Source organism: Xanthomonas sp. WHRI 7064, assembly GCF_040202355.2.
Taxonomy (GTDB): Bacteria; Pseudomonadota; Gammaproteobacteria; order Xanthomonadales; family Xanthomonadaceae; genus Xanthomonas; species Xanthomonas arboricola.
Map to the genome: position 1 here is coordinate 4,297,432 of NZ_CP167821.1, position 57,569 is coordinate 4,355,000.

General features: G+C 64.7%; 46 protein-coding genes, 2 tRNA genes, 3 rRNA genes, 1 other RNA gene and 1 pseudogene (2 of these 53 only partly in view). 18 read left to right on the forward strand and 35 right to left on the reverse strand.

Annotated elements, in window-relative coordinates; translation table 11 throughout:
* The 3 genes from ABQY74_RS18260 to ABQY74_RS18270 form a co-directional block, all read left to right on the forward strand.
* Window positions 1-73 carry the final stretch of an efflux RND transporter periplasmic adaptor subunit gene (locus ABQY74_RS18260; protein WP_024938874.1) on the forward strand. It extends 1,169 nt beyond the left edge of the window, so 73 of the gene's 1,242 nt are visible here — the last part of the coding sequence; the start codon falls outside the window, past its left edge; the stop codon is at window positions 71-73.
* 93 nt (window positions 74-166) lie between these two features.
* The gene (locus ABQY74_RS18265) at window positions 167-3,415 is read left to right on the forward strand and encodes an efflux RND transporter permease subunit (RefSeq protein WP_349792620.1); all 3,249 of its coding nucleotides are present in this window, start codon (window positions 167-169) and stop codon (window positions 3,413-3,415) included.
* Window positions 3,416-3,548: 133 nt separating this feature from the next.
* Window positions 3,549-6,686, forward strand: coding sequence for an efflux RND transporter permease subunit (locus ABQY74_RS18270; RefSeq protein WP_047130589.1), 3,138 nt, complete (start codon window positions 3,549-3,551; stop codon window positions 6,684-6,686).
* 574 nt (window positions 6,687-7,260) lie between these two features.
* Here the strand turns inward: ABQY74_RS18270 and ABQY74_RS18275 are convergent.
* From ABQY74_RS18275 to ABQY74_RS18345, 15 genes and pseudogenes are all read right to left on the reverse strand, one after another.
* Window positions 7,261-8,628 carry a VOC family protein gene (locus ABQY74_RS18275; protein ID WP_349792622.1) on the reverse strand — a complete coding sequence of 456 codons (1,368 nt, stop codon included), beginning with the start codon at window positions 8,626-8,628 and terminating at the stop codon, window positions 7,261-7,263.
* A 328-nt stretch (window positions 8,629-8,956) separates the two neighbouring features.
* Window positions 8,957-9,111, reverse strand: a pseudogene (locus ABQY74_RS18280) (beta-ketoacyl-[acyl-carrier-protein] synthase II); the annotation flags it as partial.
* Window positions 9,099-9,176, reverse strand: a non-coding RNA gene (locus ABQY74_RS18285) — sX9 sRNA. The gene ABQY74_RS18285 and the pseudogene ABQY74_RS18280, both read right to left, overlap by 13 nt.
* 59 nt (window positions 9,177-9,235) lie before the next feature.
* Window positions 9,236-9,847 (reverse strand): hypothetical protein, encoded by a 612-nt coding sequence (locus tag ABQY74_RS18290; RefSeq protein WP_184231284.1) that lies wholly within the window; start codon window positions 9,845-9,847, stop codon window positions 9,236-9,238.
* A gap of 160 nt (window positions 9,848-10,007) precedes the next feature.
* Window positions 10,008-10,595 carry a hypothetical protein gene (locus ABQY74_RS18295; RefSeq protein WP_184231283.1) on the reverse strand — a complete coding sequence of 196 codons (588 nt, stop codon included), beginning with the start codon at window positions 10,593-10,595 and terminating at the stop codon, window positions 10,008-10,010.
* Window positions 10,596-10,707: 112 nt separating this feature from the next.
* A complete protein-coding gene (locus ABQY74_RS18300; protein ID WP_349792624.1) occupies window positions 10,708-11,466 on the reverse strand; it encodes an HAD family hydrolase in 759 nt (252 codons plus the stop codon).
* Window positions 11,467-11,503: 37 nt separating this feature from the next.
* A complete protein-coding gene (locus ABQY74_RS18305) occupies window positions 11,504-11,938 on the reverse strand; it encodes an EF-hand domain-containing protein (protein WP_016903159.1) in 435 nt (144 codons plus the stop codon).
* A 256-nt stretch (window positions 11,939-12,194) separates the two neighbouring features.
* On the reverse strand, window positions 12,195-12,557 hold the full coding sequence (locus tag ABQY74_RS18310) for an EF-hand domain-containing protein (RefSeq protein WP_016903160.1): 363 nt from the start codon (window positions 12,555-12,557) through the stop codon (window positions 12,195-12,197).
* 224 nt (window positions 12,558-12,781) lie between these two features.
* The gene (locus ABQY74_RS18315; protein ID WP_039522427.1) at window positions 12,782-13,159 is read right to left on the reverse strand and encodes a hypothetical protein; all 378 of its coding nucleotides are present in this window, start codon (window positions 13,157-13,159) and stop codon (window positions 12,782-12,784) included.
* Between the two features lie 137 nt (window positions 13,160-13,296).
* Window positions 13,297-13,494, reverse strand: coding sequence for a CPXCG motif-containing cysteine-rich protein (locus ABQY74_RS18320; RefSeq protein ID WP_016903162.1), 198 nt, complete (start codon window positions 13,492-13,494; stop codon window positions 13,297-13,299).
* 80 nt (window positions 13,495-13,574) lie between these two features.
* Window positions 13,575-14,225 (reverse strand): M15 family metallopeptidase, encoded by a 651-nt coding sequence (locus ABQY74_RS18325; RefSeq protein WP_372469964.1) that lies wholly within the window; start codon window positions 14,223-14,225, stop codon window positions 13,575-13,577.
* A gap of 337 nt (window positions 14,226-14,562) precedes the next feature.
* Entirely contained in the window at window positions 14,563-16,518 is a 1,956-nt protein-coding gene (locus tag ABQY74_RS18330) for a peptidoglycan-binding protein (RefSeq protein ID WP_349792626.1), read from the reverse strand.
* A gap of 166 nt (window positions 16,519-16,684) precedes the next feature.
* Entirely contained in the window at window positions 16,685-17,467 is a 783-nt protein-coding gene (locus ABQY74_RS18335) for a hypothetical protein (protein ID WP_349792628.1), read from the reverse strand.
* Window positions 17,468-17,867: 400 nt separating this feature from the next.
* Window positions 17,868-18,773 (reverse strand): hypothetical protein, encoded by a 906-nt coding sequence (locus tag ABQY74_RS18340; RefSeq protein ID WP_349792630.1) that lies wholly within the window; start codon window positions 18,771-18,773, stop codon window positions 17,868-17,870.
* Window positions 18,774-18,882: 109 nt separating this feature from the next.
* A complete protein-coding gene (locus tag ABQY74_RS18345; protein ID WP_349792632.1) occupies window positions 18,883-19,686 on the reverse strand; it encodes an N-acetylmuramoyl-L-alanine amidase in 804 nt (267 codons plus the stop codon).
* Window positions 19,687-19,996: 310 nt separating this feature from the next.
* Between ABQY74_RS18345 and ABQY74_RS18350 the strand changes: the two genes are divergently transcribed.
* The 6 genes from ABQY74_RS18350 to ABQY74_RS18375 all read left to right on the forward strand — a co-directional run bounded on the left by ABQY74_RS18350 (window position 19,997) and on the right by ABQY74_RS18375 (window position 26,194).
* Window positions 19,997-21,409, forward strand: coding sequence for an SH3 domain-containing protein (locus ABQY74_RS18350; RefSeq protein WP_349792634.1), 1,413 nt, complete (start codon window positions 19,997-19,999; stop codon window positions 21,407-21,409).
* Complete coding sequence (locus ABQY74_RS18355) at window positions 21,406-22,503, forward strand: dipeptide epimerase (RefSeq protein ID WP_349792636.1); 1,098 nt, start codon at window positions 21,406-21,408, stop codon at window positions 22,501-22,503. Before ABQY74_RS18350 ends, ABQY74_RS18355 begins: the two co-directional genes overlap by 4 nt.
* A gap of 519 nt (window positions 22,504-23,022) precedes the next feature.
* Complete coding sequence (locus ABQY74_RS18360; protein ID WP_349792638.1) at window positions 23,023-23,799, forward strand: L,D-transpeptidase family protein; 777 nt, start codon at window positions 23,023-23,025, stop codon at window positions 23,797-23,799.
* Complete coding sequence (locus ABQY74_RS18365) at window positions 23,796-25,103, forward strand: APC family permease (RefSeq protein ID WP_349792640.1); 1,308 nt, start codon at window positions 23,796-23,798, stop codon at window positions 25,101-25,103. Before ABQY74_RS18360 ends, ABQY74_RS18365 begins: the two co-directional genes overlap by 4 nt.
* A gap of 89 nt (window positions 25,104-25,192) precedes the next feature.
* Window positions 25,193-25,690, forward strand: a complete 498-nt coding sequence (locus ABQY74_RS18370; protein WP_349792642.1) for a hypothetical protein — start codon at window positions 25,193-25,195, stop codon at window positions 25,688-25,690.
* Between the two features lie 171 nt (window positions 25,691-25,861).
* Window positions 25,862-26,194: a hypothetical protein gene (locus tag ABQY74_RS18375; RefSeq protein ID WP_039518493.1), complete on the forward strand. Its 333-nt coding sequence runs from the start codon at window positions 25,862-25,864 to the stop codon at window positions 26,192-26,194.
* A gap of 55 nt (window positions 26,195-26,249) precedes the next feature.
* Here the strand turns inward: ABQY74_RS18375 and yiaA are convergent, their stop codons facing one another.
* Window positions 26,250-26,687 carry an inner membrane protein YiaA gene (gene yiaA, locus ABQY74_RS18380; protein ID WP_046344757.1) on the reverse strand — a complete coding sequence of 146 codons (438 nt, stop codon included), beginning with the start codon at window positions 26,685-26,687 and terminating at the stop codon, window positions 26,250-26,252.
* Window positions 26,688-26,857: 170 nt separating this feature from the next.
* Between yiaA and ABQY74_RS18385 the strand changes: the two genes are divergently transcribed.
* Complete coding sequence (locus ABQY74_RS18385; protein WP_349792644.1) at window positions 26,858-28,036, forward strand: PQQ-dependent sugar dehydrogenase; 1,179 nt, start codon at window positions 26,858-26,860, stop codon at window positions 28,034-28,036.
* Between the two features lie 288 nt (window positions 28,037-28,324).
* On the opposite strand, the gene ABQY74_RS18390 is transcribed toward ABQY74_RS18385, so the two are convergent.
* The 3 genes from ABQY74_RS18390 to tsaD form a co-directional block, all read right to left on the reverse strand.
* Window positions 28,325-30,496: a glycoside hydrolase family 3 N-terminal domain-containing protein gene (locus tag ABQY74_RS18390; protein WP_349792646.1), complete on the reverse strand. Its 2,172-nt coding sequence runs from the start codon at window positions 30,494-30,496 to the stop codon at window positions 28,325-28,327.
* A 239-nt stretch (window positions 30,497-30,735) separates the two neighbouring features.
* Window positions 30,736-31,092: a dihydroneopterin aldolase gene (folB, locus tag ABQY74_RS18395; protein ID WP_024938857.1), complete on the reverse strand. Its 357-nt coding sequence runs from the start codon at window positions 31,090-31,092 to the stop codon at window positions 30,736-30,738.
* 86 nt (window positions 31,093-31,178) lie between these two features.
* The gene (gene tsaD / locus ABQY74_RS18400) at window positions 31,179-32,237 is read right to left on the reverse strand and encodes a tRNA (adenosine(37)-N6)-threonylcarbamoyltransferase complex transferase subunit TsaD (protein ID WP_104589522.1); all 1,059 of its coding nucleotides are present in this window, start codon (window positions 32,235-32,237) and stop codon (window positions 31,179-31,181) included.
* A 280-nt stretch (window positions 32,238-32,517) separates the two neighbouring features.
* Between tsaD and rpsU the strand changes: the two genes are divergently transcribed.
* The 4 genes from rpsU (at window position 32,518) to dnaG (ending at window position 36,496) form a co-directional block, all read left to right on the forward strand.
* A complete protein-coding gene (gene rpsU / locus ABQY74_RS18405; RefSeq protein WP_002808376.1) occupies window positions 32,518-32,733 on the forward strand; it encodes a 30S ribosomal protein S21 in 216 nt (71 codons plus the stop codon).
* A gap of 257 nt (window positions 32,734-32,990) precedes the next feature.
* Window positions 32,991-33,437, forward strand: a complete 447-nt coding sequence (locus ABQY74_RS18410; RefSeq protein ID WP_349783002.1) for a GatB/YqeY domain-containing protein — start codon at window positions 32,991-32,993, stop codon at window positions 33,435-33,437.
* 248 nt (window positions 33,438-33,685) lie between these two features.
* The gene (locus ABQY74_RS18415) at window positions 33,686-34,636 is read left to right on the forward strand and encodes a YihY/virulence factor BrkB family protein (protein ID WP_349792648.1); all 951 of its coding nucleotides are present in this window, start codon (window positions 33,686-33,688) and stop codon (window positions 34,634-34,636) included.
* Between the two features lie 111 nt (window positions 34,637-34,747).
* Window positions 34,748-36,496, forward strand: coding sequence for a DNA primase (gene dnaG / locus ABQY74_RS18420; protein WP_039518482.1), 1,749 nt, complete (start codon window positions 34,748-34,750; stop codon window positions 36,494-36,496).
* Between the two features lie 277 nt (window positions 36,497-36,773).
* On the opposite strand, the gene ABQY74_RS18425 is transcribed toward dnaG, so the two are convergent.
* Window positions 36,774-37,985 carry a hypothetical protein gene (locus ABQY74_RS18425; protein ID WP_349792651.1) on the reverse strand — a complete coding sequence of 404 codons (1,212 nt, stop codon included), beginning with the start codon at window positions 37,983-37,985 and terminating at the stop codon, window positions 36,774-36,776.
* 345 nt (window positions 37,986-38,330) lie between these two features.
* Here ABQY74_RS18425 and ABQY74_RS18430 point away from each other — a divergent pair, with 345 nt between their 5' ends.
* Both ABQY74_RS18430 and ABQY74_RS18435 read left to right on the forward strand, forming a co-directional pair.
* Complete coding sequence (locus tag ABQY74_RS18430) at window positions 38,331-39,335, forward strand: bile acid:sodium symporter family protein (RefSeq protein ID WP_039524893.1); 1,005 nt, start codon at window positions 38,331-38,333, stop codon at window positions 39,333-39,335.
* 265 nt (window positions 39,336-39,600) lie between these two features.
* Window positions 39,601-41,181 carry a thioredoxin family protein gene (locus tag ABQY74_RS18435; protein ID WP_184231272.1) on the forward strand — a complete coding sequence of 527 codons (1,581 nt, stop codon included), beginning with the start codon at window positions 39,601-39,603 and terminating at the stop codon, window positions 41,179-41,181.
* Between the two features lie 201 nt (window positions 41,182-41,382).
* On the opposite strand, the gene cyoE is transcribed toward ABQY74_RS18435, so the two are convergent.
* Genes cyoE through ABQY74_RS18455 form a run of 4 tightly spaced genes read right to left on the reverse strand, consistent with a single transcriptional unit; the run spans window position 41,383 to window position 44,784 of the window.
* Window positions 41,383-42,279: a heme o synthase gene (cyoE, locus tag ABQY74_RS18440; protein ID WP_016902810.1), complete on the reverse strand. Its 897-nt coding sequence runs from the start codon at window positions 42,277-42,279 to the stop codon at window positions 41,383-41,385.
* A 2-nt stretch (window positions 42,280-42,281) separates the two neighbouring features.
* A complete protein-coding gene (locus tag ABQY74_RS18445) occupies window positions 42,282-43,445 on the reverse strand; it encodes a heme A synthase (RefSeq protein ID WP_039816000.1) in 1,164 nt (387 codons plus the stop codon).
* A 10-nt stretch (window positions 43,446-43,455) separates the two neighbouring features.
* On the reverse strand, window positions 43,456-44,031 hold the full coding sequence (locus tag ABQY74_RS18450) for a hypothetical protein (RefSeq protein WP_047129520.1): 576 nt from the start codon (window positions 44,029-44,031) through the stop codon (window positions 43,456-43,458).
* A gap of 27 nt (window positions 44,032-44,058) precedes the next feature.
* Window positions 44,059-44,784 (reverse strand): SURF1 family protein, encoded by a 726-nt coding sequence (locus ABQY74_RS18455; protein WP_104599858.1) that lies wholly within the window; start codon window positions 44,782-44,784, stop codon window positions 44,059-44,061.
* Between the two features lie 60 nt (window positions 44,785-44,844).
* Here ABQY74_RS18455 and ABQY74_RS18460 point away from each other — a divergent pair, with 60 nt between their 5' ends.
* Entirely contained in the window at window positions 44,845-45,063 is a 219-nt protein-coding gene (locus ABQY74_RS18460) for a twin transmembrane helix small protein (RefSeq protein WP_006449736.1), read from the forward strand.
* A 97-nt stretch (window positions 45,064-45,160) separates the two neighbouring features.
* On the opposite strand, the gene ABQY74_RS18465 is transcribed toward ABQY74_RS18460, so the two are convergent.
* The 6 genes from ABQY74_RS18465 to ABQY74_RS18490 are packed head-to-tail and all read right to left on the reverse strand — an operon-like array spanning window position 45,161 to window position 49,919.
* Entirely contained in the window at window positions 45,161-46,036 is an 876-nt protein-coding gene (locus ABQY74_RS18465; RefSeq protein WP_065048557.1) for a cytochrome c oxidase subunit 3, read from the reverse strand.
* Window positions 46,037-46,075: 39 nt separating this feature from the next.
* Window positions 46,076-46,684, reverse strand: coding sequence for a cytochrome c oxidase assembly protein (locus ABQY74_RS18470; RefSeq protein ID WP_349792655.1), 609 nt, complete (start codon window positions 46,682-46,684; stop codon window positions 46,076-46,078).
* Window positions 46,681-46,851, reverse strand: coding sequence for a hypothetical protein (locus tag ABQY74_RS18475; protein ID WP_024938846.1), 171 nt, complete (start codon window positions 46,849-46,851; stop codon window positions 46,681-46,683). The genes ABQY74_RS18470 and ABQY74_RS18475 overlap by 4 nt, the downstream gene beginning before the upstream one ends.
* A complete protein-coding gene (gene ctaD, locus ABQY74_RS18480) occupies window positions 46,832-48,436 on the reverse strand; it encodes a cytochrome c oxidase subunit I (protein WP_016902803.1) in 1,605 nt (534 codons plus the stop codon). The genes ABQY74_RS18475 and ctaD overlap by 20 nt, the downstream gene beginning before the upstream one ends.
* A 39-nt stretch (window positions 48,437-48,475) precedes the next feature.
* On the reverse strand, window positions 48,476-49,426 hold the full coding sequence (gene coxB, locus ABQY74_RS18485) for a cytochrome c oxidase subunit II (protein ID WP_104567872.1): 951 nt from the start codon (window positions 49,424-49,426) through the stop codon (window positions 48,476-48,478).
* A 16-nt stretch (window positions 49,427-49,442) separates the two neighbouring features.
* On the reverse strand, window positions 49,443-49,919 hold the full coding sequence (locus tag ABQY74_RS18490) for a DUF2244 domain-containing protein (RefSeq protein WP_104555098.1): 477 nt from the start codon (window positions 49,917-49,919) through the stop codon (window positions 49,443-49,445).
* Between the two features lie 290 nt (window positions 49,920-50,209).
* On the opposite strand from ABQY74_RS18490, the gene putA reads away from it, so the two are divergent.
* A complete protein-coding gene (gene putA, locus ABQY74_RS18495) occupies window positions 50,210-53,410 on the forward strand; it encodes a bifunctional proline dehydrogenase/L-glutamate gamma-semialdehyde dehydrogenase PutA (protein WP_349792657.1) in 3,201 nt (1,066 codons plus the stop codon).
* A gap of 505 nt (window positions 53,411-53,915) precedes the next feature.
* Here the strand turns inward: putA and rrf are convergent.
* The 5 genes from rrf to ABQY74_RS18520 form a co-directional block, all read right to left on the reverse strand.
* Window positions 53,916-54,030 (reverse strand): 5S ribosomal RNA (gene rrf, locus ABQY74_RS18500).
* Window positions 54,031-54,142: 112 nt separating this feature from the next.
* Window positions 54,143-57,023, reverse strand: a 23S ribosomal RNA gene (locus ABQY74_RS18505).
* A 227-nt stretch (window positions 57,024-57,250) separates the two neighbouring features.
* Window positions 57,251-57,327: transfer RNA gene (locus ABQY74_RS18510), tRNA-Ile, on the reverse strand.
* Between the two features lie 19 nt (window positions 57,328-57,346).
* Window positions 57,347-57,422 (reverse strand) — tRNA-Ala (locus ABQY74_RS18515).
* A 92-nt stretch (window positions 57,423-57,514) separates the two neighbouring features.
* A 16S ribosomal RNA gene (locus ABQY74_RS18520) occupies window positions 57,515-57,569 on the reverse strand; it runs 1,492 nt beyond the window's last position.
* Together the 16S, 23S and 5S rRNA genes with 2 tRNA genes alongside form the textbook arrangement of a ribosomal RNA operon.

Genomic DNA, 57,569 nt, shown 5'->3' on the forward strand with positions numbered 1-57,569 from the left:
AGAACTCAAGGCCGCGCAGGACAAGAGCCGTGGCGGCGCCGGCGGCCGACGCAGCGGCGGCGGCCCGCGCTAACTCGCGAGCACCGGCGACGGGCCTTCCGTCGCCGGTGTGCATCGGCGCTGCGCGCGCCGGCATCGATTGACGTCTTCAGCAAGGACACCCCCCGTGGGCTTTTCGACCATCTTCATCCGCCGTCCCATCGCCACCTCGTTGTTGATGGCGGGCATCCTGCTGCTGGGCATCCTGGGCTACCGGCAATTGCCGGTCTCGGCGCTGCCGGAAATCGACGCGCCCAGCCTGGTGGTCACCACCCAGTATCCCGGCGCCAACGCGACCACTATGGCCTCGCTGGTGACCACGCCGCTGGAGCGCCAGTTCGGGCAGATCTCCGGGCTGCAGATGATGACCTCCGATTCGTCGGCAGGCCTGTCCACGATCATCCTGCAGTTCTCGATGGACCGCGACATCGACATCGCCGCGCAGGATGTGCAGGCGGCGATCCGTCAGGCCACCCTGCCCTCGTCGCTGCCGTATCAACCGGTCTACAACCGGGTCAATCCGGCCGACGCGGCGATCCTGACCCTCAAGCTCACCTCCGACTCGCTGCCGCTGCGCGAGGTCAACCGCTATGCCGATGCGATCCTGGCCCAGCGCCTGTCGCAGGTGCCGGGCGTGGGGCTGGTGTCGATCGCCGGCAATGTGCGGCCTGCGGTGCGCATCCAGGTCAACCCGGCGCAGCTGTCGAACATGGGCCTGACCATGGAGTCGCTGCGCAGCGCGTTGACCCAGACCAATGTCAGCGCGCCCAAGGGTTCGCTCAACGGCAAGACCCAGTCCTACAGCATCGGCACCAACGACCAGCTCACCGACGCGGCGCAGTACCGCGAGACCATCATCAGCTACAGCAACGGCCGCCCGGTGCGGCTGGCCGATGTGGCCAACGTGGTCGACGGGGTGGAGAACGACCAGCTCGCCGCCTGGGCCGACGGCAAGCCGGCGGTGCTGCTGGAAATCCGCCGCCAGCCCGGTGCCAACATCGTGCAGACGGTGGAGCAGATCCGCAGCATCCTGCCGCAGCTGCAGGCGGTGCTGCCGGCCGACGTGCACCTGGAGGTGTTCTCCGACCGCACCGAAACCATCCGCGCCTCGGTGCACGAGGTCAAGTTCACCCTGGTGCTGACCATCGCGCTGGTGGTGGCGGTGATCTTCGTGTTCCTGCGCCGGTTGTGGGCCACCATCATTCCCTCGGTGGCGGTGCCGCTGTCGCTGGCCGGCACCTTCGGGGTGATGGCGTTTGCCGGCATGTCGCTGGACAACCTGTCGCTGATGGCGCTTGTGGTGGCGACCGGGTTCGTGGTCGACGATGCGATCGTGATGATCGAGAACATCGTGCGCTACATCGAACAGGGCAAGAGCGGGCCGGAGGCGGCCGAGATCGGCGCCAAGCAGATCGGCTTCACCGTGCTGTCGCTGACCGTATCGCTGGTGGCGGTGTTCCTGCCGCTGCTGCTGATGCCGGGCGTGACCGGGCGCCTGTTCCATGAGTTTGCGTGGGTGCTGTCGATTGCGGTGGTGATCTCGATGCTGGTGTCGCTGACGCTGACGCCGATGATGTGCGCCTACCTGCTCAAGCCCGACGCCCTGCCCGAAGGCGAGGACGCGCACGAACGCGCCGCCGCCGCCGGCAAGACCAACCTGTGGACGCGCACCGTGGGCGCCTACGAGCGCAGCCTGGACTGGGTGCTGGCACACCAGCCGCTGACCCTGGCGGTGGCGATCGGCGCGGTGGCGCTGACCGTGGTGCTGTACATGGCGATCCCCAAGGGCCTGCTGCCCGAGCAGGACACCGGCCTGATCACCGGCGTGGTGCAGGCCGACCAGAACGTGGCGTTCCCGCAGATGGAGCAGCGCACCCAGGCGGTGGCCGCGGCGCTGCAGAAAGACCCCGCCATGACCGGCGTGGCCGCCTTCATCGGTGCCGGCACCATGAACCCGACCATCAACCAGGGCCAGCTGTCGATCGTGCTGAAGACGCGTGGCGACCGCGAGGGCCTGGACGAGGTGCTGCCGCGCCTGCAAAAGGCGGTGGCCGGCATTCCCGGCGTGGCACTGTTCCTCAAGCCGGTGCAGGACGTCACCCTGGACACCCGCGTGGCCGCCACCGAGTACCAGTATTCGATGTCGGATGTGGACAGCAGCGAGCTGGCCACCTGGGCCGGGCGCATGACCGAGGCGATGCGCAAGCTGCCCGAGCTGGCCGACGTGGACAACAACCTGGCCAACCAGGGCCGGGCGCTGGAGCTGAGCATCGATCGCGACAAGGCCAGCATGCTCGGCGTGCCGATGCAGACCATCGACGACACGCTGTACGACGCCTTTGGCCAACGCCAGATCTCCACCATCTTCACCGAGCTCAATCAGTACCGGGTGGTGCTGGAAGTGGCGCCGGAATTCCGCAGCAGCACCGCATTGATGAACCAGCTGGCGGTGGCCAGCAACGGCAGCGGCGCGCTGACCGGCACCAATGCCACCAGCTTCGGCCAGTTGACCTCGTCCAACTCCTCCACCGCCACCGGCGTGGGCGCGCAGAACACCGGCATCGTGGTCGGCGCCGGCAGCATCATTCCGCTGGCCGCACTGGCCGAGGCCAAGGTCACCAACACGCCGTTGGTGGTCAGCCACCAGCAACAGCTGCCGGCGGTCACGATCTCGTTCAATCTGGCCCCGGGCCATTCGCTGTCGCAGGCGGTGGAGGCGATCGAGCAGGCGCGCCAGGATCTGAAGATCCCGACCCAGGTGCATGCGGCGTTCGTCGGCAAGGCGGCCGAATTCACCGGCAGCCAGACCGATATCGTGTGGCTGCTGCTGGCCTCGATCGTGGTGATCTACATCGTGCTGGGCGTGCTCTACGAGAGCTACATCCACCCGCTGACGATCATCTCCACGCTGCCGCCAGCCGGCGTCGGCGCGCTGCTGGCGCTGATGATGTGCGGGTTGAGCCTGTCGGTGGACGGCATCGTCGGCATCGTGCTGCTGATCGGCATCGTCAAGAAGAACGCGATCATGATGATCGACTTCGCCATCGACGCCCGCCGCGAAGGCGCCAATGCGCACGAAGCGATCCGGCGCGCCTGCCTGCTGCGTTTCCGCCCGATCATGATGACCACCGCCGCCGCGATGCTGGGCGCGCTGCCGCTGGCGCTGGGCACCGGCATCGGCTCGGAACTGCGGCGTCCGCTCGGCATCGCCATCGTCGGCGGCCTGCTGCTGTCGCAGCTGGTGACGCTGTACACCACGCCGGTGATCTACCTGTACATGGAACGTGCCGGCGAGCGGCTGCGTGACTGGCGCGCGCGGCGTGCCGCCCGCCGCGACGGCATGCCCCCGGCCTCCACCTCGGAGCGCCCGGCATGATGACCGGCGCAGCGATGGCTGATCGGTCTGCCTACCCACGGCACCGCCTTCCCGCACGCACGCATGGCAGCTGCGCTGGCTGTTGCCTTTCCCGATTCCCGAATCCCGATTCCCGATTCCCGGCAGTCACCCCATGAACATCTCCGCGCCCTTCATCAAGCGCCCGATCGGCACCGCGCTGCTGGCGATCGGTTTGTTCGTGATCGGATTGATGTGCTACCTGCGGCTGGGCGTGGCGGCGTTGCCGAACATCCAGATTCCGGTGATCTTCGTGCACGCCACGCAGTCCGGCGCCGATGCCAGCACCATGGCCTCCACCGTCACCGCACCGCTGGAACGCCACCTGGGTCAGCTGCCCGGCATCGACCGCATGCGCTCCTCCAGCTCGGAGAGCAGCAGCCTGGTGGTGCTGGTGTTCCAGAGCAATCGCAACATCGATTCGGCCGCGCAGGATGTGCAGACGGCAATCAACTCCTCGCAATCGGACCTGCCGTCCGGGCTTGGCACGCCGATCTATTCGAAAGCCAATCCCAACGACGACCCGGTCATCGCCATCGCGCTGACCTCGGACACGCAATCGGCCGATGAGCTCTACAACGTTGCCGACTCGCTGCTGGCGCAACGGCTGCGCCAGATCACCGGCATCAGCTCGGTCGATATCGCCGGCGCCTCCACGCCGGCGGTCCGCGTGGATGTGGATCTGCGCGCGCTCAACGCGCTGGGCCTGACCCCGGACGATCTGCGCAACGCGGTGCGCGCGGCCAACGTCACCTCGCCGACCGGATTCCTGTCCGACGGCAACACCACCATGGCGATCGTGGCCAACGATTCGGTGTCCAAGGCCGCCGATTTCGCCCAGCTGGCGATCTCCACCCAGTCCAATGGCCGCATCGTGCGGCTGGGCGACGTGGCCACCGTCTACGACGGCCAGCAGGATGCCTATCAAGCGGCCTGGTTCGACGGCAAACCAGCGGTGGTGATGTACGCCTTCACCCGCGCCGGCGCCAACATCGTCGAAACCGTGGACCAGGTGAAGGCGCAGATTCCCGAGCTACGCGCCTACCTGCAGCCCGGCACCAAGCTGACGCCCTACTTCGACCGCACACCCACCATCCGCGCCTCGCTGCACGAGGTGCAGGCCACGCTGATGATCAGCCTGGTGATGGTGATCCTGACCATGGCGCTGTTCCTGCGCCGCCTGGCGCCGACGCTGATCGCGGCGGTCACCGTGCCGCTGTCGCTGGCCGGCTCGGCGCTGGTGATGTACATGCTGGGTTTCACCTTGAACAACCTCAGCCTGCTGGCGCTGGTGATCGCCATTGGCTTTGTGGTCGACGATGCGATCGTGGTGATCGAAAACATCATGCGTCATCTGGACGAAGGCATGCCGCGTCTGGATGCCGCACTGGCCGGTGCGCGCGAGATCGGCTTCACCATCGTGTCGATCACTGCCTCGTTGGTGGCGGTGTTCATTCCGATGCTGTTTGCCAGCGGCATGATCGGCGCGTTCTTCCGCGAGTTCACCGTGACCCTGGTGGCGGCGATCGTGGTGTCGATGCTGGTGTCGCTGACCTTGACGCCGGCGCTGTGCAGCCGCTTTCTGTCCGCGCACACCGAGCCGGAAAAACCTGGCCGTTTCGGCGCCTGGCTGGACCGCATGCACGAGCGCATGCTCGCGGTGTACACGGTGGCGCTGGATTTCTCGCTGCGGCACGCCTTGCTGCTGTCGCTGACGCCGCTGCTGTTGATCGCCGCCACCGTCTTTCTCGGCGGCGCAGTCAAGAAGGGCTCGTTCCCGGCGCAGGACACCGGCCTGATCTGGGGCCGCGCCAATTCCAGCGCGACGGTGTCGTTTGCTGACATGGTCAGCCGCCAGCGCCGCATCACCGACATGCTGATGGCCGACCCGGCGGTGAAGACCGTCGGCGCGCGGCTGGGCTCCGGCCGGCAGGGTTCCAGCGCCTCGTTCAATATCGAATTGAAGAAGCGCGACGAAGGCCGCCGCGACACTACCGCGCAGGTGGTCGCACGCCTGAGCGCCAAGGCCGACCGCTACCCGGATCTGGATCTGCGCCTGCGCGCGATCCAGGACCTGCCCAGCGACGGCGGTGGCGGCACCAGCCAGGGTGCGCAGTACCGCGTTTCGCTGCAGGGCAACGACCTGGCACAGCTGCAGGAATGGCTGCCAAAACTGCAGGCCGCGTTGAAGAAGAATCCGCGCCTGCGCGATGTCGGCACCGACGTGGATACATCGGGTCTGCGCCAGAACATCGTGATCGACCGCGCCAAGGCCGCGCGCCTGGGCATTTCGGTCGGTGCCATCGATGGCGCGCTGTATGGCGCCTTCGGCCAGCGTTCCATTTCCACCATCTATTCGGATCTCAACCAGTACAGCGTGGTGGTCAATGCACTGCCCTCGCAGACGGCAACGCCCAAGGCGCTGGACCAGGTCTTCGTGCCCAACCGCGCTGGCCTGATGGTGCCGATCACCTCCGTCGCCACCCAGGTGCCCGGGCTGGCGCCGCCGCAGATCGTCCACGAAAACCAGTACACCACGATGGATCTGAGCTACAACCTCGCACCGGGCGTGAGCACCGGCGAGGCGGACCTGATCATCAAGTCCACCGTGGAAGGCTTGCGCATGCCCGACGGCATCCGCCTCAGCGGCGACGACAGCTTCAACGTGCAACTCAGCCCCAACTCGATGGGCGTATTGCTGCTGGCCGCGGTGCTCACCGTCTACATCGTGCTCGGCATGCTCTACGAGAGCCTGATCCATCCGGTGACCATCCTGTCCACGCTGCCGGCCGCCGGCGTCGGCGCGCTGCTGGCGTTGTTCCTCACCAACACCGAGTTGTCGGTGATCTCGATGATCGCATTGGTGTTGCTGATCGGCATCGTCAAGAAGAACGCGATCATGATGATCGACTTTGCGCTGGTGGCGCAGCGCGTGCACGGCATGGATGCGCGCGCGGCCGCACGCGAGGCCTCGATCGTGCGCTTCCGCCCGATCATGATGACCACGATGGTGGCGATCCTGGCCGCAGTGCCACTGGCGGTCGGCCTGGGCGAAGGCTCCGAACTGCGCCGCCCGCTGGGCATTGCGATGATCGGCGGGCTGATCTTCTCGCAGAGCCTGACCCTGCTCAGCACCCCGGCGCTGTACGTAATCTTCTCCTGCCTGAGCGAACGCTGGAAGGCGCGTCGCGCACGTGCGCGCGCACGCCGGGCAGAGCGCGCGGCGGCACGGCGCCCGGCGTCGGCACACTAAGGCGAAGCAGCACAAGCGCCGGTCTGCACGGACCGGTGCGTGCCGGCCGGCATGGCGGTGGCCCGCATCTTTCGCCATCGCTCGTCGATTGCCGGTATGCCGCCGGGGCATCGCTGCTGGCAGTGCATTTAAACGCGGCACGGTGATGCGAGCTGCAAATGCACGCTCGACTTACTTGCTTTCGGCCAGAGCCCAAGTGCTTGACCGCATCCAGACGACGCTGCGATCTGGGAGCTCGGTTGCCTTGACGTGTTGGACGGTATGGATGGATCAGTTATCGCGCGGCAGGTCCGCGGCCTGGTTGCAGGGCCCTTGCCCGCCTACCATCGCAGGACACGCCGCAAGTACGTCCGGGTAGGCGCTTACGCGGCATCCATGCCGCGTAAGGTCCCGCGACGGTAGGCGGGCAAGGACCTGTCGAGATGGTCGGTGTGCAAGATGCAAACAGTGCGTTACATGCGTTGTTCGGGCGACGGCGCGCCCAAAGCAATATGCACTGCGCGATCACGACACGCCATGCGCGACAAAGTCGGCAGACAGCAGGCGTGCAAACACGCACGCCGCGCCGTGACCGCTACACCAGCAACGCCTGCAGCGACGCCCGCTCCAGCTGCGCGTACAACGCGCACTCATCCTGCACCTGCGCGCCCAGCGCCTGTTCGAAACTGCGCTTGCTCGAATGGGCGGCATAGGCGCGTTGTTCGGCACCACCGAGATTGGACTGGAAGATACCGGCCGCGCTCACCGGCAGGAAATCTTCATAGATGATCGGATCGGCACTGAGCAGACCGAGCGCAATCGCGGTTTCTGCCGGCATTGCCGCCACCTGCGCGGGGTCGACACGTCCGGCCTCGGTCAGCGCATAGCGGAAATAGCCCAGACCTTCCTGACGCAGCACGGCTTCGTCGTCGGGAAATGCCACGAACGCGGTCTGCAGCCGCGTGGCGTAATCGGTGCCGGTGCTGCCCGCGCCATCGCTGTCGCGTGCCTGCGCCAGCAGCGCGTCGTACAGCGCGCGGCCCTTGGGCGTCAGCGCGAGCCCGCGTTGTTCGATCTCGCCAAAGCGCGCGGTATGCGTGCCGTGCTCGGCCTGCCCGCTGTCGCCGACAAAGCGCACCGGCTCCTCGAGTGCCTTGAAACTGGTCTGGCGCAGCAGGATCGGCACCCGACGACGCGGCGGTCCTTCGATCACCGCCTTGGCATCGATACCGGCGCGCTGCATCTGCGCCTGCGCCGCATCGATATCCAGCGTGCGTGGCGTCAGGTGGTTGATATGCGGGCCGTGGAAACTCACCACGTCGGCGATCAGCTTGTGCGCCTCGCTCAGCGCGCGGTAGGTCGGCAGCGATACCGTGGCATCGCCATGCCAGCGGAAGGTTTCCAGCGCTTCGTCCACGAACTGCTGCGCCTGCGCCGCCTCCAGCCCGCCATGGCGCTCGTGCTGTTCGATCAGCTCCAGCGCGGCGGCGGTGAAGATCTGCCGCTGCTCCAGGATCTGCGCCGCCTGCGCCCGCAGCGCGGCGTCTTCGATCAGCTCCAGCCGCAGCAACGAGGTGAACACGCGGAACGGATTGGCCGATAGCGCCGCCTCGTCGATCGGGCGGAACGCGGTGGAATGCACCGGCACACCGGCCACCGACAAATCGTAATAGCCCACCGGATGCATGCCCATCACCGCAAACAGCCGCCGCAACGTGGCCAGTTCCTGCGCCGTGCCGACGCGGATGGCGCCATGCCGTTCCAGATCCAGCCGCGCGCGCTCGTCGTTGCGTTGCAGGCGCGCGGCCAGGGCGGGATCGGCGCTCAGAGTGTCGGCGTTGACCTGCGCCACCAGCGTCATCAGGTCGCCGTACAACGGCACCTCGGCGCGATACATGTCCGACATCGCCTGCGCGAACAGGCTGCGGATGTGATCGGGGGAGACAAACACGGTATCGCGCATGGGCTGGTCTTGGCAGAGCCGGCCAACGCCGGCGTTGCGGCATTCTCGCCGACCGCGCCCTGCGGCGGCCAGCTGCACGGCAGCATGCCGGCGCCTGTGTTGCCGCGCAGACAGCCGCGCAGCCGATCGGTCACCTCACGGCTTGCCGCTGCGCGGGTTCCCACCAAGCGTGAAAAACGCGCCGAGTGGCGGCTGGCGATCCGGGGCGAGCAGTCGTCCGTTGGACGCGGATGGCAGGCACACTCGGAACCGTAGCGCACGGCGTGGTCCATGTCGGTCCTACTGCCAGCTGCGCCCGTGAGGCCGGGAGCGCAGTCATCTGGCTGGTCGCTCCGGGGATGGCCAACAAGCGCGAGAGGCCGCCAGCCTCGCCCAGGCTCAGGCCGACCCGGCGCGCACCGAACGGCTGGCACGGCTCCGGTGCCACTACTGCAGCCAGTTGACGCCGAATAGCACGCTGCCGCACCGGTAGCCGACACCACCTTGAGCCGGCAGCCGCCGGATGTGCGTGGGCGGCGCGCAGGAAACGCAGCGTACGAGTGGTACACGCCGGTTCCGAGCACGGCCGCACCCGCCTGGCGGCTATGCCGTCGGTTTGCCAGCCGCTTTAAAGCCCGGCCTGCGCCGCTGCCTCGGCCGCCTCGCTGGCCTGGCGCGCGGCTTCCAGCCGTTGCGCGTGATCGCCGAGCTGGCGGCGCAGCAGCGCGTCCAGGGTGATCGGACGTTCCCAGCGGTCGTAACTGGCGACGATGGCGTGCCGCAGCGCGCGCATATGCACGGTCTCCGGCGTGACCGACAGCCGCGTGATCACGCCCTCCCAGCCGTCATGATGGTCGCGGCTGTAGGCGCGTACTGTGTCGCGGCAGGACAACTGCAGCGTCTGCGCCCAGAAACAGGCGAAATAGATGTCGCCGGCGTGCCAGCCATGCACCTGCAACAGCGCCTGCACATAGCCGCGCGGGGTGCCGGTGTAACGCGCAACTTCGCCGATGAAACTGTCCGGGTAGCGCTGCGCGTAGCTGCCCATGTCGGCCAGATGCTGGTCCACCCAGGCATCCCCGGTGCCCGGCGTCACTGCCGGCGCAACAGCCGGTGCCGCAGCGGCAGGCGCAGGCGACGTCTGCGCAACTGCCAGCATTGGCAGCAGTAGCGCACTCAGCAGCGGCAGGGATCGCAACGGCGAGATGAACAGTGAAGGCATGCGCCGATGATGCCGCATGCCCGCGTCGCTGTCAGGCCGAGCGCTTGCGCCACCGACACAGGCGGCGCGCTCTCACCGCGCCAGCCGCGTGGTGTGCCCCGAGTCGAAACGGATGCGTAGCGCCGGCTCGCCACGAGCATTCGCATGTCTGGCGCGCGCACCGCCGCGCCGGCCGCGCTCAGCGCAGATCGTAAAAGCCGCCGTAGTGCACTTCGCGGCAGCCGCTGAGATCGCAGGCACCCACATAGCCCGGGCCGATGTAACGCTGCCGCGCATCGCGATTGTGCGGGCTGCTGTAAGGGTCCGGGCCATACAGACCATTGCCGTAATAGATCTGGCCGTACGGGCGGTTGCGCGACGCGCCCAGCCGCAGCCCGGCGCCATAACCGGGGTATCCGCGGGCGTCGCCGCCATAGGGGCCGTAGCGCTCGCCCGAATACCCGTCGGCAGCAAATACGCTGCTGCGCTCACGCCGGTCCGGCCGGGTCTGCAAGGTCGCGATGCTCTGGCCCTGGTCATCCACATAGCCCTGCTCGCGGTCGAAGCGCACCATGCGGAAATACACCAGCTCTCCCGCGTCCCGACGCGTACGCAGGCGGACATAGTTGCCGCCATCGTCGTAGTAAGGCTGACCGTCGCGAAAGATCACTTCGCTCGGGTTGATGACTTCTTCTTCGAGCTCGGCAGCCGTCAGTGACGGCGCGCCGCCTGACAGACCCAGCAATACGGCCAGGCTGACACGGCAGGTAAACGACAGCATGCGCATCGGTGATCCCTCCTAGTCGGCCAGGCACCCACGCCTGACCGGAAACGTCCTGTTGCTGGGCGCCGCCGGTTGCGCCGGCAGATCCAGGTCGCGGCGCTGGCCGCGACGGAAGTCAGCTTAGCGCGTGCTGCCGGGCCACTGCATCCAGCGCATGCACTGCGGCCGGCCAGCCGGCAGCGTCGGGCACTTCGCGCATGCGCGGCTCGTCGGCGGCCACGCCATGCTCCTGCTCGTGCGCCCAGGTCACCGCGTACGGGGTGTAGATCCCCCAGCCGCCGATGGCCAGCACCGGCTCCACGTCCGAGCGCAAGGAATTGCCGATCATCACAAAGCGCTGCGCCGGCAGGTCAAACTCAGCCAGCACGCGCGCATAGGTCTGGGGATCCTTTTCGGACACCACCTCCACGCGCGGAAACAGATCGGCCAGACCGGATTGTTCGATCTTCTGCTCCTGATGGAACAGGTCGCCCTTGGTGATCAGCACCACCGCATAGTCGACGGCAATTGCGCTGACCGCCTCGCGCACGCCGGTAATCACCTCCACCGGATGCTGCAGCGTGGCGCGGCCGATCTCGACGATGCGCTGGATGTCGCGTGCGGCGATGCGCGCCTGCGTCAGTTCGATCGCCGTCTCGATCATCGACAGCGTCATGCCCTTGGCGCCGTAGCCGAATACCTTGAGATTGCGCCGCTCCACCGCCAGCAGGTGCTGCTGCATGCGGCTGTCGCCCAGATCCAGGTAATCGGCCAGGATCGCTTCGAAATCCGCTTCGGCAGTGCGGTAATAGTCCTCGCTTTTCCAGAGGGTATCGTCGCCGTCGAAGCCGACCAGTTGGATCGCCTGGCCGTCGCGCTGTGCAGAAGAGGTCATCGCGCCAGTTTAGCAGCGCACTGGAGCGCTGCTGCGGTCAATCCCCCGCCGCGTCGCCCGGACCGGGCTGGTAGCTGGCGAATTCGTCGCGCGACAGGCGCCCATCGCCATTGCTGTCGAAGCCGGCAAAATTCTCGCGCAGGACCGGGTCTGCGCCGGCTTCGGCCACGGTCAATGAGCCGTCGGCGTCGCTGTCCAGGCTGCGGAAGGTCCGTGGCGCCAACGTGCCGGCCTGCGGCGCCAGTGCGGCCTCCGCACCGCCTTTGGCAGCCGATGGCGCTGCAGCGTCGGCCGGCAGCAAGGGCGTGGTGGCAGGCGGGGGTGGATCGATCGGCAACGGCGCCATTGCCGGTGTTGCCGTCCCTGTGGTGGAGGTCGCACGCGACGGGTTGGCTGGCGGCAACTCCGGCGGCGCCGCGAGCGCCCACAGTGGACTCGACAGGCCGACCAGCATGGCGATACGCAGCAGCATGAGAGTGTGCCGAAGGGACGAGCGGGCAAATCTAGCGCGGCGCACGTAAAGAAAACGGGAGCGACCCTGGCAGATCGCTCCCGCGTGTCCATCCTGTTACGTGGTCATGCTGCTACTTGCCGATCACGGGCATCCACGAAGCGATGCCACGGATCAAACGACAACAACCGCCCAAATGACTGCAATTGCGAAAGCTGCCTCCTGATGTCGAAAAAACACGTCAGCAAACGAACTCACTACCTTGCGACCTACTACCTCAGTTGCCTTGCGACCCACTTCCCGCTGCGCCGCCCTGCTGCTTGGCGACAAACGCCTTGTATTCGTCCGGGGTCAGCTTGCCGTTCTTGTCGGAATCGGCGTCATTGAAGATCTGCGCGAGCCCGGCATTGACCTGGGCCTCCTGTGTGCTGATGGCGCCGTCGCTATCGGTGTCGACGCTCGCCCAGGTCTGGCCGCCGCCGGACTGCGCAGGCTGTGCCGCAGTGGTGGCAGAGCTTCCCGACTGGGCCGACGTCGCGGCGGCATCCTGCTGCGTACTCTGCGCCATGGCCGGCAGCGCCAGGGCGGCGGCAAGAGCGGCGGTGGCGGCGAGCAGCGAGGTGCGGTTGCGATTCTTCATTGGGTGGTCTCCTTGGCTTGGGAATGCGCGGTGTCGCCGCACATGGCCCCACCTTACCCAGCCCGAATGAACGCAAAACCCGCCGCAATTTCGCGCAAAACATCCTCTTAACCACGCGTCGGACGTTTGCGCTTAGCCATCTGTTAGACATCGGTGAGCCAAACAGAAGCAGCTCATTCAATGCATCGAAATATGCGAACCGTGCCGCATTTCATAACGTAAATTTACGCATTCGGTGCCTCGTCATCCCAGCTTCCGGAGCTGAACAGTTTCCAACCCAGCACCACACCGGCGATCGCGCCGGCCACTTCCAGGATCACCCGCGATCCCAATTCGTTGGGATCGTGGATCTTGGCCAATGCCAGGCGCGCATACAGCGGCGACTCCAGCCGCACGATGCTGGTGTAGACGAGATTCCAGATGTCGTAGCCGCCGCCGATGGCGACCGCGAGCAGACAGGCAATACCCAGCGTGTGCCCGTGGGTGAAGTGCAGACGCCGGCCGATATGCTCGACCCCAGCGAAGACCAGCACACCCAGCACCAACGCGATCAGGCCAGCCTCCAGCGAACCGAGCAGACCGAAGTGCAGGGGCAGATTCATCGTGACGATCCAGGCAGCAGGCGCACCAGTCTAGCGGTTGCGGGTGACGGATCCCGGCCGGGGCCGCAAGCGCAGGCGCTTACGCGAATGAGGATCGGCCTAGCGCTACGAGCGCCCGATGCTGCGGCACGCCGCGCTCACGCATCATCCTGGCCGCGCGCACTCACCTGCGCCTCGCCTTCTTCATCCCATTGCACGCTGACCGAGATCGGCTTGCAGCACACCTGACAATCTTCGATGTAATGCTGGTCGCCGCCGGTCAGATCCAGCGTCAGGGTGATCCACTCCCCGCAATACGGGCAGGCGATATCGATAAAGCGTTCCGGGTCGGACATGGCAATTCCTTGCAGCAGCGTGGGGTGATGCACAACATGGACAGCACGGTGGCCGGAGTCACCGCCTGCGGCGCGGTTGCTTAGTTGACCGGCACATCGAACGCGGTATCCGGCATCGGCTCGGGGCGGAAGGTGAAATGCCACCACTCCATCGGGTAGTTGGCAAATCCCTCCGCCGCCATGGCTCGCAACAGCTGCTGGCGGTGGGCACGCTGGGCGGCGCTGATATCGCGCGCATCGGTATGCGCACGCGCATCGAAGAAATCGAAGTCGGTGCCCATCGCCACCGGCTGGCATGGGCCCTGCCGGCAATCGAGCAGGCCAAGGTCCAGCGTTGCGCCACGGCTATGCCCCGAAGTCTCGGCAATGTAGTCACCCAACAGCGCACGCTTGTCCACACGGGGGTAGTACTGCGCCTTGGTCGACTGATCCTGCAGATCCGCAGCCCAGGCCACGAAGGCCTGTACCGCGCGCACCGGCCGGTAGCAGTCGAACACCTGCAGTCGATATCCCTCGGCCTTGAGCGACCGCGCCACCCGCGCCAGCGCCTCCGCCGCCGGACGCAACAGATAGCACGTGGGCGCCTCATACCCCGGCACCACGTGCCCGGTGAAGTTGTTGCTGCCCGCATAACGCATGTCCACCGCAATCTCCGGCGCAAGGCCCTGCACATTGACCAGACCGGCTTGTGCGGCGGTTGTTGCCGGCGAGAGGATGGGAGCCGCTTGCACGTTGAGGCCTGCGCACAGAAGAACCAGCGCAGACACCTGCCACCCGATGCGCTGCAGGGTGCATGCGACGGGGTGCGATACGAGATTTACCGGGGATCGTGCTTGCGTCATGCGCCAAGCATAAGCCACCACAGGCAAGCTGCCTGCACAGAAGTGCTCGAACAGGCAAAGCACGTGGATCGCTTGACGAACAACGGCTCGGGACCGACAGACCGGATCGCTGCGCTCGCCATCCGCACATCGACGCACTATCCCCCCCTCCTGCGCAATCGCCAGTCCGGTCGAATGCCGGACTAGCCATTGCTGTCGCGCAGATTCGCAACCTGATGAGAGGTGCCTAGCGTGCAGGACCCGACTGCGTCTGCGCGGCCTGCGAGCGCTGCTGATCCTCCTGATTCTGCCGCTGCGTCTCGGCTGTGAGCTGTTGCTGACTCTGCTCCAGCGGCACCGATGCGGCCTGCTGCTTGTCCACGTAGGCACGATTCACATCGAGTGGGTTGTTGGGATTGCGCTCCACCGCAATCAACCCCTTGCCATTGGTGCTCGGCACCAACTCGTCGATACGCGACATCCCACTGACCTTGGCTTCGAATGCGATTTGGCTAGCGGCGCGCTGCATTTCGTCGCGACTATTGAAGCCGCCGTTCGGCCCATGCTTCTGAAGATGGTCCATTGCCTGCTTGAGCAACGGATCCACTGGACGTTGCGCTTCGACAGCGGCGGAAGCGGGGAACTTGGCCTCGCCACTATTCTTGGCCTGGCCCTGTTGCTTGCCGAGTGCTTCGAGCGTGGCCTTATCGGCAATACCCGTCGGATCCATGCCCTTCTCGCGCTGCAGGTTTGCCACCACTTCCTTGGTCTTGTCGCCGTAATAGCCGGTACCGGACAGCAATTTGCCGCTGTTGTCCTTTATCCCGAGTTCGATCAGGGCCTGCTGCATTGCCTTTACATCCGCACCTTGCTCGCCCGGTCGCAACGATGTGCGCGTTGGATGGTCCTGATGCTGCGACTGTGTCTGTTGCCTGTCCTGCAGCAGGTCGCGCGCCTTGGCGAATGGATCGGACGCAAACAACCTGGCGTTCTGGTTGTCGGCCAGATACTTGTCCAAAGGCATCGTATTGACGCCCTTTGTGCCGCTGGACTGGCTGACCTGCAGCTCGCCGCTCTTGGGGTCGCGCACCACCATCAGGATGTGATCGATGCCCTTCCAGTGGTCATGCCCCGAATTCCGGCTGGCGTCCACGCCAATGACCATGCCTTCCTTCAGCGCACCGGGCTTGAATACGTCCTGGCCTTGTAGCAACACGCCGGAATTGTCGAATGCTTTCTTGACGATGCCACCGGAGCCAGTCATTCCTTGCACCAGCATGTCCTGGCGGCCGAACACGTCGCGGCCGGCCTTCTGATTGATCTCCCGCATGGTGGCGTTCTGCAACTCAGAGACCCAGCCGGAGCAGTCGATGTAGCCCTGTTCCAGGTGCTTGCCGTCCACTCCGGGATGGTAGAGCCTGTGGCCCTTGATATTGATCGCGTACTTCACATCGTCGTACTTGACGCCCATCTCATACGCGGCGGTGAGCTTGATTGCGTCTTGACCGTCCTGCCCGGCCGCTGCAGCCGGATGCGACTGCACGCGGGCCGGCGCAGCCGGCTGTTGGGACTGGCCCTCGGCAACTGGCTTGATGCCCTTTTCAGGGATGGCGATATGGTCGAACTTGGTGTCCCAGTACTTCAGAAAGGTCTTGGCCATGTCCTGATCGGACATCTTCTTGAACTCGGCCAGCGAGCTGCCGGTGTAAGCCTCGAACTGTTTGGCACCGGCCGCATCCTTTTCGCGCGGCACATTGTTGATGATGTTCGCGCGCGTGTCTCCGCGCGCGAAGCTGCCGTCGGCAACCGCCTTCTGGATCGACCGATAGCCGGCAGCCCCCTGCTGGTGCGCCATGTACATATCCAGCCCATCGGGCTGCGGCTTGCCGGACAGGTACGGACGATTGTCTTTATCGTGCTGGCGGGTCAGTGACCTCGCATTGTCCTGATATAACCGCGCCGCGGCATCGGTATTGGCCACCGCATCCAGTTCACGGCCGCTGATGCCGTAGGCCGCGGCGGTACCAGGAGTGAACTGGAACAAGCCCTTGGCGCTGTTCGGGCCACGGCTGGCCTGCTCATCGAACCTGCCGCCGGTTTCGACATAGGCGAAACGCATGAAATCGTCGACTGGAATGTGGCGTTCCCTGGCCTCACGCTCGATGATGTCGAGGTTCTCGGCCTTCGTGTAGTCGCGTGCCATCTCGTGTTACTCCTTGAGGTTGATATACGGCGCTGGGCGCCGACAAGGTCAACCGAGCTCGTCCATGAGCTAATTGGTGTGCGGTCAACAAGACTGTTCGGTGTTGCAAGTCGCGGGTTCTTGCTGCTGCCGACGCGTCGCTCCGTGGAGCGGCGCACCGACCGATTCACTGGACTTCTTTCGGCAGGTACTGCCCGCTCGCCTGGTCGTATACATAGACCACCGCATCGGATGCATCGAGCATGCGCACCTGGCCAGGGCCGGAAATAACCGTGCCCTGCAACGCCACGTGCATGGCCGGCATCCGCTCGCCGGGGACCGGCTGGAAGCTCAGCGTGCCGCGGCTGGAGACGTGCGGAACGCTACCCTCTTCGTCGCTACTGAGCTCGTTGTCTTCGCCGGCTGCAAGCGTTCCCCGGTAGACCCAGCCCTGGTAATCGCCCAGGTCGTTCTTGTCCGGATCGAAGGTAAATAGCGCAAAGCCGAAGCTGGTGACGCCATTGCCGAAACTGGAGGTCGGCACTGCCAACAGCAGGTGACCGTTGTCCAGGATGTGCCGCTGCGGCTTGCGCGTTTCGTCGACCGCGTCGGCGCGCTCGTCGCCGCCGAAGCGGCCGACGTACTGTTGCGCGTGGAATAGCCTCCACGGCCGCTCGCTGTCCGGCGCGGTCAGCAGAAACGTGGCCTGGCTGATCGACACGCCTTCGCCCGGATCCGGAAAGGTCTCGGCTTCGTCATTGCCGTACTTGTTGGGCGTGGCGTAGGCGAAACCGGTGTAGTAGTGCTTGCCGTCCAGATCGAAGTGCTGGCCGTGCCAGAAACTGGCAACAGCACCGTTATCGATCTCGTACGAAAGCGCGCCGTCCCCATCCATGCCGTAAATCAGGTACAGCACGCTGCCCGGGTAGGGCGGTGCCACAGTGACGGCAACTTGAGTGTCGTTGGACATGTGCAGAACATCCTGTATGTATTGAAGAAGCCGGAAACACAACCGCAATCCCGACACGCCATGCCGCGTTGTCCGGCAAGCCACCCCGCTACGCATCACGGACATGGCCCGACCCGCAGAGACGCAGCTGTCGCAGACGCGGCTTCGGACAGAAAACGGTGAGTGCGATCCGGCCCCAAGGCAGGGGCGGTGATGGCGATTCGCGCATGGCAAACCGCAAGCCGGCGATCCACTCCGGCATTTCGGGCGAGTGCAGCATCCATTGCCGCTCGCGAATAACTCGCCTGATCATCAGGCCCCGTGGGCGAATCTTATCCAGTTCCCGCACCTGAAACCAGCTGGCTGTGCCGGCCAGTCCGCGTCGCGTGCCGGCCCACAACAGACCGGCACGCGGGCAGGCTCAGCGATCCAGCGGCGGCGTGTACTGGTGCTTGGCGGCGTCGTAGGTATAGGTGACCACGTCGGCGCCGCCGAGGCTGCGGACCTTGCCGGGGCCGGCAATGGCGGTGCCACTCATGGCCACACGCAGGGTCGGCATCGATCCACTGCCGGGTTCGAAGCTCAGCGTGCCGGTGCTGGACGCGCACTTCATGGCGCCCTCATCGTCGCAGGCCGCGCTGTTGTCTTCGCCGGTGGCCACGGTGCCCAGGTAAACCCAGCCCTTGTAGTCGCCCATGTCGTTCTTGTTCGGATCGAAGGAAAACAGCGCAAAACCCAAGCTACTGATGCCGTTGGCAAAGCGCGTGGTCGGCAGCGCCAGTAGCAGGTGGCCATCCTTGGTCTCGGTGCGCTGCAGCTTGCGCGTCTGGTCCAGCGTGTCGGCCTTCTCGTTGCCGCCGAAATCGCCGGCCCACTGCTGCGCATGGAACAGCACCCATGCCGGTTTGCCACCGGCATCGTCGAGCACATAGGTCGCTTGGCTGATGCTGACGCCGACGGCAGGGTCCGGAGAGTCCTCTTCCTCGGATTTGCCGTACTTGCCGGGGCCCGCGTTGGCGAAGCCGGTGTAGTACTGCTTGCCGCCAAGGTCGAAGCGGTAGCCGTACCAGAAGCTGGCCAAGGCGCCGTTGTCGATGGTGTACGACTCCGATCCGTCACCCTTCATCCCATAGATATCGGCAAGCACATGCCCGGGCGCCGGCACCTCGGCGTCGACCGTTGCAGGACTCGCCGCCGCTGGCGCAGCAGCAGGAGCGCTCTGCGAGGGCGGTGTCTGCACGTCTCCGGGCGTTGCGTCGGGTGTCTTGGTGCAGCCGCCGACCATCATGATCGTGGCGGCCCACAGGGCAGTCTTTCCTAGCCTCATCACACGACGTCCTTCAAGAGTTTGGGCGAGCGGATGCTACCAAGAATGTGGTCGGGATCCAGTCCACGCAGCGTTCGTCAGGGCGACGGAAAACGAGCAGGCTGGATCGCTACGGCGCATCCGGTTCGATGGGCACCGACGGAAGCTGCAATTGCCGCAGTGCTGGTCGGGTCAACGCATGCAGGATGCGCAAATCCTCGGCATCCAGCGTGCGGGCGTCGCTGCCGCGGTAGTGATGATGAAATGCCTGCAGCGTGGCAGCGGGATCGTCGAGGCTGTAGCCGAGCAGGGCCAGCGCCTGCCAGGGATCGAAGCCTGCCGGCGCGGCGGGGGCATCGGCGGCAGGCCAGCGGCCGAAGCCGGCGTCGGCCAGGCGCTTCCACGGAAACAGCGGGCCGGGATCGTTCTTGCGGGTCGGGGCCACGTCTTCATGCCCGACGATCTGCGTGCGCGGGATGCGCAAGCGGGTGCACAGGTCGTCCAGCAACACCAGCAGGCTGTCGATCTGGGCGGGCGCGAACGGCTCGCTGCCGTCGTTGTCCAGTTCGATGCCGATCGAGGCGGAATTGATGTCGGTGATGGTGCCCCATCGCCCGGCGCCGCCATGCCAGGCGCGCTGGTCGTCGCTGACCAGTTGATAGCGCGCGCCATCCTCGCCGATCAGATAGTGCGCACTGACCCGGCCGCCGCTATTGCGCCCGCGCAGCGTGCCCAGGCTCTGCGTCACCGATTGCTGGTCGGTGAAGTGCAGCACGATCAGGATCGGCCGCCGCGTGTCGTAGTTGGGCGAAGGCACCCACTGGGCCAGCGGGTTGCGCTGCGGCGCATGCGCGCACGCCCCCAGTGACAGCACCACCAGGCACAGCGCGGCGCGGAGCCAGGACGATGGCGACAGCATGGGAGCAGATGACATCGGATTCTCCTGGCAAAACGGCAAGGGCTTGCGCTGCACCAGCACCCTGATGGGTCGCGCAGGCGATGCACCCATTATCTGCCGTGCGGGCGATGGCGTGCAGCACGCGGCTGCGGCCGGTGGCAGACAGACTGCACGTGTGCGGAGACCGACAGACCTTACAACGCCGCTGCCCCATGCGACACGCACCGGGGATACTTGCGCATGCGTACACTACAAGCCGGCGCGGTCGGCGCAGGTCCGCGCGCCTGCAGTCGTGATTGCCTGTAAAAAGCCTCGCCAGTCGCTGCATCCATCAAGAGCCCTCTTCATGCCACTGTCGCGCCGCCTGCTGACGCTGTTGTTGCTGGTCATCGGACTGTCCTGGGATGCCGCTGCGGCAACGCCTGCCAGCCCGATACCGCACACGGCACCGTTGGCGGCCAGCGATGCGCAGCTGACCGCCGACTACTGGATCCAGCGCACTGACAACGCGCAGACGCTGCGTATGACTTCCGCACAGATCGCCGGCTTCAATGCGCGTTTGCTGCGTGACGATGGCTCCACGCACGACCTGTCGCAGCTGGCCGAGGTGCTGCCGGCGGCCGAGGTGCGCGCGCGCATCGAAACACTGTCGGCCATGCCGACGCGTGCGCTGTACGACAGCGAAGGTCGCAGCATCGATGCCTCTCACCTTGCGACGCTGCGCCACGCCCTGGCACTGGATGCACTACCTGCGCAGGTCACGCCACGGTTTGCACTGGTGGTGCAGCGCGCGGCACTGCGCACCTTCCCCACCGCGCAACGCGTGTTCAGCACCACCGACGACCACGATATCGACCGCTTCCAGGAATCGGCGCTCTACCCCGGCACACCGGTGGCGGTGCTGCACTCCAGCGCCGATGGTGCATGGCACTTCGTGCTGGCGGCCAACTATGCGGCCTGGATCGCCGCCGACCGGCTTGCCATGGGCACGCGTGAGGAGGTGCTGGACTATGCACAACGCCGCCCACGGCTGGTGGTCACCGGCGCACGCGTGCAAAGCGCCTACACCCCGGAGGTGCCCGCCATCTCCGCACTGGCGCTGGACATGGGCACCAGCGTGCCGCTGCTTGGCGACTGGCCGCCGCAGCAGCCGGTCAACGGGCAGTTGCCGCAGGCTGCCCATGTCGTGCAGTTGCCGCTGCGCAACAGCGATGGTCGCTTGCAGCTGGTGCCGGCACTGATCCCACGCGGCGCCGACGTGCGCGTAGGCCCGCTGCCAGCCACGCCTGCAGCGTTGTTGCAGCAGGCGTTCAAATTTCTTGGCGAACGCTATGGCTGGGGCAACGATTACGGTGCGCGCGACTGCAGCGGTTTCGTGCTGGATGTGTATCGCAGCCTGGGCATCGCATTGCCGCGCAATACCGGCGATCAGGCACGCAGCCCGGCGCTGCTGAGCGTTCCGTTCCAGGCGCAGGCCGCACTGCCGCAGCGCCTGCAACAACTCGCCCGTCTGCAGGTCGGCGACCTGATCTATATCCCCGGTCATGTGATGCTGGTGATTGGACACGAGCACGGTGCGCCATGGGTGATCCATGACGTGGCCGGTGCCAATTACCGCAACGCAGCCGGCAACGTGCAGCGCGCGCGCTTGAATGGTGTGTCGGTGACGCCGCTGCTGCCACTGCTCGCCAGCAACGGCACACCGTTCGTCGACCACATCACCCGCATCCAACGCATCGCACCGATTGGCTCTCCATGAAGATCACCGGCTTTCGCCTCGGCATGCTGCGCGTGCCATTGAAGACCCCGTTCAAGACAGCAGTACGTACCGTGCAGGCGATCGAGGATGTGGTGGTGCTGCTGCAGACCGACAGCGGCCACATCGGCTATGGCGCAGCGCCGGCCACCGCCCCGATCACCGGCGATACGCACGGCTCCATCATCGCTGCGATCCAGCATTGCATCGGGCCGACGTTGATCGGCCAGGACGTGGCCGATCTCAACCGGCTATGCGCGCTGGTGCAACACGCGCTGGAGCGCAACACCAGTGCCAAGGCGGCAGTGGAGATCGCGCTCTACGACCTGTGGGCGCAGGCCTTGGGCATCCCGCTCTACCAGGCCCTCGGCGGCGGCACGCCGCGCATCACCACCGACATCACCATCAGCGTCGATAGCATCGACGTGATGGTGGCGCAGGCGCAATCCGCGCTTGCACGTGGCTATCGGTCACTGAAGATCAAGGTCGGCAAGGACAGCGGCTCAGACCTTGAGCGGATCACGGCGATACATGCCGCTGTCGCTGGTCGCGCATCGCTGCGCCTGGATGCCAACCAGGGCTGGACGCCCAAACAGGCGGTGCGCACCATGCGCACACTGGAACACGCCGGCATCGTGATGGAACTGGTGGAGCAGCCGGTCAAGGCCGCGGACATCGACGGACTGGCGTTTGTCACCGCACGGATCGGCACACCGGTAATGGCCGACGAAAGCGTGTTCTCGCCAGTCCAGGTGATCGACCTCATCCAGCGCCGCGCAGCCGATATCGTCAACATCAAACTGATGAAGACCGGCGGGCTATCCAACGCAATCCGCATTGCCGATATCGCTGGCTTGTACGGCGTGCCCTGCATGATCGGCTGCATGATCGAATCCAGCATCAGCGTGGCTGCAGCAGTGCATCTGGCGGTGGCCAAGGCCGACAGCATTACCCTGGCGGATCTGGATGCGCCCGCGCTCGGGCAGTTCGATCCCACCGAGGGCGGCGTGCACTTCGACGATGCCCAGATCCATATCGACGACTCACCCGGCCTGGGCATCCGCCGCATCCACGGGCTGGAGCTTTTGCCGGCTTAACTTGCCGGCTAAGACGCCAGTTGGACCTCCAGGCCGCGTTGGTCCAGGCATGGCGCCGTCAGCGCTTCTTTGCACACGCAGTCACCCGGACAGCGAACCTCGTGCATTGCTTGCACCATGCCCACCGATCATCTCGACAGGTCCCTGCCCGCTCACCGTCGCGGGACCTTAGGCGGCATGGATGCCGCGTAAGAGCCTGCAGCGACGTACTTGCGGCGTGTCCCGCGATGGTGAGCGGGCAAGGGCCCTGCAACAAGCCGCAGGCCAGCCGCTCTGCAACCGGCTCAGCCACAGAGGCCAAGTCTCCCAGAACCACAAAACACACTCGCCAACCGTTATAAGCCCCGCCAAGCAGTCGCACAAACCAGGCGCGCGCATGCGGCACACGGCCACATTGCTGAGTACAGTAGCGACATGATGGTGTGCCCAACGCCGGCACCAAAGCAGCGTACTGTCTCCGTCAACCATGTATCGCCCCCAGACTCGTCCCCCGCTCGACCCATTCCCCCCGGAGCCTGCATGCGCCTTGCCACCTTGTTTCGATCCGCTGTGCTGTTGGCGCTGGCGAGCTGCGGCAGCGTTGCCGTCGCTGCCGGGCCGATCGATGCCTTGAATCAAGCGCGCGCGTTGATCGTGGTGACCACGCCGGACTGGGACAGCATCCAGGCGCGCCTGCAGACGTTCACCCGTGTAGGCGGCCACTGGCAACCGGCCGCACCGGGCTTCGCAGTCGCGCTCGGGCGGCATGGCAGTGCCTGGGGCGATGGCTTGCATCCGGCGCAGGCACAAGGCCCGCAGAAGCGCGAAGGCGATGGCCGCAGCCCGGCCGGTGTATTCGCGATCGGCCCGGCCTTCGGTTACGCCCAGCAGATCGACAGCGCCATGCCGTACCAGGCGATGAGTGCCACCCACTACTGCATGGATGTGCCGAGTTCGCCGCTGTACAACCGCATCGTCGATGCCGCGCAGGTCGGTGAGGCTGCAGTGGCCGGATCGACCGAACCGATGCGCCTGGACCTGCAACATCCCGGCGATGCGCGTTACAGCGAGGGCTTCGTGATCGCCCACAATCCAGATGCGGTTCCCGGGCGCGGCAGCTGCATCTTCGCGCACCTGTGGCGCACGCCGGGCCAGTACACCGCCGGCTGCACCGCGATGGCGCCGGCCGACATGCAACGCCTGCTGGCCTGGTTGAAGCCCGACGACAAACCGCTGTTCGTGCTGTTGCCACGTGCCGAATACGCACGCCTGCAAGCACGCTGGCAGTTGCCCGAATTGAAGGAGGCGGCACGATGACCACCCCGGCTCCTGCACCCGATTCCACTGGCCTGGTCCGCGTGGTCAGCCGCTGGCAGATCGTCGGCTTGTCGATCAACGATGTCATCGGCAGCGGCATCTATCTGCTGCCCGCGGCCACCGCGGCACTACTGGGGCCGATGAGCCTGTGGGCGGTGATGCTGGCCGGCCTGGCGGTGGCGTTGCTGGTGTTGTGCTACGCGCAGGCGGCCAGCTATTTCGACACGCCGGGCGGCAGTTACCTGTACACGCGTGAGGCGTTCGGCCCGTTTGTCGGCTTTCAGATCGGCTGGATGATCTGGCTCACGCGCATCAGTTCGGCAGCGGCATTAAGCAACGGCCTGGCCGATGCGGTGGCGCGGTTCTGGCCGACCGTGGCAACCGATCACTGGGCGCGCTTGCTGGTGGTCGTCGGTTCCCTGGGTCTGCTCACCGCCATCAACGTGATCGGCGTGAAATCGGCGGCGCGTACCGGCATCGCACTGGTGATCGGCAAGCTGGTGCCGTTGCTGCTGTTCGTGGCAATGGGTCTGTTCTACGTGGACTGGTCGTGGGCCTTTGCCGGCACCACGCCGGATCTGCGCGACCTGGGCAATCTGGGCGAAGCGGCCTTGCTGCTGCTGTTTGCCTATGCAGGCTTTGAAAACATTCCTGCGGCCGCTGGCGAATACCGCAACCCACGCCGCGACGTGCCCTTTGCGCTGATCACCATGATCGTCACCGTCACCTTGATCTACGCCGCGGTCCAGGTCGTCGCGCAGGGCACGCTGCCCAATCTTGCCGCCTCGCCCACGCCATTGGCCGATGCCGCAAGCCGTTTCGGCGGCGAGGCGCTGGCGCTGATCCTCACCGTGGGTGCCACCATTTCCATCCTCGGCACCACCAGCAATACGGTCATGCTCGGGCCGCGGTTTCTGTTCGCGCTGGCACAGGATGGCTACGGCCCCGCATTCCTGGCACGTGTGCATCCGCGCTTCCACACCCCGGCTGCGGCAGTGCTGACCCAGGGCGTGCTGTCACTGGCGCTGGCGGTGTCCGGCTCGTTTACGCAGCTGGCATTGCTGTCGATGGTCACGCGGCTGTTTGCCTACATCGGCACTGCTGCGGCAGTGATCGTGCTGGCGCGTCGCTACCGGCAACGCACCGACACCTTGCGCCTACCTGGCGGGCCGGCCATTCCCATCGCAGCGCTGCTGCTGTCGCTGGGCCTGCTGGCCAGCGCCAGCTGGCAGAACCTGGCGGCCGCCGGGGTGGCATTGCTGGTGGGCTGGCTGATTTACCTGTTTCCGCGCAAACCCGCATAGCGGTTTTCGCAGGACGCTCGCACAGCGATCACGCGCGACTAACCGTGCCCGCCTAACGCTGCAGCTCCAACCTGCATGGGGAGCTTGCGATGAAACTGCGCCGTGTCTACAGCACGCCCGATATCGAGAGTGCGCAACGCGTCATGCAGGCCGCACGCAGCGTCGGCATCGACAACGATGCACTGTCGTTGATTGCCCGTTCGGATATTGAACTGGAAGGCATTCCCGACGAGCGCAAGGACGCCAAGACGGATTTTCTCCCTGCTGCAGCGCGCGGCGCCGCTACGGGTGGCGCTGCGGGCCTGGTCGCCGGGCTGGTCGCCATCGCCGTGCCTCCGATCGGCCTCACCATCGCCGGCGCCGGCGTCATGGCGCTGGCAGGCGCCCTGGTCGGTACCTGGTCGTCTGCACTGATCGGCGCCACCGTTCCCGACCCGGTCCGCCGCCAATTCGAGGACGAAATCCAAGCAGGGCGCGTCCTAGTCATCATCGACGCCGACGAGCCCTCGCTGCAGCATGCCGAAGCCAGCCTGCGTACTGCCGGCGCCACGCCGCTGCCGTACGAGGCTGCATCGGCAGCGACGTGATGCGCGCCGACACCGGCTGAATTGCTGTGCGCAGCGCACCGCGTCGCTCAAGGGCGCACTAGAGACAAATACACAAGTGCAGCATGCCTTGATGCCCTCCTCACCTGCCCTGGCAACGGATTTAACACCTGTCCGCCTAGGTTAGGGCGCACACTCAACACGGAGACGAGCATGAACGTGCCGTATCAGATTCCGGGCCGCGCACCGGACGAAGACCGCAGCCAGAACGTATCCAATTATTGGCGCGAGCGCTTCACCGAAGAATCGTATTACACCGAAGGTGACCGCTACGAAGATTACGAGGGCGCTTACCTTGCAGGACACGAAGCGCGCATCCGCGAAAATGCACGCGCCTACGATCAGGTGGAAGCAGAATTGCACCGCGAATGGGAAGCCAACCGCGGCACCGATGGCCTGAGCTGGAGTAAGGCCCGCCACGCCGTCAAGCGTGCGTGGGAAAATGCGACAGACTTCGTGAGTGGCGACAACAAGTCCAAGCCCTGAAGACAACAACGCCACCGTCGAGGTGGCGTTGTTGTATCGGTGTGTGGGTGCTGCGTCAGTCCAGTGGCGGCGGTACCGCGCGCGAGTAATGCGATGCGTTGGCGACATCCATCGCATCGCGGGTGTTCTTTTGCACCGCAACCGCGCCAAACAGGCTCAATGCGTAGGCCATTGCGTAGAAACCTTTCTCGCTCAGCAGCAGGGTCGCGTTGATCAAGCCGATTGCCAGGAGCAGCAGCGCGATGACCAGCGAAAACCAACAGATCGCGTAGTACAGGCCCGTCACCGGAATTCCATCTGCGCGGTCACGCACACTCTTCTGCAACGACACCGATGCGAACAGGCCAAACAACAACAGCGTGAAGTAATAGCCTTTTTCGTTGAGCATCATCTGCGCGTTCCATAACCCGACCAGGTAGGCAATGCCGCCCAGCAGCAATGCAGCCCAGGATGCTGCGATAAAAGCAGGTGACGTTTTTTGCGTGGCAGCCATGGAAACTCCTTTTCATGGTGAAGCGGTAATGTGGGACGCACACGTCTCACAAAGAAAGTGATCTACGACAAGGCGGCCTTGAAGGCGTCGTGTAAGGTACTTTAAAACCCGACGCAGGACACGTTGCGGGAGGGCTGCAACGTCACTGCGCCCATTCCCTGGAGGACCTCATGTCTGTCCGACGTCTGCTTGCCCTGGCCTGCTCGGCCAGCTTGTTCACCGCCGCCACCGCATGTGCCGCGCCTGCCGTCGCGCCGGCGGCCGCCATTCCCAAGGCGCAGTGGCCGTTCCAGGCCACCACCGTTGCCGATTTCGACGAACCCTGGGCAATGACCTTCCTGCCCGACGGCAGTCTATTGGTCAGCGAAAAACGCGGTGCATTGATGCGGCTGGATCTCAAGACCAACCGCAAGAGCGCCATCACCGGCATTCCGGCAGTCGCGTACGGCGGCCAGGGCGGCTTCGGCGATGTCCTGGCGCATCCGCGCTTTGCCAAGAATGGCCTGGTCTATGTCAGCTACGCCGAACCGGGACAGGGTGATACCCGCGGCGCAGCAGTGGCACGCGCCAAGCTCACGCTGGATGCCAGCGGCGGCGGCACGCTGTCGGACCTGAAGGTGATCTGGCGCCAGGATCCCAAGGTCACCGGCAACGGTCACTTCGGCCACCGGCTCGCCTTCGGCCCGGACGGCAAGCTGTGGATCAGCTCCAGCGAACGCCAGAAGTTCACCCCCGCCCAGGACATGCAAGCCAATCTCGGCAAGCTGATCCGGCTCAACGATGACGGCAGCGTGCCGTCCGACAACCCGTTCGCTACGCAGGGCGGCGTTGCCGCGCAGGTGTGGTCGCTGGGTCACCGCAATATTCTCGGCCTGGCCTTCGACGGCAAGGGGCGTCTGTGGGAACACGAGATGGGCCCACTCGGCGGCGATGAGTTGAACCTGATCCAGCGCGGCGCCAACTACGGTTACCCGATCGTCTCCAACGGCGACAACTACGACGGCACCCCGATCCCGGATCACAACACCCGCCCGGAATTTGCCGCACCCAAGATCAGCTGGACACCGGTGATCTCGCCAGCCGGCTTTGTGATCTACAGCGGCAAGCAGTTCCCGGCGTGGCGCGGCAACGGCTTTATCGGCGGCTTGTCGTCGATGTCGCTGGTGCAGGTCTCGCTCGGCGATCAGCCGCGCGAGGTGGCCCGCTACGACATGGGCGCGCGCATTCGCGAAGTGGAACAGGGTCCGGACGGCGCGCTGTGGTTGCTGGAAGACGAAGCCAGTGGCAGCACCGGGCGCCTGCTCAAGCTGACGCCCAAAAGCAAGGCGGCAGTCGAGAACGACGCGTAACTCCGCAAGATCGCGCCCAGGGGAGTCGTGCCACCGCCACGCGTCGATTGCGTGCTGGCGGTGGCCACGATTTTCGCGGCGAAGCCGTCTTCGACCCGGTGCGGTATATGGCGCGATACGCGCAGATGCGAGCAACCCCGTGGTCCCACATCGACCAGGCACGCGCCTGCATCTTCTCTGACCCGATGACGGCGCGCCCTTGGGCCACGTCCGCCATCGTCAAACCCGGTGCAGTATCCGCACTCCGCTGCGTGTCGCGTGAGTGCGTCATACCAAGCCCGTGGGTATTCAGGCCTCCAGCAACTCGAACGTCACCGCCTCGCCACTCTTGGCCGAGGCGCACACCCACACATCGAACACGCCCGGCTCGGCGCCAAACACATTCCTGTGGTTGGTAAAGGCCAGTGCGTCACGCGTCAGGGTGAACACCACGTCCGTACTTTCGCCAGGCTGCAACAACACCTTGCGGAACCCCTTGAGTTCGCGCACCGGGCGCACCCGGCTGGCCACGCGATCGTGCACATACAGCTGCACCACTTCTTCGCCGGCCACGCGGCCGGTGTTGGTGACGCGCGTGGTGATGGTCAGGGTCTGGTCCCAGCCGATCTGCGCACTGCTCAGCTGCGGCTGCGCATACGCAAAGGTGGTGTAGCTCAAGCCATGGCCGAACGGATACAACGGCTCGTTGGGCATCTCGCGCCAGCGCGCCTTGTACTCGGACAGCGTCGGCAGTTCCGGGCGGCCGGTGCGCAGATGGTTGTAGAAATACGGCTGTTGCCCGGTCACCTGCGGAAAGCTGATCGGCAGACGCGCGGAGGGGTTGTAGTCGCCGAACAACACGTCGGCCACGCCGGTACCGGTCTGCGTGCCCAGGTACCAGGTCACTGCAATCGCATCGGCATCGCGTACCGCACCGCTCAGGGCCAGCGCGCGGCCATTGCGCAGCAGCACCACCATCGGCGTGCCGGTGGCGGCGATGGCTTCGGCCAATGCCTGCTGCGCCGGCGGCAACACGATCTCGGTGCGCGACTGCGCCTCGCCACTGAAGCGCTGCGGTTCACCCAGCGCCAGCACCACCACGTCGGCGGCCTGCGCCGCATCGATGGCGGCGGAAATACCGCCCGGCAGCGCCTCTTCCAGGCCACAGCCCGGCACCACCGTCAGATGCTCGCTGTCGACCACCGCGCGCACACCCTGCTCCAGGGTCACGTAGCGCTGCTTGTCGCCGAACAGTGTCCAGCACCCCTCGATGTTCTCGCGGTCCTGCACGAACGGCCCGATCAGCGCGATGTGCTGCCCGCTTTTCCTCAGCGGCAACACCTCGCACTGGTTCTTCAGCAACACGATCGAACGCCGCGCCGCATCGCGCGACAACGCATCGTGCGCGGTCAGATGCGCGGTGTCGGCTTCGCGTGCCGGATCCAGCGAACGGTACGGGTTGTCGAACAGCCCGATCGCCTCCTTGAGCTGCAGCATGCGGCGCACGCTGGCATCCAGCGTGGCCATCGGCACCTCGCCGCTTTCCACCAGCGATGGCAGATGCGCGGCATAGAAGCCGCTCTGCATGCTCAGATCCAGGCCGGCCAGGAACGCCTTCTTGGTCGCATCGCGCTCATCGGCGGCATAGCCGTGCGCAATCAGCTCCATGTCGGCGGTGTAGTCGGAAATCACCACGCCGGGGAACTGCCATTCGCCGCGCAGGATCTCGGTCAGCAACTCGTGGTTGGCACTGGCCGGCACGCCGTTGATGTCGTTGAACGAGGACATCACGGTCAGTGCGCCGGCATCGAAGGCGGCCTTGAACGGCGGCAGGTGCACATCGCGCAGTGTCTGCGGCGCGATGTCCACGGTGTTGTATTCCATACCCGCAGCCACGGCGCCGTAGGCGGCGAAGTGCTTGGGGGTGGCCAGCAGGCAATCGTCGGCCTTCAGATCGCTGCCCTGGAAGCCGCGCACGCGGGCGGCGGCAAACGCCGCGCCCAGCACCACGTCTTCGCCAGCGCCTTCCGCGCCACGGCCCCAGCGCTGGTCACGCGCAATGTCCACAGCCGGTGCGTAGGTCCAGTGCAGGCCGGCGGCGGTCGCCTCGATCGCGGTGGCGCGCGCGGTGCGCTCGGCCAGCTCGGGCTCGAAGCTGGCCGCCTCGCCCAGCGGGATCGGGAACACCGTGCGCATGCCGTGGATCACGTCCGCCGCCAGGATCACCGGGATGCCCAGGCGGCTTTCTTCCACCGCCACCTTCTGGATCTGCACGCCCAGCGCGGCGCCGACGCCATTGAACAACGAGCCGACCCGGCCTGCGCGCACCTGCTGCAGCACCTCGTCGGCGTTGAGCACATTGGCTTCGGGATTCACGTCCGGCGCGAACGGCCGCACCATGTCGGCGAACACACCCAACTGTCCGACCTTCTCTTCGACGGTCATCTGGGCAATCAGGGTTTCGATACGATCAGCAGCCATGAGATCCTTGAGAAAACGTTTACATGGCCGTCAATTCTAGCCTGACGCGACCACAAGGGGGCAAGTGTCGGGATTTGGAATTGGGGATTGGGGATTTGTCGGGTCCGGTTGAACCTCGCCTTGGGGCTGGGGATCGTTGGCGTGGTCGTAGATCTCGGTCCGGTGCCACCTAGGTTTTCCGGGGCGCGGCCAAGGATCGGAGCTCGCTGAGCGAGCCCGCGGCCGGTGGCCGGTGGCCGTCAGCGGGCCCGCTCGCGCTCGATGATCACACCCACCGCCTGCGCGCCGCGCACCGCACCGGGCTTGCTCAGCTTCAACCGCAGCCAGTGCACGCCGAACTCGTCCAGCACGATCGCCGCGCAGCGCTCGGCTAGGGTCTCCACCAGCCCGAAGTCGGAGGCCTGCACGAATTCGATCAGCCGCTTGCTCACCGCCTTGTAGTTCAGGGTATCGGCGATGTCGTCGCTGGCGGCCGGAATGCGATTGTCGAAGCCCATCTCCAGATCGAACCGCAGCGTCTGGCGGATGCGCCGCTCCCAGTCGTAGATGCCGATCAGCGCATCGATTTCCAGGCCTTCGATAAAAACTTTGTCCATAGGTGGGGAATCGGGAATAGGGATTAGGGAATGGTGAGAAGCACAAGCAACGACAGGGCAGCGCGAACGGAATCAAAGTAGCGCTTTTACGATTCCCGATTCCCGATTCCCGATTCCGCCGCCAGCGGCGGCAAGCCCGCCATATCCCAACGCGGCGTCACATGCACTGCCGCGTCGGCGCGCTCGCCGGCCTCCAGCCGCAGCGCGCCGGCGAAGGCGATCATTGCGCCGTTATCGGTGCACAGGGCCGGCCGAGGGAAGCACACCCGGCCGCCGCGCCGCTGCGCCGCGTCCTGCAGGCGTGCGCGCAGGCGCTTGTTGGCGCCCACGCCGCCGGCCACCACCAGGGTGTTGCAGTCGGCCGCGTCCAGCGCGCGCAGGCATTTGATCGCCAGCGTCTCCACCACCGCATCCTCGAACCCGCGCGCGATGTCCGCCCGCGTGGTGTCGGACTGGTCGCTGCCGCGCCAGGCCAGCAGCACCTGGGTCTTGAGTCCGCTGAAACTGAAATCCAGCCCGGGGCGGTCGGTCATCGGCCGCGCGAACTTGTAACGCCCCGGGGTGCCGGTTTCGGCCAGCGCCGCCAGTTGCGGCCCGCCCGGATACGGCAGGCCCATCATCTTGGCAGTCTTGTCGAAGGCCTCGCCGGCTGCATCGTCCAGCGTCTCGCCGAGCACCTCGTACTGGCCCAGCGCCTTCACCGACACCAGTTGGGTGTGGCCGCCGGAGACCAGCAGCGCCACGAACGGCGGCTGCGGCGGGTCGTCTTCCATCAGCGGCGCCAGCAGATGGCCTTCCATGTGATGCACGCCGATCGCCGGCACGTCCAGCGCCCAGGCCAGCGACCGCGCCACACCGGCACCAACAAGGAGTGCGCCGACCAGGCCCGGGCCGGCGGTATAGGCCACCCCATCGAGTTCGTCGATACGCAATCCGGCCTCGTCCAGGGTCTGGCGGATCAGCGGCAGCAGCTTGCGCACATGGTCGCGACTGGCCAGCTCGGGCACCACGCCGCCGTATTCGGCATGCAGCGCGATCTGGCTGTAGACCGCGTGGGCCCGCAGCGCCGGCACGCCCGACAGCGCGGTGTCGTAGACCGCCACGCCGGTCTCATCGCACGATGATTCGATCCCAAGAACTTTCACGGCAACTCGGCAGGCAGGGACATGCGGCCTATTTTCGCAGCTTTTGCCCTGCGCAGATCGGCCAGGGGCGATCTGCTGCGCGGCCGTGTCATCGCCACCGGATCACCCGCAAGCGCAGGCTTTATCAGGCTTGTTCGCGCAGATGCTGCAGGGGGCTTGCAGGTCGTTGGCAAGTCGTTATAATGCGCGGCTCGCCGGGGCAACCCGGAAATTCCGTCACGCGAGTCCGCTCGCACCCGCCCGGGGCTCCCGGACGGAAATCCCATTATCTGGAGAACCCATGCCCAGCGTTAAAGTCCGCGAGAACGAGCCCTTCGAATTTGCGCTCCGCCGTTTCAAGCGCACCTGCGAAAAGGCCGGCGTGCTGGCCGAAACCCGCAAGCGCGAGTTCTATGAAAAGCCGACCCAGGAGCGCAAGCGTAAGGCTGCCGCTGCTGTGAAGCGTCAGTTGCGTCGTTCCTCGCGCGACGTCACCAAGCGCCAGCGCTTGTACTGATCGAACGCGGTTCCTTGCCGACGGGCATGCGCTGAAGGCGCGGCCCATCGGAGTGGAACCCAAGAGCCGGCACGCGCAAGCGTCGCCGGCTTTTTGTATTGGTCCGCTGCCAGGCGACCGCTGCGTTCTGCGCAGCTGCAGAGCCGACCGGCATCGCTGCCGCCATCCGCGCCTGCCCGGCCCGACTTCCTGCCGATGCACCGTGCCCGTCATGGCGCATCGGCACATCAGCAACACGCACTCCCAGGAGTTACACCATGCCCCTCAAGCAACAGCTCACCGATGACATGAAAGCCGCCATGAAGTCCGGCGACAAGCACAGCCTGGGCGTGATCCGGCTGATCAATGCCGCGATCAAGCAGAAGGAAGTGGACGAGCGCGTCGAGATGGACGATGCCGCCGTGATTGCCGTGCTCGACAAGATGGTCAAGCAGCGCAAGGACTCGGTCACCCAGTACGAAGCTGCCGCACGCGACGACCTGGCGCAGATCGAGCGCGAGGAGATCGTGGTGATCGAGCGCTACCTGCCGGCCAAGATGGGCGAGGCCGAGATCGTCGCCGCCATCCAGGCAGCCATCGCGCAGACCGGTGCCAGCAGCCCGGCCGATATCGGCAAGCTGATGGGCGCACTCAAGCCCAAGCTGGCCGGTCAGGCCGACATGGGTCTGGTCTCGACGCTGGTCAAGCAGCATCTGGCAGGCTGAGTCTTCGCCTGCACAGTGCCCTGTGCCCGATGGCCAGGGCACTGCAGCGAGCCGCCCGAGTGCGGCTGGCTGCAGCGCCGTTTCAATAGCAGCACACGCGCAACATCCAGCGCCCGCTTTCACCCGATCTTTGAACACGCCCTGTTAGAACACCTTCGCCAGCACAGGTCCGGGTGAAGCATTCCGCATGCCGGCTTCACCTCACGACGCCTGCGCGCACAACGGTATGCCCAAGGATTCCCCCGCCGGTGACGAAGCTCTCAACCGAACACCTGCAGAAACATCTGAGCCGCCTGCAGCGCAGCCTGCCGATGGCACTGCTCAATCGCTTTCTCGAGATCGACGTGATGACGCAGGCCGCGTCGCTGTCGTTCTACGCCTTGCTGTCGCTGGCACCGCTGCTGGTGCTGCTGCTGTGGCTGACCGCATCGATGTATCCGCCCGCGCAGGAAGCGCTGGTGCAGCAGATCGCGCAGCTGGCCGGCGGTAGCGCGGCGGAAGTGGCCGACACGGTGATCCGCAACGCCACCGATCAACCCGGGGTAGGCTCGTTGGCCGGACTGTGGAGCACGTTGCTGCTGTTCATCGGCGCCACGGCGGTGTTTGCGCAGTTGCAGAACGCCCTGAACCTGATCTTCCGCACCGACAAGCAGCGCCTGGAAGGCCTGATGGCGTGGCTGAAGAAGCGCGTGTTCTCGTTTGGCGTGATCCTGGCCCTGGGCTTCTTGTTGATCGTGTCGATGATTGCCACCACCGCGTTGCAGGTGGTGTTCGCACGGCTGCCATCGGTGCTGCCGGCGATCGGCTACATCACCACCCTGGCGCTGTATTCGCTCGCCTTCGCTTTTCTGTATCGCTATCTGCCCGATCGCACCGTCAACTGGCGGCAGGCCTTCGTCGGCGGAGTCATCACCGCGCTGTTGTTCGCGCTGGGTCGCTACGGTATCGGCCTGTACATCGCCAAGGCCGCGCCTGGCAGCGCATACGGTTCGATGGGCACCTTGGTCATCCTGCTGGTGTGGATGTACTACGCCTCGGTGGTGTTCTTCGTCGGCGCCCTGCTGACCGCGGTGATCGACGAGCGCGTGCGCTCGCATCGCAAGCTGCGCGAGGCCGGCGTGGATACGGACAACCTGCCGCCGGTCGCCGCCGAACCAGACGCCACGCTGCAGCCGCCGGAAGCACCGACGCGCAGTTGATTGCGCATGCTGCGCCTGGCGCCGCGCGTACCCAGGCGGCATCCACCGCTTTGCTGAGGACCCTCGCTCACTGAAATCGGCGCGCGCCGGCGGCTGGGATATCCTAGCGGGATGGCCCGCATCCCCGACGCATTCATCGACGAACTGCTTGCACGCACCGACATCGTCGAGGTGGTGGGCGGTCGCGTGCCGCTCAAGCGTCAGGGCAAGGAATACTCGGCGCGCTGCCCGTTCCATGACGAGCGCTCGGCCTCGTTCACGGTCTCGCCGACCAAGCAGTTCTACCACTGCTTCGGCTGCGGCGCGCACGGCACCGCGATCAGCTTCCTGATGAATTACGACCGCCTCGAATTTCTCGATGCGGTCGACGAGCTGGCCAAGCGTGCCGGCATGGAAATCCCGCGCGAAACCCAGCAACGCACCCCGCAGCAGCAGGACGACAGCCGCGAGCTGTATTCGGCACTGGAAGCGGCGACCAAGTTCTTCCAGCGTCAGCTCGAGGGCAGCGAACGCGCCCGCGACTATCTGGACGGCCGCGGCGTGGATGCCGACAACCGCGCGCGTTTCCAGATCGGTTACGCGCCCGATGGCTACAGCGCACTGAAGGACACACTGGGCACCGATGCGCGCCGCATGAGCGTGCTCGAACGCGCCGGGCTGTTTTCCAAGAACGATCGCGGCCATGTCTACGACAAGTTCCGCGACCGGGTGATGTTCCCGATCTTCGACCGCCGCGGCCGCGTGATTGCGTTCGGCGGACGCATCATGGGCGCGCCGGCCGATGGCCGCGACCCGGGGCCGAAGTACCTCAACTCACCGGAAACCGCGCTGTTCCACAAGGGCCGCGAGTTGTACGGCCTGTGGCAGGTACGCCAGGCCAATCAGAAGATCGAGCGGCTGATCGTGGTGGAAGGCTATATGGACGTGGTCTCGCTGTTCCAGTTTGGCGTCACCCAGGCGGTGGCCACGCTGGGCACGGCGACCACGCCAGAACATGCCGAGTTGCTGTTCCGCAACGCGCCGGATGTGTACTTCTGCTTCGACGGCGATAACGCTGGTCGCAAGGCGGGCTGGCGTGCACTGGAATCGGTGTTGCCACGCATGAAGGACGGCCGCCAGGCGTTCTTCCTGTTCCTGCCCGATGGCGAGGACCCGGACACCATCGTGCGCAAGGAAGGCGCGCAGGCCTTCGATCAGCGCCTGAAGCAGGCCACGCCGCTGTCGCAGTTCTTCTTCGACGAGATGTCGCGCGAGATCAACCTGCACACGCTCGATGGCAAGGCACGACTGGCCGAACGCGCCAAGCCGATGCTGGCACAGATCCCCGAAGGCGCGTTCGGCGATCTGATGAAGCAGGAGCTGTCGCGCCTCACCGGCGTGGGCGTCAGTCAGGCGGCGCAGGCGTCCACATCGCAGGCACGGCCACCTGCCCGCATGGGTGCACCCGCGCAGAAACGCAGCCTGGTGCGCGCGTCGATCGCGATCCTGCTGCAGCGGCCGTCGCTGGCGATGAGCCTGGAGGGCGACCACGATTTTTCCGGCCTGCGCCTGCCCGGTATCGACCTGTTGATGGAACTGCTGGCACTGGTGCGGCAACGCCCGGAGATCAGTACCGGCGCACTGCTGGAACACTTCGCCGAACGCGACGAACAGGCCGCGCTGCAGAAACTGGCCGCACAGGCATTGCCCGGCGACGAACACAGCTGGGCGATGGAACTGCATGACGTCGTCGCGCAACTGGACAAGCAATTGCTGCGGCAGCGCCTGGACGAACTGCAGGACAAGCAGCGCGCGCAGGGCTTGGACGACACCGACAAGTACGAATTGCGCGAGCTGTTCAAGGCGCTTGCTGCGTTGTAGTGCGGGTAACACGAGGGGATCGGTTGACGCTGTCGTGTGCGGGCCAGGCGCGCACGCTGCACGACGCCATGGCCCAGTTGCACCGGCAACTGCTGCAGCAGCGCATTGAAGCGCTGCAGACAAGGCAACGCACACACGGACTCGACGAGATCGACCAGCACGCACTGCGCACTGCCGCGCCTGCATTCGGGCGCGCACTGAGTACGCGGCGAACGCTGTCAGACCACCTGTTGCCGACGCAGCCGGCCAGCCCTGGCCGCCGCATGCAGGTGCGCGCTCATAGCTGCTTGAACAAGGTCTTGGCCATCGAGCCGAGCGCCGCGCTGACCGCTTCGATCTTGTCGGCATCGGCCAGTGCGGCCTGGCCGGCATGCGCGGTCAGCCGCTCGATCAGGGCATCGCGCGCGGGCGCGCCGTCGGCACTCTGGGTCTGCGGCGTACCGGACACCGGCGTGAGCCACGGGGCAATCAAGGCCTGATAGGCGGTGGTGTGCTGGGAAGCCATCTGCTCGAGAAATTGCAGGACCGTGACAGGGGTGCCGGTGAGCGTGCCGGTCAGCGGCTGGTTGGCGATCTGCCGGTAGTTCACCGTGGACGCCAGCGCATTGGCGATGGCCACATCGACCAGCACATCGATCTCCTTGATCGGCGCATTCCCGTACAGCGTCTTGATCTGACTCAGCATCGGCACGGTCCAGGCATGCGGCACGCAATCGAGCGTGTTCCACAAGTCGGCATTCCAGATCTGATACGGCGCCGCGCCCGGTGCTGGAGAGGGCAATGTCTGTGCATACAGCGCGGCGAACCCGCCGTTGCCCGGCGTGGCGCCGGCGGTGGGATAGCAGTGCACGGCGCTGAAATTGTCCAGTTTGCCGTTGGTCTTCAACCAGGTCGCCAAGGTCGGCGACAGCGCACCGCCCAGGCTGTGTCCGGCAAAGATCACCGTCGCCTTGCTGCCATCCAGCGCTTGCAGAAAATCCAGCAGCGTCGTGTTCGGCGCCAGTGCGGTGGAGGGACTGACCATGTTGAGCAGATGCCACACACCGGTGGCGGCCCCCATCGAGATGACCGCCGAACCCGGCTTGACGGGTTTCTTCGCCGCAACCGGCGCGGTGCCGAGCAACGGCGTGTAGGTCGCAAAATCCACCACCGAGGACACATCGAAGTCTTCGGTGAACCAGTCGTAGAGCGACTCCGGGTTGGTGGCGCTCAGCGCGACCACATACGCCTCGCCGATGCCCGGCATGGCATCGGTATGGGCCACGTACATGGCATTGCCCGACAGCGACGAATCGGCCGCCTGCCAGACCTGCGGCCCCCACACCAGTTGCCAGTCGCCGATCCTGTCCTGGGTGTCGGCCGATGCCAGCGTCTGCAGCAACGTGGCCTGGTAGTCCGCCTGCAACGCCGGCTGGCTGCCCATGCGATCGCCCACCCAGTTGGCCAGGGCGGAAAGCGCAAAGGTCTGTTGATATTGGTCGTAGCGCATGGACCGGCTCCTTTCCTTAGGCCTTGCGTGGAAACACGAGCGAACACGCACGCGGCGTGCGGGCACCGTTCCGGCACGGATGCGCGCGGCGTGTGCAACCGGAATCTAACAAAGGATGTGCGTGCCAGAAGCGCCGCGCAGCGGAATCTCGACGCATCGCACGAATCGCTCATCACCCCACGCGGCGCCGTCTGCAGCGCTGCAGGCAGGCGCAAGCGCACGCTGCTGCCGGAGCCGGTGCGAGCACGCATGCGTCCCCGGCCTGCGCTGCGCGGCCGACTCGCACGGTGCACGCTGGCCTCTACAATGGCACTCTGCAGACAGCCCTCCCCCTGAATACGCACGATGATCAAACACTGGCTGGCGCGGTTGCGCATTGATCCATTCACCCTCGCGCTGCTGTGCACGGTCACGCTCGCCTCGTTCCTGCCGGTCTCCGGCACCGCCGCGGCGGTCATGGACGATGTCACCGACGTGGCGATCGCCGCGCTGTTCTTCCTGCACGGCGCGCGCCTGTCGCGCGAGGCGGTCAAGGCCGGCGCGCTGCATTGGCGCCTGCATCTGGTGATCCTGGCCTGCACCTTCGTACTGTTCCCGCTGCTGGGGCTGTTGTTCAAACCGCTCGCGCATCTTGCGCTGACACCGGAGCTGTATATCGGCGTGCTGTTTCTGTGCGCGCTGCCGTCCACGGTGCAATCGTCGATCGCCTTCACCTCGATGGCGCGCGGCAACGTGCCGGCAGCCGTGTGTGCCGCCTCGCTTTCCAGCCTGCTGGGGGTGTTTTTCACGCCGTTGCTGATGGGCGCCCTGGTCGGCAGCCAGGGCGCGATGGCGCACCCGGCCGAAGCGATCGGCAAGATCCTGCTGCAGTTGCTGGTGCCGTTCCTGGCTGGCCATTTCATGCGCCCGTGGATCGGCGGCTGGGTCGAACGGCATCGCGCCGTGCTGCGTTACACCGACCAGGGCACCATCCTGCTGGTGGTCTACACCGCCTTCAGCGCATCGGTGAACGAAGGCCTGTGGCAGAAGACGCCGTTGCCGGCCTTGCTCGCGGTGCTCGGTGCCGCCGCGTTGTTGCTGACGGTGGCGATGCTCTCGATCACCTTCATCGCGCGGCGCCTGCGCTTCAACCGCGCCGACGAGATCGCGATCGTGTTCTGCGGTTCGAAGAAGAGCCTGGCTACCGGCGTGCCGATGGCCAAGGTGATGTTCGCCGGCGGTGGCCTGGGCGCGATCGTGTTGCCGATCATGCTGTATCACCAGTTGCAGCTGATCGTCTGTGCATTCGTGGCCGCGCGTTATGCGCGCAACGCGCCGGGCGAGCCGCAGATCACTCCCGGTGGTCATTGAAGGTAACGGCCACTGCACGGCGGTAGTCTGATCGATGGCACCCAGCACAGCCCGCGCTGCATGCCCTGCAAAGGCTTGCTTGCCGCCGACGCGTTGCCTGCGCGCCATCGCCGGCCTGCTACGTCCGGCGCGACACCGGTTCGCGTTGCGTGCCGGTGCCGGTTGTAAGCAGATATACAACGGTTATGACGCACTCCGACGCTGGCACAGTGCCGCTCGCTAGAGTGTTCGATCCACCTTGCTGCCGCCCCCATCGGTGATTGCCATGACGCTATCGTTCCGACGCCCTGCCCCGTCCCTGATCGCGCTGCTGGCGGTGCTGGCCACGCTCACTGCCTGCAACAAGCCCGCCACGCCGCCAGCCCCCGCACAGACCAAGGCGGCCGCCACGCCGGCGCCTGCGTCCAGCATCGCCTGGCGCGAGGGCGATGTCGAAGATGCCTTCGCCGAAGCCAGGGAAAGCGGCAAGCCGATCCTGCTGTACTGGGGTGCGGCCTGGTGCCCGCCCTGCAATCGACTGAAGGCCACCTTGTTCAAGGACCCGGCCTTCATCGCCCGCACGCAGCAATTCGTGGCGGTGCATCTGGACGGCGATTCGGAGGGCGCGCAGGCCTGGGGCGAGCGCTTCGGCATCAAGGGCTACCCCACCATCATCGTGCTGCGCCCGGATCGCAGCGAGATCACCCGCCTGGCCGGCGATGCCGACAACGCACGTCTGGCCGATGTGCTGCGGGTCGCGGCCAAGAGCACCAGTACCGCCAGGCAACTGCTCGACACCGCATTGCAGACCCCGCAGCAGCTCAGCGCGGACGACTGGGCCGTGCTCGGCAACTATGCCTGGGGCACCGACGATCGGCTGGTCAAGCCGGAGCAGGCCGTGGATGTGCTCACGCGCCTGTCCAGGTCGGCGCCACAGCCGGCCCTGCAACGCAGCTTCGCCCTGGCAGCGATTACCGCAGCCAAGGAACCGCCTACACCCAGCGCGGCGTCACGCACGTTGCTGGAAGCAGTGCTGGCCGATCCGGCAGAGGTGCGCGCCAATCTCGGCACGCTGAGCTACATGCCTGCACGGCTGGTCGCCGCTGCCAGTAGCGATGCCGGTGAGCGCACTGCCTTGTCCAATGCGCTGAATCTGGCATTGGACAAGGTCTACGCCGACACCGCACTGCCGATCGCCGACCGGCTCGGCACCGCGTACGCGCGCATCCAGCTGGCACGCCTGGCACAAGGCCAGCCCACCGAAACCGAGGCCAAGGACCCGCAACCGCCGTTGCCCAAGGCCGTGGTCGACACCGTGCAACAACGCGTGCAATGGGCGACCGACACCGCCAGGACCGATGAGGAGCGCCAATCCACCATCAGTACCGCCGCAGCATTGCTCGGCGAGGTGGGCGACCGCAGTGGCGCCGAACAGTTGCTGCTGGCCGAATTGACGCGCAGCAAGACGCCTTACTACTACATGCCCGAACTGGCCGATCTGGCCGAACAACGCGGCGATAAGAAGACCGCGCTGTCCTGGCTCAGGAAGGCGTACGAAAGCGCGCAAGGCCCCGCCACTCGCGTGCAATGGGGCGTGATGTATGTGGATGGCCTGATCCGGCTCAGCCCGGACGACACCGCCGGCATCGAGGCCGCTGCCACCCAGGTGATCGGCGAGCTGGCCGGGCAGCCCGATGGCTACCGCCAACGCACCCGGCAGCGCTTCGCCACGCTGGGTGCCACGTTGAAGACCTGGAGCAAGCAGCATCGCCAGCAAGGCAATGCGGTGCTGACGCGCCTGCAGCAGAAGATGCAGAGCAGCTGCGACAGCAAGAACACCAGCGACTGCGCCAGCTGGTTGAGCTGAGCTGGCATGAGTGCGCAGCCCGCTACACAGCGAATTTGAATGAGCTGAGTAGCGATTGCGCGCCGGATGCTCAACGGCGCGCACAACGGGTGTGTAAGAGCGAGATGGGCCGGTTCCAGCCACCGGCCGCATCCGCCTGACGGCTGCCTCGATCGCAGCTCTATCGATCGCCTTGATGGCAGCAGCGGGCGTTCGCTGCCGCTAGCGCACCCACGGCAACAGCAGGTGGTCCACCATCAGAAACGCGAACAGCGCCATCAGGTAGACGATGGAGTAACCGAACATCTTCATCGAGAACAGCTCGTCCGGCGGGTCGAGCATGCGCCAGGCGTACCAGAGGAACACCACGTTGAGCACCACCGCGCCGCCCAGGTAGAACAGCCCACTCATGCCCACCGCCACCGGCAGCAGGGTCACGATCGCCAGCAGCACCGTGTACACCAGGATCTGCTTGCGCGTATGCGGCACGCCATGGGTGACCGGCAGCATCGGGATCGCCGCCTTGGCGTAATCGGCACGGCGGAAGATCGCCAGTGCCCAGAAATGCGGCGGCGTCCAGATGAAGATGATCAGCACCAGCAGCGAGGCGTTGATCCAGTCGGCGCTGGTCGGCAAGCCGGTCACTGCGGCCCAGCCCAGCATCGGCGGCGTGGCGCCGGCCAGACCGCCAATCACGATGTTCTGCGAGGTCGCACGCTTCAGGTACACGGTGTAGATCACCGCGTAACCGATCAGCGACGCAAACGTCAGCACCGCGGTGATCACATTCACCCAGACCACCAGGATGGTCATGGAGATCACGATCAACACGCCGGCAAACAGCAGCACCTGCCACGGCCGTACCTTGCCCACCACCAGCGGGCGCCACGAGGTCCGCGCCATCTGCGCGTCGATCTTGGCGTCCAGCAACTGGTTGATCGCTGCCGCCGCCGACGCCGCCAGCCAGATGCCCAGAAAGCCCAACGCACCGGTGCGCACCTGCACCCACGTCGGCACATCGGGGATGGCCAGGAACATGCCCACCAGGGCGGTGAACACGATCAGTGCCACCACCTTGGGTTTGGTCAGATCCCAGTAATCGCGTGCGCTGACAGCCATGCTCACTCCGGCGCGCGCAGCCGCGCCAGCAACGAGACCAGCACGAACAACAATGCGACCGCGCCGCCGTTATGCAGCACCGACACTTCCAGCGGCAACGCCAGCTTGACGTTGAGCATGCCCAGCGTCACCTGCACCGCCACAAGCACCGCCAGCGCACCGGCCCACACCCGCATGCCCGGCGAACGCGACAGCCGCCAGGCCAGCCACCATAGATACAGCGCCGTCGCAATTGCCCACAACCGGTGCGCCATCTGGATGGCGATACGCGCTGCGCCATCGAGCACACCGCCTTCGTAATCCACCCCGATTCCGCGCCACAGCGTGAAGCCTTCGCGGAAGTCGTGCGGCGGCCACCACTGACTGACGCAGCGCGGGAAATTGTCGGCCGACCAGCTGCCGCCACCGCAGGCCAGCGCCGCGTAATTGGCACTGACCCAGCCGCCGAGGGCGATCTGCAGGCCAAGCACCGCCACACCCGCACGCAGCAGCCACTTGAGCCGCGAGGCATCGGCCAGCGTGATCGGCAGATGGGTCGCGCGCCAGGCCATCCACACCAGCAGCGAGAACATCAGCATGCCGCCGAGCAGATGGCCCATCACCACGATGGGTTTGAGCAGCAGCGTCACCGTCCACATGCCCAGCAGCGCCTGGAAGATCACCACTGCCAGCGTCAGCACCGCCGCACGCGCCAGGTCGATGTTGCTCCAGCGCAGCGCCGCCAGCAGCAGGATGGCCTCGCCTGCAATCGCCACGCCGAACGCCAGCGTGTGCCAGCCGGACATGTACAACGGAATCGACAAGGCCACCAGCACCGCGGCAGAAACCACCTGGGCGATGCCCATGCGGCGGCGGCGCACCGCCAGCAACGACAGCACCAGCACCTCCACCCCGAGCGCGCCGGCCAGGAAGCGGTGCACCTGCTCGCGCCAGGCCTTGTGCGATTCCAGCGGCCGGATCTTGCTGGCCACATGCGTATTGGCTTCGTCGCTGGTCTGCGGCCAGGTGACGCGGCCGTAGCAGGTCGGCCAGTCCGGGCAGCTCATGCCGGCATCGGACAGGCGCACGAACGACCCGAACAGGATCGTGCTCGCAGTGAACAACGCAGCCAGCCAGGCCATGCGATGGAAGTGGCGGAACAATGCCGGTGGCGCAAACAGATTCATCGAAACGGGCTCACATCAGTTTCAGCAGCTTGACCAGATCGGCACGCAGGCCGGCCGGGTCGAACCCCGGGGCGTACCGTAGGATCACGAAGCCATTCGGGTCGATTACATACACCGGCACGCCGGCGGCATCGTTGGCACGCGGCAGGCCCTGCCGCAGCCGCGCGTCGTCGCGCAGCACACGCAGGGCCGGCATCGGCGGCAGACCGGCCGGCGGGGCGCCGATCCACAACACCTCCACCTTGTCGGCGCGATGGCCGAGCAGCTGCCATACCTTGTCCAGTTCGGCCGCCAACATCACGCACTGCTGCGTGCAGCTGGCAGGCGGTGCGAGCGCAATCCGCCACACACGTTCGGCAGGCGTCCATGCATACGGCTGCCCGTCCGCGCGCACCGGCACCAACCCGCGCAGGTCGGCGGGCGGCTTGAGCAGTTCGCCGTGATTGCGCATCGATGCCGGCTGCCATCCGGAGAAGCGCAGCACGCCGGCCAGCAACATCGAGCCGAAGAACAGCACCGCCAGGGCAATCAGCATCCTGCGGCCGCGTTTGACCGAATGCGGCGTGGCCGATGTGGAGGAGGTCATGCCGGCGATTTTCTCATGCCGCAGGCGTCAGTGCCCGCGTCGACGGCGGCGGCGCGCACGCCAGCTCAGCAGCGTCGCGGTGACCAGCACGGCCGCGGCCAGACCGAACCATTGCACTGCATAACCCAAGTGCCGCGCGGGTGGCAGCGTGTTCGGCAGCATCTCCAGGTCGCGTGCATACCCGACCGGTAGGGCTGGATCCAGGCGCAGGACCTGCGACGAAATGTCGCGCCTGCCCAACGCGCTGCGCAGGGCGCTGGTATCCAGACGCGTGGCCAGCCAGGTCTGCGGCGCATTACCGGCGGCCAACGCCGGCCCCATTGCGAGTCCGGCCGAGGGCGGCGCACTCAGCAAGCCCTGCAGTGTCCGGGTGCCTTGCAGCGGCGCGATTGTCGGCAGCTGCCGGTCGGCCGGCAACGGCAACCAGCCCAGATCGACCAGCAACGCGACCGGGCTGCCTTGCGGCGCGGCAAGTTGATAGATCCGCACACCCGCGCGCCCGGCATGTAGCTGGTTGTCCAGCAGCACCTGCTGCGGCAGGAACCGCACCTCTCCGCTCACCCAGGCCAGCGCATGCGGCGTGGCCAGGGCCTGCACCAGGGTCAACGGCGTCTGCCGCACATGCGCCGCGCGTTCCAGCAACGCCTGTTTGTCGTGCATGCGCTGCAGCTGCCACTGACCAAGCGCCACAAACCCCGTACTGACCAGCACGGCCAGACACCATCCCAACACCGCCGTGTGCTTGCGCATCATGACAAGCGACGCAAAAAGGCGTGCAATGCCGTTACCACGCCGACGACCACCGGGGCTGTTGTGAACGATTCGCTCAAGACGTTGCTGATTGTCGCCTTCCTGATCGTGATCCTGTGGAACCTGGGTGCGGGCCTGTACTACCTGCTCACCGACCGTGGCGAAACCAAGCGCACCGTCAACGCACTGACCTGGCGCATCGGTCTATCGGTCGCACTGATCGCCGTCGTGATCCTCGGCATCTACACCGGCTGGATCAAGCCGCATGGACTCGGCCGCTGACGCGGCCGATGGGATTGGGGATTCGGCATTGGGGATTGGTAACAGCAAACGCGGATCGCTCTGGCGAATCCCCAATCCCGACTCCCCATCCCCGCCCTCAAAGTACATACACGAACAGGAACAACGCCAGCCACACCACGTCGACGAAGTGCCAGTACCAGGCGGCTGCTTCGAAGGCGAAGTGGTTGTCGCGGGTGAAGTGCCCGCGCGCCACCCGCAGCCACATCACCGCCAGCATGATCGTGCCCAGCAGGACGTGCATGCCGTGGAAGCCGGTGAGCATGAAGAAGGTCGAGCCGTAGATGCCCGATCCCAGCGTCAGATTGAGCTCGGTGTAGGCGTGGATATATTCCTCGGCCTGCAGGAACAGGAACACGCAGCCCAGCAGCACGGTCAGGCCCAGCCACAGCAATAACGCCCCACGACGACCGCCCTTGAGCGCGTGGTGCGCAATGGTCAAGGTCACGCCGGAGCTGAGCAGGATCAGCGTATTGATCAGCGGCAGGCCCCAGGCCGGAATGGTCTGGAACTGTCCACCGATCGTGGCGGGACCATTGGTCGGCCATGCAGCGGAATAGCCGTTCCACAGCAGTTCGTTGGTCATCACGCCATCGCCTTCGCCGCCCAGCCAGGGTAGCGTCAGCACCCGCGTGTAGAACAACGCGCCGAAGAAGGCGCAGAAGAACATCACCTCGGAAAAGATGAACCACACCATCCCCATGCGGAAGGAGCCGTCCACCTGGCGGTTGTAGTGCCCGGCGTTGGATTCGCGGATGACATCGCCAAACCACATGAACAAGGTCGCCAGCAACATCGCCATGCCGACGAAGAACGTCCAGCGCCCCCATGCCGCATCGTTGAGCCAGCTGGCCACGCCGATCATCATCACGAACATCGCAATCGACCCGACAAAGGGCCATTTGCTCTGGCTCGGGACGAAATACGCATCGGCGTTAGGACTATGGTCGGCCATGGCGTTGCTTCCGTGTCGGTGCTGCGTGTGGATGAAGGATCAAGGCGCCGCGCGCGGCGCGCTGGATGCGCCACCGCCCTGCAACTCCGAGGTCAGGGTGTCGTTGCGATAGAACGTGTAGGACAGGGTGATCGTGGTGACTTCCGGCGGCAGTGCCGGGTCGACGATGAAACGCAGCGGCATGTCGCGCGTTTCGCCGGCCTGCAAGGTCTGCGCGGTAAAACAGAAGCATTCGGTCTTGTTGAAGTATCCGGATGCACGCGCCGGTGCGACCGATGGCACCGCACTGCCGACCACTGCCCGCGCACTGTCGTTGCGTGCGAAGTACAGCGCCTCATTGAGTTCGCCCGGCACCACATCCATCGTCATCTGCTCGGGATGAAAGGTCCACGGCAGTTTGGAATTGACCCCGGCATCGAACTCCACCCGCACCGTGCGTTTGCCGGCCCCTGCACTCGCGGCGGCATTGCCACGCGTACTGCCCGGTGCGCGTTCCATGCGGATGCCGAAGACTTTTTCGCACGCGATGCGATACAGCGGCACCAGCGAAAAGGTCAGCACGAACACGCCCAACACCACACCCAGCAGCTTGAACAGGCCGGCCGTCGGTGCAGGTGCAGGTGCAGGTGCGGGCGCCCGCGCGTTCACCGCCCGATGACTCCCGACGCAATGAACCCCGCATAGATCAGCAGCGCGATGATGCCGACGGTGATCGCCGTGCGGCGCACCGCACGACGCTGTTGCGCCTGCCGTTCGGCAGCGGAGAGCAGACGTGCCACAGCCGGCGGCGCGGACTCAGTGACCGATGTCTTCATGCGCAAGATCTCCAGGCTTGATCACCGGCGGCACGGTGAAGGTATGCGCCGGTGCCGGCGACGGCACCGTCCACTCGAGTCCCTTGGCGCCTTCCCAGGCACGTGCGTCGGCCTTGGCGCCGCTGCGCAGCGAGGCGAGCAGGATGCCGGCCATCAGGAACGGCGTGGCGAACATGCCGAACGCGCCGATCGAGCTGATCAGGTTCCAGTCGGCAAACACCACGTTGTAATCGGGAATTCGCCGCGGCATGCCGGCCAGGCCAAGGAAATGCTGCGGGAAGAACAGCAGATTGACGAACACCATCGTCCACCAGAAATGGAACTTGGCCCAGGTCTCGTTGTACATCCGCCCGGTCCACTTCGGCCACCAGTAGTACACCGCCGCAATCAGCGCGAAGACCGCACCGGTAACCAGCACATAATGGAAATGCGCGACTACAAAATAGGTGTCGTGATACTGGAAATCCGCCGGCACGATCGCCAGCATCAAACCCGAAAATCCACCGATGCTGAAAAGAATCACGAACGCCACCGCCCACAGCATCGGCGACTCGAACGTCAGCGAGCCCTTCCACATCGTGCTGACCCAGTTGAACACCTTCACCCCGGTCGGGATGGAGATCAGCATCGTGGCAAACATGAAGTAGATTTCGCCACCGAGCGGCATGCCCACGGTGAACATGTGGTGGGCCCACACGATGAAGCTCAGGAACGCGATCGCCGCGATCGCATAGACCATCGCCTGATAGCCGAACAGCGGCTTGCGGCTGAAGGTCGGGATGATCTCGCTGACAACGCCGAACGCCGGCAGGATCATGATGTAGACCTCCGGATGCCCGAAGAACCAGAAGATGTGTTGGTACATCACCGGGTCGCCGCCGCCGGCCGCATTGAAGAAGCTGGTGCCGAAGAACTTGTCGGTCAGCAGCATGGTCACCGCACCGGCCAGCACCGGCATCACCGCGATCAGCAGGAAGGCGGTGATCAGCCAGGCCCAGCAGAAGATCGGCATCTTCAGCAGGTCGATGCCCGGGGCGCGCATGTTGAGCACGGTGGCGATGATGTTGATTGCACCCATGATCGAACTGACGCCGGCCACATGGATCGCGAACACGCTGAAGGCCACGTTGTAGCCGCCCTGCAGCGACAGCGGCGGGTACAGCGTCCAGCCGCCGGCCGGCGCACCGCCGGGCAGGAACAGCGTCAACAGCAGCAAGGTAAATGCCACCGGCAACAACCAGAACGACCAATTGTTCATGCGCGGCAACGCCATGTCCGGCGCGCCTATCTGCAGCGGAATCATCCAGTTGGCCAGGCCGACGAAGGCCGGCATCACCCCGCCGAAGATCATCACCAGGGCATGCACGGTGGTCATCTGGTTGAAGAATTCCGGCTTGACGAACTGCAGCCCGGGCTGCATCAGTTCAGCGCGGATCACCACGCTCATCGCCGCGCCGATGATGAACATCACGAAGGAAAACAGCAGATACAGCGTGCCGATGTCCTTGTGATTGGTCGAGAAAAACCAGCGCTCGACGAAACCGGGCTGGTGGTGTCCGTGGTGATCGACTGCGGTATGCGCCATGACGGAACGACCTCTACGAAGCGGTGCGGTTGCGGGCGATTAAAGAGCGGCGGTCGGTGCGGCGGCCGGAGCAGGCGCCGCGGCTGGAGCGGCCTCGCCGGCAGGCGGTGCTGCAGGTGTGGACGCCGGCGCCGGGGTGCCGGCCGGTGCAGCAGGCGCTGCACTGGCACTGCGACGGGCCGCCAGCCAGCGCTGGAATTCGGCCTTGGGTAGCGCTTCCACCACGATCGGCATGAAGCCATGATCCTTGCCGCACAACTCGGCGCACTGCCCGCGATACACGCCCGGCTGCTCGATATTGGTCCATGCCTCGTTGACGATGCCGGGGATCGCGTCCTGCTTCCAGCCGAGGGCCGGCACCCACCACGCATGGATCACGTCGTCGGCGGTGATCACGAAACGGATCTTGGTGTTGACCGGCAGCACCAGGCGGTTGTCCACATCCAATAGATAATGCGGTTGCGATGCGGCGGTCGGACGCTCGCCACTCTGGCGGATGCGGTCGGATTCGCGCGCCAGCCGGCTGGTGAACTCCACGCCCTGGCCCAGATACTCGTATTTCCACATCCACTGGTAGCCGGTGACCTTGACGGTCATTTCCGACTCGCGGGTGTCGTACATCGCAATCAGCTTGGCCGTCGCCGGCCAGGCCATCGCAATCAGCACCAGCACCGGGATCACCGTCCACAGCACTTCGGCCGTGGTGTTGTGGCTGAATTGTGCGGCCACCGCGCCCTTGGACTTGCGGAACTTGAAGATCGCATAGCCCATCGCACCGAACACCAGCGCGCCGATCACCACGCAGACCCAAAGCGCCACCATGTGCGCCTCGTAGGCCATGCGCGCGGTCTGGGTGACCCCGCGGCCCATGTTGAGCTGCCATTCCTTCGGGTCGGCCGATTGCGCCCAGGCGACTGAAGCGCTCGACAGCGCCAGCATCGCCAAAGCCAATTTCGGATACGTCGCCTTCCAGCTGCTGCGTTGCGTCATTGCCTAGACCCTTACGTCATCGGTGACGGCCATTGGCGGCCGCGAGCAAGCGTTTCAGCGTAGTTGCCAGTTCCACACGTTCGGCCGGCCCGAGAAAACTTCCGATCTCGATCTGCTTGCCGCTGCTGACCAGCACCACCCTGTCGTCGCGATCCATGCATAACCGCACCCAATGCGGATGTGCCTGAAACGCTGGTGGCGCATGTCCGGATGGAAACACCTCGACAACGGTCTCCCCTACCCGGATCGCTTCTTCGCGCTCGCCACTTCGCCACAACTGCCGTAGCGCCAGCGCCACCACACCACTGTGCAACAGGGCGAACACCGGCGCGAATGCATTGCCGGTCCACCACCCCAGGCCCGCAAATACCCACATCGTTCCCGCCAACACTGCGAACAGCTGCACGAATTGCCTGGCCGACAATGCCCGCGGAGGCCGCAACCGCAACTGCGTCCCGACCCCTTCGGACATCAACGGCAGTACTTCGATCATTGGCAACACGCAGCGCACTGCGGGAATGGCCCGATGGTAGACCCGCACGAATGCATGCGGCAAGCGTTTCCGGCAATCATGCGATTGCTGCAGTGCAGCTAAAAACACGCGTAAATCAATCACTTCCCGGTGCATGTGCCGATGTCCGTGGCTGCGGCCGGCAGGGAGCGAGTCCGTTTTGGGCCTGCACCGGCCACGTGCACAAAACGGCGGAAAAGTTGCCGCTTCCACACAAGTGCGCAGGGGCTGCGGCTCTCTAGAATGAGCACGGATTCCCAGGCACCCTTCGCATGAACGCTCAGCTCGACCCGCTTGCCTCTCCCTCAGTTGCGCGCCCGCTGCTGGCGCCCGAGCTGCCTGCCGCACCCGGCGCATTGCGTGCGGCGATCACCGCCGCCTGGCTCAAGGACGAAACCGAGCACGTCCGCGAATTGCTCGAGCAGGCGCGTCTGCCCGCCGCCGAGCAGGCCAAGGTGCAGGCGGTGGCCGCCGACCTGGTCACCCGCGTCCGCGCACGTGCGCAGGACCAGGGCGCGATCGAAGCCTTCATGCGCCAGTACGACCTGGGCAGCGAAGAAGGCGTCTTGCTGATGTGCGTGGCCGAAGCGCTGTTGCGCATTCCCGACCAGGACACCGCAGACAAGCTGATCCGCGACAAGCTCGGCGATGCGGACTGGAAAAAACACGTCGGCGGCAGCGACTCGGTGCTGGTCAACGCATCGACCTGGGGCCTGATGCTCACCGGCAAGCTGGTGCAGCTCAACGACCTCACCCGCGCCGACGTGCCGGGTGCGTTCAAGCGCCTGATCGGCCGCGTCGGCGAGCCAGTGATTCGCCTGGCGGTGCGCCAGGCGATGAAGATCATGGGCCACCAGTTCGTCATGGGCCGCACCATCGGTGAGGCCTTGTCGCGCTCGCGCAAGGGCGACAACGCCGATTACCGCTATTCGTTCGACATGCTCGGCGAAGGCGCATTGACCATGAAGGATGCGCAGCGCTATCTGCAGGCGTACCGCGATGCCATCCATGCCATCGGCCGCAGCGGCAGTTTCGTCGGTACCGATGTCTTTGCAGCGCCCAGCATCTCGATCAAATTGTCCGCGTTGTATCCGCGCTACGAGCATGCCAAGCGCGCACGCGTGATGGCCGAGCTGGTGCCGGGCGTGCTCGAGCTGGCGCAACTGGCCAAGTCCTACGGCATCGGCTACACCGTCGATGCCGAAGAAGCCGACCGTCTGGAACTGTCGCTGGACATCATCGAGGCCACCTTCTCCGACCCGTCGCTGGATGGATGGGAGGGCTATGGCCTGGCGGTGCAGGCGTATCAGAAGCGCACGCCGTATACGATCGATTTTCTCGCCGATCTGGCACGCCGCGTCGGCCGTCGCATTCCGGTGCGTCTGGTCAAGGGCGCGTACTGGGACGCGGAGATCAAGCGCGCCCAGATCGAAGGTCACCCCGGCTACCCGGTCTTTACCCGCAAGCAGAATACCGACGTGTCGTATCTGGCCTGCGCGCGCCGCATGTTCGCGCACAGCGATGCGCTGTATCCGATGTTCGCCACGCACAACGCGCAGACCATCGCGGCGGTACGCGCAATCGCGACCAACAAGAATTACGAACACCAGAAACTGCATGGCATGGGCGATGACCTGTATGCCGAAGTGATTCCGGCCGATCGCCTGGGGCTGCCCTGTCGCGTGTACGCACCGGTCGGCTCGCACGAGGATCTGCTGCCGTACCTGGTGCGTCGCCTGCTTGAGAACGGCGCCAATTCCAGCTTCGTCAATCGCATCACCGACGAGGACGTCGCCATCGAAGACCTGATCCGCGATCCGGTCGAAGCGGTGTCCTCGTTCGGCTCCATTCCGCATCCCAAGATTCCGCTGCCTACCGATCTGTTGCGCAGCCAGAACCAACACAGGAAAAACTCCATGGGCGCCAATCTCGCCAACGACAACGATCTGCGGCAGCTGGCCGAGCAACTCAATGCCGCCATCAAGCCGTGGAAGGCCACCCCACTGGTGCCCGGCGCGGTGATCAGCACGCAGAGCGAGCCGGTGCGCAACCCGGCGGACCGACGCGAAACGGTCGGGCACTGGCAGCCGGCCGATCCGGCCACCGTGCAGACCTCTCTGGCAACCGCCGCTGCCGCGCAGCCGGCCTGGAACCGCACGCCGGCGGCCAGCCGCGCCACCATCCTGGAGCATGCCGCCGACCTGCTCGAAGCACGCATGCCCGAGTTCATGGCGATCTGCGTCAAGGAGGCCGGCAAGACCCTGCCCGACGCCGTGGCCGAAGTGCGTGAGGCGGTAGACTTCCTGCGTTACTACGCAGCCCAGGCGCGCGCCCAGTTCGGCGCACCCGAGCGTCTGCCCGGGCCGACAGGCGAATCCAACGAGCTGCAGCTGCATGGCCGCGGTGTCTTCGTCTGCATCAGCCCCTGGAACTTCCCGCTCGCCATCTTCCTCGGCCAGGTCGCCGCCGCATTGGCTGCCGGCAACAGCGTCATCGCCAAGCCTGCAGAGCAGACCAACCTGATCGGCTACGCCGCAGTGAAGCTGCTGCACGAAGCGGGTATCCCCGAAGCGGTCGTGCAGTTCCTGCCGGGCGACGGCGCCACCGTCGGCGCCACGCTGACCAATGATCCGCGCGTGGCGGGCGTCGCCTTCACCGGCTCCACGGAGACCGCACGCGTCATCAACCGGACCCTGGCCTCCCGCGACGCCGCGATCGGTGTGCTGATTGCCGAAACCGGTGGCCAGAACGCCTTCATCGCCGACTCGTCCTCGTTGCCGGAAGCGGTCGTCAAGGATGCAATCTCCAGCGCCTTCATGTCCGCCGGCCAACGCTGCTCGGCGGCCCGCGTGCTGTTCGTGCAGGACGACATCGCCGACAAGGTGATGACCATGCTGGCCGGCGCGATGGGAGAGCTGAAGATCGGCGATCCTGCGCTGCTGTCCACCGATGTTGGTCCCGTCATCGACGCAGATGCGCTCAAGATCCTCGATGATCATGCGGCGCGCATGGATCGCGAAGCCCGCCTGATCGGCACCACCACCCTGGATCCCGCCGCTGCCAACGGCAGCTTTTTCGCCCCACGCGCGTACGAGCTGACCTCACTCGCGCAGCTGCAGCGCGAAATTTTCGGACCGGTCCTGCATGTCATCCGCTGGAAAGCCGACCAACTCGACGCCGTCATCGATCAGATCAACGCCACCGGTTACGGACTGACCCTGGGCGTGCACTCGCGCATCGACGAGACCATCGATCGCATCACCACGCGTGTTGCGGTCGGTAATGTCTACGTCAACCGCAATCAGATCGGTGCGGTCGTCGGCGTACAACCCTTCGGCGGCCAGGGTCTGTCAGGCACCGGCCCGAAAGCCGGCGGCCCGCATTATCTGCTCCGTTTCGCCACCGAGAAGGTCGTCACCATCAACACAACAGCCGCAGGCGGCAATGCCTCGCTGCTGACACTGGGCGACTGAGAGGCAGTCCAAATCATTTCAGGCCATCTCTTGGCTTGCTGAGGAAAACAAGAACCCCGCATTGCGGGGTTTTTTGTTGTGCCCTGATGTCCGCATAAGGTGCTTTGCCCGTACATCTACATTGCGCAGAAGCAAGCGGGAGGTCATTGCCGCACAACAGCATCACTGCCAGCACCCACCACTCGGCATCACCGTGAAAGTCAGGGGACAGAGGTGAGAAAGAAGCTCAACCTTGGACCGTGTCAGTGACATGCATAGGCAGACGCGTCAGGTGCTACGTTACATGTCGATGAGCCCCAGATCACAGCGTGGCAGGGTGCCGAGGGTGCGCCTGGAGCGTCCGATTGCCCGATTGCCCTGGCGCTACTCGGCTTCAGCTCTGCCTCTGGCTTTGGCTTTGGCCTTGGCTTCGGCTTGCCTCTGGCCTTTGCTTTGGCTTTTCTCGGTCGAATTTCGCACAAAAAGAAACCCTCAGTCCTATTGGACTGAGGGTTTCGGGTAAAGCCCCTGGCGATGACCTACTCTCGCATGGCTTGAGCCACACTACCATCGGCGCAGCTGCGTTTCACTTCCGAGTTCGGGATGGGATCGGGTGGTTCCACAGCGCTAATTTCACCAGGGAGACGGTTGGAGCAGCGCTTGATAGCGCTCGTCTCGCATAGGTAATTTGTGACGTAGCTTGCGTTTGGTGATCTACCAACGTTCGTTGGGACCAAGGCAACTTGAGGTTATATGGTCAAGCCGCACGGATCATTAGTATCAGTTAGCTCAATACATTGCTGTACTTACACACCTGACCTATCAACCACATAGTCTATATGGTTCCTTTAGGGGGCTTGTGCCCCGGGAAGTCTCATCTTGAGGCGCGCTTCCCGCTTAGATGCTTTCAGCGGTTATCGCTTCCGAACATAGCTACCCGGCAATGCCACTGGCGTGACAACCGGAACACCAGAGGTTCGTCCACTCCGGTCCTCTCGTACTAGGAGCAGCCCCTCTCAAACTTCCAACGCCCATGGCAGATAGGGACCGAACTGTCTCACGACGTTCTGAACCCAGCTCGCGTACCACTTTAAATGGCGAACAGCCATACCCTTGGGACCGACTACAGCCCCAGGATGTGATGAGCCGACATCGAGGTGCCAAACACCGCCGTCGATATGAACTCTTGGGCGGTATCAGCCTGTTATCCCCGGAGTACCTTTTATCCGTTGAGCGATGGCCCTTCCATACAGAACCACCGGATCACTAAGACCTACTTTCGTACCTGCTTGATCCGTCGATCTTGCAGTCAAGCACGCTTATGCCTTTGCACACAGTGCGCGATGTCCGACCGCGCTGAGCGTACCTTCGTGCTCCTCCGTTACTCTTTAGGAGGAGACCGCCCCAGTCAAACTACCCACCATACACGGTCCCTGATCCGGATAACGGATCTAGGTTAGAACGTCAAGCACGACAGGGTGGTATTTCAAGGATGGCTCCACTGCAGCTAGCGCCACAGTTTCATAGCCTCCCACCTATCCTACACAGACGAACTCAACGTTCAGTGTAAAGCTATAGTAAAGGTTCACGGGGTCTTTCCGTCTTGCCACGGGAACGCTGCATCTTCACAGCGATTTCAATTTCACTGAGTCTCGGGTGGAGACAGCGCCGCTGTCGTTACGCCATTCGTGCAGGTCGGAACTTACCCGACAAGGAATTTCGCTACCTTAGGACCGTTATAGTTACGGCCGCCGTTTACTGGGGCTTCGATCAAGAGCTTCGCCTTGCGGCTGACCCCATCAATTAACCTTCCAGCACCGGGCAGGCGTCACACCCTATACGTCCACTTTCGTGTTTGCAGAGTGCTGTGTTTTTGATAAACAGTCGCAGCGGCCTGGTTTCTGCGACCCTCTTCAGCTATAGCTCGCATGAGCCACCAAAAAGGGTGCACCTTCTCCCGAAGTTACGGTGCCATGTTGCCTAGTTCCTTCACCCGAGTTCTCTCAAGCGCCTGAGAATTCTCATCCTACCCACCTGTGTCGGTTTACGGTACGGTCTTCGTGAGCTGAAGCTTAGGAGCTTTTCCTGGAAGCGTGGTATCAGTGACTTCGCCATAAAGGCTCGTCTCGGTGCTCGGTCTTAAAGGATCCCGGATTTGCCAAAGATCCAAACCTACCGCCTTTCCCCGGGACAACCAACGCCCGGTACACCTAACCTTCTCCGTCCCTCCATCGCACTCACGCGAGGTGCAGGAATATTAACCTGCTTCCCATCGACTACGGCTTTCGCCCTCGCCTTAGGGACCGACTAACCCTGCGTCGATTAACGTTGCGCAAGGAAACCTTGGGCTTTCGGCGTGCGGGCTTTTCACCCGCATTATCGTTACTCATGTCAGCATTCGCACTTCCGATACCTCCAGCAGACTTCTCAATCCACCTTCGCAGGCTTACGGAACGCTCCTCTACCGCGCATAAAACAAGTTTTATGCACCCCAAGCTTCGGTTCACTGCTTAGCCCCGTTAAATCTTCCGCGCAGACCGACTCGACCAGTGAGCTATTACGCTTTCTTTAAAGGGTGGCTGCTTCTAAGCCAACCTCCTGGCTGTCTATGCCTTTCCACATCGTTTTCCACTTAGCAGTGAATTTGGGACCTTAGCTGTGGGTCTGGGTTGTTTCCCTTTTCACGACGGACGTTAGCACCCGCCGTGTGTCTCCCGGATAGTACGTACTGGTATTCGGAGTTTGCAATGGTTTGGTAAGTCGCGATGACCCCCTAGCCATAACAGTGCTCTACCCCCAGTAGTATTCGTCCGAGGCGCTACCTAAATAGCTTTCGAGGAGAACCAGCTATCTCCGGGTTCGATTAGCTTTTCACTCCTAATCACAGCTCATCCCCGTCTTTTGCAACAGACGTGGGTTCGGGCCTCCAGTACCTGTTACGGCACCTTCACCCTGGCCATGACTAGATCACCCGGTTTCGGGTCTACTGCCCGCGACTATGCGCCCTTATCAGACTCGGTTTCCCTTCGCCTCCCCTATACGGTTAAGCTTGCCACGAACAGTAAGTCGCTGACCCATTATACAAAAGGTACGCAGTCACTCTTGCGAGCTCCTACTGCTTGTACGCACACGGTTTCAGGATCTATTTCACTCCCCTCTCCGGGGTTCTTTTCGCCTTTCCCTCACGGTACTGGTTCACTATCGGTCGGTCAGGAGTATTTAGCCTTGGAGGATGGTCCCCCCATATTCAGACAGGGTTTCACGTGCCCCGCCCTACTCGTCTTCACTGGAGTGGCCCTTTTAAATACAGGGCTATCACCTTCTATGGCCAATCTTTCCAGATTGTTTTTCTAAAGCCATTCCAGCTTAAGGGCTGCTCCCCGTTCGCTCGTCACTACTTAGGGAATCTCGGTTGATTTCTTTTCCTCCGGTTACTTAGATATTTCAGTTCACCGGGTTCGCTTCCAGCAGCTATGAATTCACTGCAGGATACTGCCGAAGCAGTGGGTTTCCCCATTCGGATATTGCCGGATCAAAGCTTGTTGCCAGCTCCCCGACACTTTTCGCAGGCTACCACGTCCTTCATCGCCTCTGACCGCCTAGGCATCCACCGTGTGCGCTTATTCGCTTGACCATATAACCCCAAGTTGCCTCGGAGTTACATGCCGTGTTGTGTGGGGTACAAAGCCACCAACGCGAACATACGACTCAATTATTTAGGGACTCGAAGTCCCCGCCTTAGCCTCAACGACACGTTTAGATAGATATCTCAAACGCTCGCTACGTCACAAGTTATAAAAGAACATGTATCAGCCTCAACGCTGATCCATATAAATTCTTAAGTGTGCACTACATTCAGAGTGGTGGGTCTGGGTAGACTCGAACTACCGACCTCACCCTTATCAGGGGTGCGCTCTAACCACCTGAGCTACAGACCCGAAGTCTTTTCACTCAATATGGTGGAGCCTGTCGGGATCGAACCGACGACCCCCTGCTTGCAAAGCAGGTGCTCTCCCAGCTGAGCTAAGGCCCCAAAAGGGACTTCGCATACCGACCTGTGCCGGTATGAATCTCTGAATGCAGGTAATTTGTGAGGACGCCCGCAAGACGATGACGTCATGCTCAAAAGGAGGTGATCCAGCCGCACCTTCCGATACGGCTACCTTGTTACGACTTCACC

Coding starts and splice junctions, on each gene's coding strand:
- ABQY74_RS18300 (WP_349792624.1), bottom strand. CDS start 11,466: ATGACCTCTTCTGCACAGCGCGACGGCCAGGCGATCCAACTGGTCGGC.
- dnaG (WP_039518482.1), top strand. CDS start 34,748: ATGGCCCGCATCCCCGACGCATTCATCGACGAACTGCTTGCACGCACC.
- ABQY74_RS18410 (WP_349783002.1), top strand. CDS start 32,991: ATGCCCCTCAAGCAACAGCTCACCGATGACATGAAAGCCGCCATGAAG.
- ABQY74_RS18425 (WP_349792651.1), bottom strand. CDS start 37,985: ATGCGCTACGACCAATATCAACAGACCTTTGCGCTTTCCGCCCTGGCC.
- ABQY74_RS18360 (WP_349792638.1), top strand. CDS start 23,023: ATGCGCCTTGCCACCTTGTTTCGATCCGCTGTGCTGTTGGCGCTGGCG.
- ABQY74_RS18390 (WP_349792646.1), bottom strand. CDS start 30,496: ATGGCTGCTGATCGTATCGAAACCCTGATTGCCCAGATGACCGTCGAA.
- putA (WP_349792657.1), top strand. CDS start 50,210: ATGAACGCTCAGCTCGACCCGCTTGCCTCTCCCTCAGTTGCGCGCCCG.
- ABQY74_RS18475 (WP_024938846.1), bottom strand. CDS start 46,851: ATGAAGACATCGGTCACTGAGTCCGCGCCGCCGGCTGTGGCACGTCTG.
- ABQY74_RS18365 (WP_349792640.1), top strand. CDS start 23,796: ATGACCACCCCGGCTCCTGCACCCGATTCCACTGGCCTGGTCCGCGTG.
- ABQY74_RS18345 (WP_349792632.1), bottom strand. CDS start 19,686: ATGTCATCTGCTCCCATGCTGTCGCCATCGTCCTGGCTCCGCGCCGCG.
- ABQY74_RS18295 (WP_184231283.1), bottom strand. CDS start 10,595: ATGCGCATGCTGTCGTTTACCTGCCGTGTCAGCCTGGCCGTATTGCTG.
- ABQY74_RS18490 (WP_104555098.1), bottom strand. CDS start 49,919: ATGATCGAAGTACTGCCGTTGATGTCCGAAGGGGTCGGGACGCAGTTG.
- ABQY74_RS18320 (WP_016903162.1), bottom strand. CDS start 13,494: ATGTCCGACCCGGAACGCTTTATCGATATCGCCTGCCCGTATTGCGGG.
- ABQY74_RS18455 (WP_104599858.1), bottom strand. CDS start 44,784: ATGATGCGCAAGCACACGGCGGTGTTGGGATGGTGTCTGGCCGTGCTG.
- ABQY74_RS18435 (WP_184231272.1), top strand. CDS start 39,601: ATGACGCTATCGTTCCGACGCCCTGCCCCGTCCCTGATCGCGCTGCTG.
- ABQY74_RS18330 (WP_349792626.1), bottom strand. CDS start 16,518: ATGGCACGCGACTACACGAAGGCCGAGAACCTCGACATCATCGAGCGT.
- ABQY74_RS18270 (WP_047130589.1), top strand. CDS start 3,549: ATGAACATCTCCGCGCCCTTCATCAAGCGCCCGATCGGCACCGCGCTG.
- rpsU (WP_002808376.1), top strand. CDS start 32,518: ATGCCCAGCGTTAAAGTCCGCGAGAACGAGCCCTTCGAATTTGCGCTC.
- ctaD (WP_016902803.1), bottom strand. CDS start 48,436: ATGGCGCATACCGCAGTCGATCACCACGGACACCACCAGCCCGGTTTC.
- yiaA (WP_046344757.1), bottom strand. CDS start 26,687: ATGGCTGCCACGCAAAAAACGTCACCTGCTTTTATCGCAGCATCCTGG.
- cyoE (WP_016902810.1), bottom strand. CDS start 42,279: ATGGCTGTCAGCGCACGCGATTACTGGGATCTGACCAAACCCAAGGTG.
- ABQY74_RS18350 (WP_349792634.1), top strand. CDS start 19,997: ATGCCACTGTCGCGCCGCCTGCTGACGCTGTTGTTGCTGGTCATCGGA.
- ABQY74_RS18355 (WP_349792636.1), top strand. CDS start 21,406: ATGAAGATCACCGGCTTTCGCCTCGGCATGCTGCGCGTGCCATTGAAG.
- ABQY74_RS18275 (WP_349792622.1), bottom strand. CDS start 8,628: ATGCGCGATACCGTGTTTGTCTCCCCCGATCACATCCGCAGCCTGTTC.
- ABQY74_RS18430 (WP_039524893.1), top strand. CDS start 38,331: ATGATCAAACACTGGCTGGCGCGGTTGCGCATTGATCCATTCACCCTC.
- folB (WP_024938857.1), bottom strand. CDS start 31,092: ATGGACAAAGTTTTTATCGAAGGCCTGGAAATCGATGCGCTGATCGGC.
- ABQY74_RS18290 (WP_184231284.1), bottom strand. CDS start 9,847: ATGCGGCATCATCGGCGCATGCCTTCACTGTTCATCTCGCCGTTGCGA.
- ABQY74_RS18370 (WP_349792642.1), top strand. CDS start 25,193: ATGAAACTGCGCCGTGTCTACAGCACGCCCGATATCGAGAGTGCGCAA.
- ABQY74_RS18450 (WP_047129520.1), bottom strand. CDS start 44,031: ATGACCTCCTCCACATCGGCCACGCCGCATTCGGTCAAACGCGGCCGC.
- ABQY74_RS18385 (WP_349792644.1), top strand. CDS start 26,858: ATGTCTGTCCGACGTCTGCTTGCCCTGGCCTGCTCGGCCAGCTTGTTC.
- ABQY74_RS18335 (WP_349792628.1), bottom strand. CDS start 17,467: ATGTCCAACGACACTCAAGTTGCCGTCACTGTGGCACCGCCCTACCCG.
- ABQY74_RS18305 (WP_016903159.1), bottom strand. CDS start 11,938: ATGCTGCTGCGTATCGCCATGCTGGTCGGCCTGTCGAGTCCACTGTGG.
- ABQY74_RS18310 (WP_016903160.1), bottom strand. CDS start 12,557: ATGAAGAATCGCAACCGCACCTCGCTGCTCGCCGCCACCGCCGCTCTT.
- ABQY74_RS18445 (WP_039816000.1), bottom strand. CDS start 43,445: ATGAATCTGTTTGCGCCACCGGCATTGTTCCGCCACTTCCATCGCATG.
- coxB (WP_104567872.1), bottom strand. CDS start 49,426: ATGACGCAACGCAGCAGCTGGAAGGCGACGTATCCGAAATTGGCTTTG.
- ABQY74_RS18340 (WP_349792630.1), bottom strand. CDS start 18,773: ATGAGGCTAGGAAAGACTGCCCTGTGGGCCGCCACGATCATGATGGTC.
- ABQY74_RS18375 (WP_039518493.1), top strand. CDS start 25,862: ATGAACGTGCCGTATCAGATTCCGGGCCGCGCACCGGACGAAGACCGC.
- ABQY74_RS18315 (WP_039522427.1), bottom strand. CDS start 13,159: ATGAATCTGCCCCTGCACTTCGGTCTGCTCGGTTCGCTGGAGGCTGGC.
- ABQY74_RS18465 (WP_065048557.1), bottom strand. CDS start 46,036: ATGGCCGACCATAGTCCTAACGCCGATGCGTATTTCGTCCCGAGCCAG.